Annotated in this window: 55 protein-coding genes (1 of these 55 cut by a window edge); 33 read left to right on the top strand and 22 right to left on the bottom strand. The window is 62.0% G+C overall.

Features of this window, described 5'->3' with window-relative positions:
* Positions 1–773: the 3' end of a bifunctional diguanylate cyclase/phosphodiesterase gene (locus tag ACF8O8_RS13255; RefSeq protein ID WP_010952302.1), read on the top strand. It extends 1,492 nt beyond the left edge of the window; 773 of the gene's 2,265 nt are visible here — the last part of the coding sequence; its start codon lies off the left edge, out of view; the stop codon is at positions 771–773.
* Here ACF8O8_RS13255 and ACF8O8_RS13250 read toward each other — a convergent pair.
* Positions 673–1,560: an NAD(P)-dependent oxidoreductase gene (locus tag ACF8O8_RS13250; protein ID WP_392509815.1), complete on the bottom strand. Its 888-nt coding sequence runs from the start codon at positions 1,558–1,560 to the stop codon at positions 673–675. The two genes, ACF8O8_RS13255 and ACF8O8_RS13250, sit on opposite strands and share 101 nt — an antisense overlap.
* 192 nt (positions 1,561–1,752) lie before the next feature.
* The gene (locus tag ACF8O8_RS13245; protein WP_274146874.1) at positions 1,753–2,064 is read right to left on the bottom strand and encodes a DUF2288 domain-containing protein; all 312 of its coding nucleotides are present in this window, start codon (positions 2,062–2,064) and stop codon (positions 1,753–1,755) included.
* Between the two features lie 359 nt (positions 2,065–2,423).
* On the opposite strand from ACF8O8_RS13245, the gene ACF8O8_RS13240 reads away from it, so the two are divergent.
* From ACF8O8_RS13240 to ACF8O8_RS13220, 5 genes are all read left to right on the top strand, one after another.
* Positions 2,424–3,539: a branched-chain amino acid ABC transporter substrate-binding protein gene (locus tag ACF8O8_RS13240; RefSeq protein ID WP_010952299.1), complete on the top strand. Its 1,116-nt coding sequence runs from the start codon at positions 2,424–2,426 to the stop codon at positions 3,537–3,539.
* 185 nt (positions 3,540–3,724) lie between these two features.
* A complete protein-coding gene (gene livH / locus ACF8O8_RS13235; protein WP_008097482.1) occupies positions 3,725–4,648 on the top strand; it encodes a high-affinity branched-chain amino acid ABC transporter permease LivH in 924 nt (307 codons plus the stop codon).
* Positions 4,645–5,901, top strand: a complete 1,257-nt coding sequence (locus ACF8O8_RS13230; RefSeq protein WP_010952298.1) for a high-affinity branched-chain amino acid ABC transporter permease LivM — start codon at positions 4,645–4,647, stop codon at positions 5,899–5,901. Before livH ends, ACF8O8_RS13230 begins: the two co-directional genes overlap by 4 nt.
* On the top strand, positions 5,898–6,665 hold the full coding sequence (livG, locus tag ACF8O8_RS13225) for a high-affinity branched-chain amino acid ABC transporter ATP-binding protein LivG (protein ID WP_350298217.1): 768 nt from the start codon (positions 5,898–5,900) through the stop codon (positions 6,663–6,665). Before ACF8O8_RS13230 ends, livG begins: the two co-directional genes overlap by 4 nt.
* On the top strand, positions 6,666–7,367 hold the full coding sequence (locus ACF8O8_RS13220; protein ID WP_003254879.1) for an ABC transporter ATP-binding protein: 702 nt from the start codon (positions 6,666–6,668) through the stop codon (positions 7,365–7,367).
* 121 nt (positions 7,368–7,488) lie between these two features.
* On the opposite strand, the gene ACF8O8_RS13215 is transcribed toward ACF8O8_RS13220, so the two are convergent.
* On the bottom strand, positions 7,489–8,790 hold the full coding sequence (locus tag ACF8O8_RS13215; protein WP_392509814.1) for a hypothetical protein: 1,302 nt from the start codon (positions 8,788–8,790) through the stop codon (positions 7,489–7,491).
* 295 nt (positions 8,791–9,085) lie between these two features.
* Here ACF8O8_RS13215 and ACF8O8_RS13210 point away from each other — a divergent pair, with 295 nt between their 5' ends.
* From ACF8O8_RS13210 to nhaA, 3 genes are all read left to right on the top strand, one after another.
* Positions 9,086–9,760: a COG3650 family protein gene (locus tag ACF8O8_RS13210; protein ID WP_049588168.1), complete on the top strand. Its 675-nt coding sequence runs from the start codon at positions 9,086–9,088 to the stop codon at positions 9,758–9,760.
* Positions 9,761–9,863: 103 nt separating this feature from the next.
* Positions 9,864–11,471 carry an NAD(P)/FAD-dependent oxidoreductase gene (locus ACF8O8_RS13205; RefSeq protein ID WP_010952294.1) on the top strand — a complete coding sequence of 536 codons (1,608 nt, stop codon included), beginning with the start codon at positions 9,864–9,866 and terminating at the stop codon, positions 11,469–11,471.
* A gap of 277 nt (positions 11,472–11,748) precedes the next feature.
* Complete coding sequence (gene nhaA, locus ACF8O8_RS13200; RefSeq protein ID WP_392509813.1) at positions 11,749–12,942, top strand: Na+/H+ antiporter NhaA; 1,194 nt, start codon at positions 11,749–11,751, stop codon at positions 12,940–12,942.
* Between the two features lie 69 nt (positions 12,943–13,011).
* Here the strand turns inward: nhaA and ACF8O8_RS13195 are convergent, their stop codons facing one another.
* On the bottom strand, positions 13,012–13,476 hold the full coding sequence (locus ACF8O8_RS13195) for a glycine zipper 2TM domain-containing protein (protein ID WP_003254883.1): 465 nt from the start codon (positions 13,474–13,476) through the stop codon (positions 13,012–13,014).
* 147 nt (positions 13,477–13,623) lie between these two features.
* On the opposite strand from ACF8O8_RS13195, the gene ACF8O8_RS13190 reads away from it, so the two are divergent.
* Positions 13,624–13,857: a hypothetical protein gene (locus ACF8O8_RS13190; RefSeq protein ID WP_014860076.1), complete on the top strand. Its 234-nt coding sequence runs from the start codon at positions 13,624–13,626 to the stop codon at positions 13,855–13,857.
* Between the two features lie 39 nt (positions 13,858–13,896).
* On the opposite strand, the gene pdxH is transcribed toward ACF8O8_RS13190, so the two are convergent.
* The 5 genes from pdxH to dinG all read right to left on the bottom strand — a co-directional run bounded on the left by pdxH (position 13,897) and on the right by dinG (position 21,378).
* Entirely contained in the window at positions 13,897–14,544 is a 648-nt protein-coding gene (pdxH, locus tag ACF8O8_RS13185) for a pyridoxamine 5'-phosphate oxidase (RefSeq protein ID WP_010952290.1), read from the bottom strand.
* 19 nt (positions 14,545–14,563) lie between these two features.
* Entirely contained in the window at positions 14,564–15,541 is a 978-nt protein-coding gene (locus ACF8O8_RS13180) for an OmpA family protein (RefSeq protein ID WP_049588531.1), read from the bottom strand.
* Positions 15,542–15,640: 99 nt separating this feature from the next.
* Entirely contained in the window at positions 15,641–16,786 is a 1,146-nt protein-coding gene (locus ACF8O8_RS13175) for an EstA family serine hydrolase (protein ID WP_010952288.1), read from the bottom strand.
* 133 nt (positions 16,787–16,919) lie between these two features.
* Entirely contained in the window at positions 16,920–19,154 is a 2,235-nt protein-coding gene (locus tag ACF8O8_RS13170) for a beta-galactosidase (protein ID WP_392509812.1), read from the bottom strand.
* A gap of 79 nt (positions 19,155–19,233) precedes the next feature.
* Positions 19,234–21,378, bottom strand: coding sequence for an ATP-dependent DNA helicase DinG (dinG, locus tag ACF8O8_RS13165; RefSeq protein ID WP_003254889.1), 2,145 nt, complete (start codon positions 21,376–21,378; stop codon positions 19,234–19,236).
* Positions 21,379–21,476: 98 nt separating this feature from the next.
* On the opposite strand from dinG, the gene ACF8O8_RS13160 reads away from it, so the two are divergent.
* A complete protein-coding gene (locus ACF8O8_RS13160; protein WP_392509811.1) occupies positions 21,477–21,941 on the top strand; it encodes a CopD family protein in 465 nt (154 codons plus the stop codon).
* 116 nt (positions 21,942–22,057) lie between these two features.
* Here the strand turns inward: ACF8O8_RS13160 and ACF8O8_RS13155 are convergent, their stop codons facing one another.
* The 3 genes from ACF8O8_RS13155 to ACF8O8_RS13145 form a co-directional block, all read right to left on the bottom strand.
* Positions 22,058–22,333: a DUF1145 domain-containing protein gene (locus tag ACF8O8_RS13155; protein ID WP_003254892.1), complete on the bottom strand. Its 276-nt coding sequence runs from the start codon at positions 22,331–22,333 to the stop codon at positions 22,058–22,060.
* 98 nt (positions 22,334–22,431) lie between these two features.
* Entirely contained in the window at positions 22,432–23,151 is a 720-nt protein-coding gene (locus ACF8O8_RS13150; RefSeq protein WP_049588526.1) for an OmpA family protein, read from the bottom strand.
* A gap of 89 nt (positions 23,152–23,240) precedes the next feature.
* Positions 23,241–23,933, bottom strand: coding sequence for an OmpA family protein (locus tag ACF8O8_RS13145; RefSeq protein WP_010952284.1), 693 nt, complete (start codon positions 23,931–23,933; stop codon positions 23,241–23,243).
* Positions 23,934–24,092: 159 nt separating this feature from the next.
* On the opposite strand from ACF8O8_RS13145, the gene ACF8O8_RS13140 reads away from it, so the two are divergent.
* From ACF8O8_RS13140 to ACF8O8_RS13125, 4 genes are read left to right on the top strand one after another with little or no spacing between them, the layout of a single operon-like run.
* Positions 24,093–24,587 carry a DUF6231 family protein gene (locus ACF8O8_RS13140; protein WP_392509810.1) on the top strand — a complete coding sequence of 165 codons (495 nt, stop codon included), beginning with the start codon at positions 24,093–24,095 and terminating at the stop codon, positions 24,585–24,587.
* Positions 24,588–24,589: 2 nt separating this feature from the next.
* Positions 24,590–25,066 carry a YchJ family protein gene (locus ACF8O8_RS13135; protein WP_003254897.1) on the top strand — a complete coding sequence of 159 codons (477 nt, stop codon included), beginning with the start codon at positions 24,590–24,592 and terminating at the stop codon, positions 25,064–25,066.
* Between the two features lie 2 nt (positions 25,067–25,068).
* On the top strand, positions 25,069–25,542 hold the full coding sequence (locus ACF8O8_RS13130) for an LEA type 2 family protein (protein ID WP_020191309.1): 474 nt from the start codon (positions 25,069–25,071) through the stop codon (positions 25,540–25,542).
* Between the two features lie 7 nt (positions 25,543–25,549).
* Complete coding sequence (locus tag ACF8O8_RS13125; RefSeq protein ID WP_060489328.1) at positions 25,550–25,747, top strand: SEC-C metal-binding domain-containing protein; 198 nt, start codon at positions 25,550–25,552, stop codon at positions 25,745–25,747.
* A 167-nt stretch (positions 25,748–25,914) separates the two neighbouring features.
* Here ACF8O8_RS13125 and ACF8O8_RS13120 read toward each other — a convergent pair whose 3' ends face one another.
* From ACF8O8_RS13120 to ACF8O8_RS13105, 4 genes are read right to left on the bottom strand one after another with little or no spacing between them, the layout of a single operon-like run.
* Entirely contained in the window at positions 25,915–26,817 is a 903-nt protein-coding gene (locus ACF8O8_RS13120; RefSeq protein WP_010952276.1) for a pyridoxal-phosphate dependent enzyme, read from the bottom strand.
* Positions 26,814–28,025, bottom strand: a complete 1,212-nt coding sequence (locus ACF8O8_RS13115; RefSeq protein ID WP_392509809.1) for an MFS transporter — start codon at positions 28,023–28,025, stop codon at positions 26,814–26,816. The genes ACF8O8_RS13120 and ACF8O8_RS13115 overlap by 4 nt, the downstream gene beginning before the upstream one ends.
* Positions 28,022–28,810, bottom strand: coding sequence for an alanyl-tRNA editing protein (locus tag ACF8O8_RS13110; protein ID WP_010952274.1), 789 nt, complete (start codon positions 28,808–28,810; stop codon positions 28,022–28,024). The genes ACF8O8_RS13115 and ACF8O8_RS13110 overlap by 4 nt, the downstream gene beginning before the upstream one ends.
* Positions 28,807–29,520, bottom strand: coding sequence for a serine O-acetyltransferase (locus ACF8O8_RS13105; protein WP_172835037.1), 714 nt, complete (start codon positions 29,518–29,520; stop codon positions 28,807–28,809). The genes ACF8O8_RS13110 and ACF8O8_RS13105 overlap by 4 nt, the downstream gene beginning before the upstream one ends.
* Positions 29,521–29,692: 172 nt before the next feature.
* On the opposite strand from ACF8O8_RS13105, the gene ACF8O8_RS13100 reads away from it, so the two are divergent.
* From ACF8O8_RS13100 to pdeM, 7 genes are all read left to right on the top strand, one after another.
* On the top strand, positions 29,693–31,033 hold the full coding sequence (locus ACF8O8_RS13100) for a PLP-dependent aminotransferase family protein (RefSeq protein ID WP_010952272.1): 1,341 nt from the start codon (positions 29,693–29,695) through the stop codon (positions 31,031–31,033).
* Positions 31,034–31,136: 103 nt separating this feature from the next.
* Positions 31,137–33,578 (top strand): penicillin acylase family protein, encoded by a 2,442-nt coding sequence (locus ACF8O8_RS13095; RefSeq protein ID WP_010952271.1) that lies wholly within the window; start codon positions 31,137–31,139, stop codon positions 33,576–33,578.
* A gap of 126 nt (positions 33,579–33,704) precedes the next feature.
* Entirely contained in the window at positions 33,705–34,721 is a 1,017-nt protein-coding gene (locus ACF8O8_RS13090; protein WP_392509808.1) for a ligase-associated DNA damage response exonuclease, read from the top strand.
* Positions 34,718–36,376 carry an ATP-dependent DNA ligase gene (locus ACF8O8_RS13085; RefSeq protein ID WP_010952268.1) on the top strand — a complete coding sequence of 553 codons (1,659 nt, stop codon included), beginning with the start codon at positions 34,718–34,720 and terminating at the stop codon, positions 36,374–36,376. The genes ACF8O8_RS13090 and ACF8O8_RS13085 overlap by 4 nt, the downstream gene beginning before the upstream one ends.
* 113 nt (positions 36,377–36,489) lie before the next feature.
* Positions 36,490–37,605 (top strand): succinylglutamate desuccinylase/aspartoacylase family protein, encoded by a 1,116-nt coding sequence (locus ACF8O8_RS13080; RefSeq protein ID WP_010952267.1) that lies wholly within the window; start codon positions 36,490–36,492, stop codon positions 37,603–37,605.
* Positions 37,606–37,673: 68 nt separating this feature from the next.
* Positions 37,674–40,124, top strand: coding sequence for a ligase-associated DNA damage response DEXH box helicase (locus ACF8O8_RS13075; protein WP_392509807.1), 2,451 nt, complete (start codon positions 37,674–37,676; stop codon positions 40,122–40,124).
* A complete protein-coding gene (gene pdeM, locus ACF8O8_RS13070) occupies positions 40,121–40,771 on the top strand; it encodes a ligase-associated DNA damage response endonuclease PdeM (protein ID WP_392509806.1) in 651 nt (216 codons plus the stop codon). The genes ACF8O8_RS13075 and pdeM overlap by 4 nt, the downstream gene beginning before the upstream one ends.
* 6 nt (positions 40,772–40,777) lie before the next feature.
* Here the strand turns inward: pdeM and ACF8O8_RS13065 are convergent, their stop codons facing one another.
* Both ACF8O8_RS13065 and dcd read right to left on the bottom strand, forming a co-directional pair.
* Positions 40,778–41,005, bottom strand: coding sequence for a hypothetical protein (locus tag ACF8O8_RS13065; RefSeq protein ID WP_003254918.1), 228 nt, complete (start codon positions 41,003–41,005; stop codon positions 40,778–40,780).
* 94 nt (positions 41,006–41,099) lie between these two features.
* On the bottom strand, positions 41,100–41,666 hold the full coding sequence (dcd, locus tag ACF8O8_RS13060) for a dCTP deaminase (RefSeq protein ID WP_003254920.1): 567 nt from the start codon (positions 41,664–41,666) through the stop codon (positions 41,100–41,102).
* Positions 41,667–41,993: 327 nt separating this feature from the next.
* Between dcd and ACF8O8_RS13055 the strand changes: the two genes are divergently transcribed.
* The gene (locus tag ACF8O8_RS13055; protein ID WP_003254922.1) at positions 41,994–42,203 is read left to right on the top strand and encodes a cold-shock protein; all 210 of its coding nucleotides are present in this window, start codon (positions 41,994–41,996) and stop codon (positions 42,201–42,203) included.
* 167 nt (positions 42,204–42,370) lie between these two features.
* On the opposite strand, the gene apbC is transcribed toward ACF8O8_RS13055, so the two are convergent.
* Positions 42,371–43,465, bottom strand: coding sequence for an iron-sulfur cluster carrier protein ApbC (gene apbC / locus ACF8O8_RS13050; protein ID WP_230064918.1), 1,095 nt, complete (start codon positions 43,463–43,465; stop codon positions 42,371–42,373).
* Between the two features lie 158 nt (positions 43,466–43,623).
* Between apbC and metG the strand changes: the two genes are divergently transcribed.
* The 7 genes from metG to ACF8O8_RS13015 all read left to right on the top strand — a co-directional run bounded on the left by metG (position 43,624) and on the right by ACF8O8_RS13015 (position 49,327).
* Entirely contained in the window at positions 43,624–45,663 is a 2,040-nt protein-coding gene (metG, locus tag ACF8O8_RS13045) for a methionine--tRNA ligase (protein WP_392509805.1), read from the top strand.
* A gap of 107 nt (positions 45,664–45,770) precedes the next feature.
* Positions 45,771–46,319 (top strand): Rnf-Nqr domain containing protein, encoded by a 549-nt coding sequence (locus tag ACF8O8_RS13040; RefSeq protein WP_010952261.1) that lies wholly within the window; start codon positions 45,771–45,773, stop codon positions 46,317–46,319.
* Complete coding sequence (locus ACF8O8_RS13035) at positions 46,316–47,287, top strand: RnfABCDGE type electron transport complex subunit D (RefSeq protein ID WP_392509804.1); 972 nt, start codon at positions 46,316–46,318, stop codon at positions 47,285–47,287. Before ACF8O8_RS13040 ends, ACF8O8_RS13035 begins: the two co-directional genes overlap by 4 nt.
* The gene (locus tag ACF8O8_RS13030) at positions 47,284–47,886 is read left to right on the top strand and encodes an RnfABCDGE type electron transport complex subunit G (RefSeq protein WP_392509803.1); all 603 of its coding nucleotides are present in this window, start codon (positions 47,284–47,286) and stop codon (positions 47,884–47,886) included. The genes ACF8O8_RS13035 and ACF8O8_RS13030 overlap by 4 nt, the downstream gene beginning before the upstream one ends.
* Positions 47,879–48,403: a hypothetical protein gene (locus ACF8O8_RS13025; RefSeq protein ID WP_049588516.1), complete on the top strand. Its 525-nt coding sequence runs from the start codon at positions 47,879–47,881 to the stop codon at positions 48,401–48,403. The genes ACF8O8_RS13030 and ACF8O8_RS13025 overlap by 8 nt, the downstream gene beginning before the upstream one ends.
* Positions 48,404–48,407: 4 nt before the next feature.
* Entirely contained in the window at positions 48,408–49,046 is a 639-nt protein-coding gene (gene nth, locus ACF8O8_RS13020) for an endonuclease III (protein WP_020193232.1), read from the top strand.
* Positions 49,047–49,150: 104 nt separating this feature from the next.
* Positions 49,151–49,327, top strand: coding sequence for a PA3496 family putative envelope integrity protein (locus tag ACF8O8_RS13015; protein ID WP_010952256.1), 177 nt, complete (start codon positions 49,151–49,153; stop codon positions 49,325–49,327).
* 70 nt (positions 49,328–49,397) lie between these two features.
* On the opposite strand, the gene ACF8O8_RS13010 is transcribed toward ACF8O8_RS13015, so the two are convergent.
* The gene (locus tag ACF8O8_RS13010; RefSeq protein ID WP_003254939.1) at positions 49,398–50,021 is read right to left on the bottom strand and encodes a response regulator transcription factor; all 624 of its coding nucleotides are present in this window, start codon (positions 50,019–50,021) and stop codon (positions 49,398–49,400) included.
* Positions 50,022–50,387: 366 nt separating this feature from the next.
* Between ACF8O8_RS13010 and ACF8O8_RS13005 the strand changes: the two genes are divergently transcribed.
* Positions 50,388–50,870, top strand: a complete 483-nt coding sequence (locus ACF8O8_RS13005; protein WP_010952255.1) for a hypothetical protein — start codon at positions 50,388–50,390, stop codon at positions 50,868–50,870.
* A gap of 67 nt (positions 50,871–50,937) precedes the next feature.
* Here ACF8O8_RS13005 and ACF8O8_RS13000 read toward each other — a convergent pair whose 3' ends face one another.
* Both ACF8O8_RS13000 and ACF8O8_RS12995 read right to left on the bottom strand, forming a co-directional pair.
* On the bottom strand, positions 50,938–52,155 hold the full coding sequence (locus ACF8O8_RS13000; RefSeq protein WP_392509802.1) for an argininosuccinate synthase: 1,218 nt from the start codon (positions 52,153–52,155) through the stop codon (positions 50,938–50,940).
* Positions 52,156–52,478: 323 nt separating this feature from the next.
* A complete protein-coding gene (locus ACF8O8_RS12995) occupies positions 52,479–53,420 on the bottom strand; it encodes an OmpA family protein (protein ID WP_392509801.1) in 942 nt (313 codons plus the stop codon).
* Between the two features lie 130 nt (positions 53,421–53,550).
* Between ACF8O8_RS12995 and pyrC the strand changes: the two genes are divergently transcribed.
* Positions 53,551–54,597, top strand: a complete 1,047-nt coding sequence (pyrC, locus tag ACF8O8_RS12990; RefSeq protein WP_392509800.1) for a dihydroorotase — start codon at positions 53,551–53,553, stop codon at positions 54,595–54,597.
* A gap of 59 nt (positions 54,598–54,656) precedes the next feature.
* On the top strand, positions 54,657–55,268 hold the full coding sequence (gene rnt / locus ACF8O8_RS12985; RefSeq protein WP_010952252.1) for a ribonuclease T: 612 nt from the start codon (positions 54,657–54,659) through the stop codon (positions 55,266–55,268).
* Positions 55,269–55,402 lie beyond the last annotated feature (134 nt).

The following is a 55,402-nucleotide window of genomic DNA, read 5'->3' as shown; positions in this document are numbered from 1 at the left end:
CGCTGGTACGCTGGCAGCATCCTCAACACGGCCTGCTCGGGCCCGACCGTTTTGTCGGCATTGCCGAAGCCAACGGCCTGATCATCGACCTTGACCTGTGGGTGCTGCGCCATGCCTGTGCCGACCTGGCCCACTTGCAGCGCCACGGCTACGGCGAGGTCCAGGTCACGGTCAATTGCTCGGCAGTCACCCTCAGCCACGACGAACTGCCTAACGAAGTAGAAAAGGCGCTGTTCCACGCCGGCCTTGCGCCGCGCCACCTGGAGCTGGAGGTGACCGAGAACGCCCTGGTAGGGGATATCCAGCGCACGGTCAGCCTGCTCAAACGCGTCAGGGCTCTGGGGGTGGCACTTTCGATCGATGATTTTGGTACCGGCTACTCGTCACTGGCTTACCTCAAGCGCCTGCCGCTGGATGTGCTGAAGATCGACCGCACCTTCCTGCAGGATGTACCGGGCAGCCAGAAAGACCGGGAAATTGTCCAGGCGATCATCGCCATGGCGCATACCCTGCACCTGCGGGTAGTCAGCGAGGGCGTGGAAACCGCCGAACAGCAGGCGTTCCTCGAAAGCCATGGTTGCGACTACCTGCAGGGCTACCTGTTGGGGCGCCCCGTACCGCTGGCCGAGTTGCGCCCACTGCTGGAGCGGTTGCAGCGCCAGAATGGCCGGATCACACCTTGTTGCGGTACAGCTCTACCAGGGTCGCCGGATCTTTTTGCAGGTAACCCTGGCTACCGTGCAAGCGCATCAGTTGCGCGGCAAGGCCACTGAGCGGCGTCGCCGAGCCTTGCTCGCGGGAAAACTTGACCGCGCCATCGAGGTCCTTGAGCAGCGTGCGTACGTGCCACTTGATTGGCTCGAAGCGGCTCTCGGCCATTTGCGGTGCAAGAATCTGCAATGGCTTGGAGTCGGCAAAGCCACCCGCCAGCGCTTCAGCGATCAGCGTCGCGTCCACGCCCGACTGTTCGGCCAGTGCCACCACTTCTGCAATTACCAGGGCATTGCAGGCTACGATCATCTGGTTGCAAGCCTTGGTCACCTGGCCCGCGCCTACCGCGCCCATATGCGTCACGCGCTGACCAAGCACCTGCAGCACCGGGCGTGCACGCTGCAGATCGGCCTCTTCACCGCCCACCATGATCGCCAGCGTGCCCGCTTCGGCACCGGGCGTACCGCCAGAGACAGGTGCATCCAGCCAGGCCATGCCACACAGTGCTGCCAGTTCGGCAGCCATTTCACGGGTGGCGGTGGGTTCCAGGCTGGAGAAATCGATCAGCAACTGGCCGCTGCGCCCGCCCAGGGCAACGCCCTGCTCGCCGAACACCACTTCACGCACCACCGCCGTGTCTGCCAGGCACAGTAGCACCATGTCGCTGTCACGGCACAATTCGGCCGGGCTGCTGGCCAGGCGCGCGCCAGCAGCGACCAGTGCGGCGCACTTGTCCGGGCTGCGGTTCCATACCGTCAGCGGATAACCCGCTGCCAGCAGGCGGCGGCACATGGGCAGGCCCATCAGGCCAATGCCGGCGAATCCAAGCGAAGGTAGTGCAGTGCTCATCGATAAACTCCTGACTGATTCGAACATTTCCCAGGCTGGCGACGGTCCCGGTGGCGACTGGCAGAACGGTGGCCACATTACGCATCCCGTAAACTGTTACCGCCACGCCGAATTGTTACTTCCCTCTACCCGTCTTGATTGCTTTCAAGCACCAAAACGGCGCTGATGCGTAATTTTGCGCACTAAAAAAGATCACGCCTCATCCTGGCCCTTCACCTGAATCACGATGAACGGTGAAACCACCACCGCCCAGATCTCTGGGTCGCGGCTTTGCAGGTCCAATGCCTGCTCGGCAGACACCGGCCCAACAGTGCCATCACTACGCCACTTGGCGAAGATCTCGCTGCGATTCTCGGCCATCGCCTCGGCAACGGCGATCAGGTCAAGGCTGGGGTCGACCCAAATCAGGTCACCCTTGGCCCAAAAACGCTCCAACGCTTTCCACTCGATGATTGCCGTCTCGCCAAGCAATTTGGCATAGAGGGTGCTTGTTTGATCAGTCATGGGTGGTATCCGCAAAAAATCGGTCAATAAAAAGGTCGGCATTTTTGCAGAAAAACCCGGTTTCAAATATGTAATTTGGTCGATTGGCCCCGAAGTTGTGGGACGGGGTCGCAGATGCAGGCAGTTTGATGGCGCCTTTCTGTATCTTTCTGTCGATCAAGCGACAACGCAGGAAAGACGCACTTTTCGACCGCTTTTCAAGCGCTCGAACAGCGCTCTACACTGTACCGGTACAGTTCCGGGACATGTTCCGGGGGAAGGTGGGCTAGCGCGTTGGCATGGCCACGCCGCAAATCCCGCCCGGTCTGTAGCCCTGGCCGCCAGGACTATAAGAATTACAACAGAATGAGTGGAGCACTATGATCAAGATTTCCAAGCTGTTCGCCGCAATGGTACTGGCCGGGGTAGCCAGCCATTCGTTTGCCGCCGATACCATCAAGATCGGCATCGCCGGTCCCAAGACGGGTCCCGTGACCCAGTACGGCGACATGCAGTTCATCGGCGCCAAGCAAGCCATCAAGGATATCAACGCCGCGGGCGGCGTGGATGGCAAGATGCTCGAAGCCAAGGAATACGACGACGCCTGCGACCCTAAACAGGCCGTGGCAGTCGCCAACAAAGTGGTCAACGACGGCGTCAAGTTCGTGGTCGGCCACCTGTGCTCCAGCTCCACCCAGCCAGCGTCCGACATCTACGAGGACGAAGGCGTGATCATGATCACCCCGGCCGCCACCTCACCGGAAATCACCGCCCGTGGCTACAAGCTGATTTTCCGCACCATCGGCCTGGACAGCGCCCAGGGCCCGGCTGCCGGCAACTACATCGCCGACCACGTCAAGCCGAAGGTCGTTGCCGTCCTGCACGACAAGCAGCAGTACGGTGAAGGCATCGCCACCGCCGTCAAGCAGACCCTGGAAAGCAAAGGCACCAAGGTTGCCGTGTTCGAAGGCCTGAACGCGGGTGACAAGGACTTCTCCTCGATCATCCAGAAGCTCAAGCAGAACAACGTCGACTTCGTCTACTACGGCGGCTACCACCCAGAGCTGGGCCTGATCCTGCGCCAGGCTCAGGAAAAAGGCCTGAAAGCCAAGTTCATGGGTCCGGAAGGCGTGGGTAACGACTCCATTTCGCAGATCGCCCAGAACGCCTCCGAAGGCCTGCTGGTCACCCTGCCGAAGTCGTTCGACGCGGACCCGGCGAACAAGAAGATCGTCGACGCCATCAAGGCTGACGGCAAGGACCCAAGCGGCCCGTTCGTATTCCCTGCCTACTCGGCTGTCGAGCTGATCGCTCAAGGCATCAAGAAAGCCGGTTCTGATGATACCGACAAGGTGGCCGAGGCCATCCACAAAGGCACCTTCAAGACCCCGACCGGCGACCTGTCGTTCGACGACAAAGGCGACCTGAAAGACTTCAAGTTCGTGGTCTACGAATGGCACTTCGGCAAGCCGAAGACCGAAGTCTCCCCTCAGTAACTGCGTGACTAATAGCTGACCTACGAGCCCACTGTGCGAGCAGTGGGCTTCGTTTTATGAGGTTCATGGGCCCGATCCCCGCGATCCGGGGGCCGGCTCACCTGAAAATCTTAAAACCGTCACCCGCGGTTTCCTGGCCGTACCCCTGCCAGTGAAATGCAAATCAGGTTTTTAGGAGCGCTGTAATGCCTGAGATCTACCATTTCTTCCAACAACTGGTTAATGGATTGACCATCGGCAGCACCTATGCCTTGATCGCCATCGGCTACACGATGGTGTACGGCATCATTGGCATGATCAACTTCGCCCACGGCGAGGTGTACATGATCGGTTCCTACGTGGCCTTCATCGCCCTGGCGGGCCTGGCCATGATGGGTATCCATTCGCTGCCGATCCTGATGACCGTCGCCTTCGTCGCGACGATCTTCGTCACCAGTGCCTATGGCTACAGTATCGAACGGGTTGCCTACCGCCCCCTGCGCAACAGCAACCGTCTGATCCCGCTGATTTCTGCCATCGGCATGTCGATCTTCCTGCAGAACACGGTCTTGCTTTCGCAGGACTCCAAGGACAAGTCCATCCCCAACCTGATCCCCGGGAGTTTCTCCTTCGGGCCAGGCGGTGCTGAAGAAGTACTGATCAGCTACATGCAAATCCTGGTGTTCGTCGTCACCCTGGTGGCCATGACCCTGCTCACCCTGTTCATCTCTCGTTCCCGCCTGGGCCGCGCCTGCCGCGCCTGCGCCGAGGACATCAAGATGGCCAACCTGCTGGGCATCAACACCAACAACATCATCGCCCTCACCTTCGTCATCGGTGCCGCCCTGGCTGCCGTGGCGGCCGTGCTGCTGAGCATGCAGTACGGGGTGATCAACCCCAACGCCGGTTTCCTGGTGGGCCTGAAGGCTTTCACCGCGGCGGTACTGGGTGGCATCGGCAGCATCCCGGGCGCCATGCTCGGCGGGCTGGTGCTGGGCGTGGCCGAAGCGTTCGGTGCCGATATCTTCGGCGACCAGTACAAGGACGTGGTGGCATTCGGCTTGTTGGTTCTTGTCCTGCTATTCCGGCCGACCGGCATTCTGGGCCGCCCGGAGGTTGAAAAAGTATGAACAGAAATCTCAAACAGGCGTTCTTCAGCGCCTTGCTGGTCTGGGCCGTGGCCTTCCCGGTACTGGGCCTGAAACTGAGCATCGACGGCATCAGCCTGGTCGTGCACAGTCAGGGCTCGTTCACCATCAGCATCATCGCCGTGTGTTCCGTGCTGATGTTCCTGCGCGTGCTGTTCGACAAGCAGTGGAGTTCGGTGATGGGCCGCCGATCGGATCGCAAGCTGATCCCCCCGGCAGTCAGCAACTACCTCACCCTGCCCAAGACCCAGCGCTATGTCATCATCGGGTTGATCGTGGTGGCACTGGTATGGCCGTTCTTCGGCTCTCGTGGTGCGGTCGACATTGCCACGCTGATCCTGATCTACGTGTTGCTGGGCCTGGGCCTGAATATCGTGGTCGGTCTGGCGGGCCTGCTCGACCTCGGCTACGTGGGCTTCTATGCCGTCGGTGCCTACAGCTACGCCATGCTCTCGCATTACCTGGGCTGGAGCTTCTGGGTGTGCCTGCCGATTGCCGGCCTGATGGCTGCCACGTTCGGCTTCCTGCTCGGCTTCCCGGTGCTGCGCCTGCGTGGTGACTACCTGGCGATCGTGACCCTCGGTTTCGGTGAGATCATCCGCCTGTTCCTGCGTAACCTCACCGACTGGACCGGCGGCCCCAACGGCATCAGCAACATCCCCAAGCCGGAGTTCTTCGGCCTGACCTTCGAACGCCGTGCGGCCGAGGGCATGCAGACCTTCCACGAGTTCTTCGGGCTGCAATACAACTCGATCAACAAGGTCATCTTCCTGTACCTGGTGGCCCTGCTGCTGGCCCTGCTGGCGTTGTTCGTGATCAACCGCCTGCTGCGCATGCCGATCGGCCGTGCCTGGGAAGCCCTGCGTGAAGACGAGATCGCCTGCCGTGCTCTGGGCCTGAACCCGACCGTGATCAAGCTCTCGGCATTCACCCTGGGTGCCTGCTTCGCCGGCTTCGCCGGCAGCTTCTTCGCCGCGCGCCAAGGCCTGGTGACGCCGGAGTCGTTCACCTTCATCGAGTCGGCGATCATCCTCGCCATCGTCGTGCTGGGTGGCATGGGTTCACAACTGGGCGTGATTCTCGCGGCCATCGTGATGATCCTGCTGCCTGAGCTGATGCGTGAGTTCAGCGAATACCGCATGCTGATGTTCGGTGCGCTGATGGTGTTGATGATGATCTGGCGTCCGCAAGGCCTGCTGCCTATGCAACGTCCACACATGGAGCTGCGTCGATGAGCCGCGAAATTCTGCAAGTCAGCGGCCTGAGCATGCGCTTCGGCGGCTTGTTGGCGGTCAACGGCGTGGCCCTGACCGTCAAAGAAAAACAGGTGGTGGCATTGATCGGCCCGAACGGCGCCGGCAAGACCACCGTGTTCAACTGCCTGACCGGCTTCTACAAGCCCAGCGGCGGCACCATCCTGCTCGATGGCCAGCCGATTCAGGGCCTGGCCGGCCACCAGATCGCCCGCAAGGGCGTGGTGCGGACCTTCCAGAACGTGCGGCTGTTCAAGGAAATGACCGCACTGGAAAACCTGCTGATCGCCCAGCACCGCCACCTCAACACCAACTTCTTCGCCGGCCTGTTCAAGACCCCGAGCTTCCGCCGCAGCGAGAAGGAGGCCATGGAACGCGCGCAGTACTGGCTGGAGAAGGTCAACCTGACCGAGTTCGCCAACCGTACGGCCGGCACCCTCGCCTACGGGCAGCAACGCCGCCTCGAAATTGCCCGCTGCATGATGACCCAGCCACGCATCATCATGCTCGATGAACCGGCAGCCGGCCTGAACCCGAAGGAAACCGAAGACCTCAAGGCTCTGATCGCCTACCTGCGTGAGTCGCACAACGTCACCGTGCTGCTGATCGAGCACGACATGAAGCTGGTGATGAGCATTTCCGACCATATCGTGGTGATCAACCAGGGTACCCCCCTGGCCGACGGCACGCCGGAAGAGATCCGCGACAACCCTGACGTGATCAAAGCCTACCTGGGGGAAGCGTAAATGCTGAAGTTCGAAAACGTTTCCACTTTCTACGGCAAGATCCAGGCGTTGCACAGCGTCAACGTGGAGATCAACCAGGGCGAGATCGTCACCCTGATCGGCGCCAACGGTGCCGGCAAGTCGACCTTGCTGATGACCCTGTGCGGTTCGCCGCAGGCGCACAGCGGCAGCATCAAGTATCTGGGGGAAGAACTGGTCGGCCAGCCGTCCTCGCACATCATGCGCAAGAGCATCGCGGTGGTGCCGGAAGGCCGCCGCGTGTTCGCTCGTCTGACGGTCGAGGAAAACCTGGCCATGGGCGGTTTCTTCACCGACAAGGGCGACTATCAGGAGCAACTGGACAAGGTCCTGCAACTGTTCCCGCGCCTGAAAGAGCGTTACATCCAGCGCGGCGGCACCATGTCCGGTGGCGAGCAGCAGATGCTGGCCATCGGCCGGGCGCTGATGAGCAAGCCCAAGCTGCTGCTGCTCGACGAGCCTTCGCTGGGCCTGGCGCCGATCATCATCCAGCAGATCTTCGACATCATCGAACAGCTGCGCCGCGATGGCGTGACGGTGTTCCTGGTGGAGCAGAACGCCAACCAGGCGCTGAAGATCGCTGACCGGGCGTACGTGCTGGAAAACGGCCGGGTGGTGATGCAGGGTACCGGTGAAGCACTGCTGACGGACCCGAAGGTACGCGACGCGTATCTGGGGGGATAGGTATTTAACGTAGAAAGGAGACAACCAACAGGCTCTCCATTGCGCCTGTCACGTTGCCCGACACCTCAATGTTCTGTAGCCGATGCTACCAAGCATTGAGGTCGTCGGTCTCGGTACCACGCTAGTCAAGCTGCGCCGCAAACCCCTTCATAGAACTTAAATTGTTATTGGGACCACTATCGCCAGAAACCAAGATTTTTTGCTCTAAATCGACCTGCAGGCCCTGTAGATATGTGACCGCATCTCCAAAAGGTGCGAGTATCCTCCAGCCCTGCTCGCCAAATGTAGGATCAAGTACCCCTTTGGAATCATATCGAACCAGCAGCACCTGCCGCTGATAACCTGCATTGCGCGTCACTGCACCTCCCGCCACGGCCACCTTGCCATCGGCCATTTCAGCAATCCCGCCCCAAAGGAAGTCAACCTCAACGCCATCAGGCAGCTCAAAGAGCAACGGTTTACCGCCGTTGAAAGACGGCTCCGGCAGGCCGGTTGGATCTATGCGTACCACCATCCCATAGAAGCGCCAGGGATCACGTGCTGCAAGGTAACCACATGCGACGTATCCGCCGTCCGCCATGATCGCCACGTGAGCAAGCTCCATTTGACTCAGCTCTGGATGAGGGATACCTGCGGATACAGAATCGAAAATCGAATAACCTTCCTCACCGAACGTCTTGTCCAGCGAGCCATCGGCCTTGTACCGACAGAAAAATCCGCGCATCCCAACCGACAGGTCGCCCAGTGTGCCAACTACCACAGCGCCCCCGTCTGCAGAAGCGATAACGGCGGGGGCATCTGTGTCCAAAGTCGGATGCTTAACGCTAACAATGCCAGTGCCATTGAACTCAGCATCCAGCGCTCCGTTTGCTAAACAGCGCAGCAACGAGAAATCACCTGCAAAGCGGTTACCCAGAACCCCGTAAAATTTGCCGTCCTTGGCGGGTGTCAATGCGCCCAGCACTGCCGACGAAAAAACAGAATCCTGACGACCGTCATTGTTTCTTCCACGCCCCGCTGAACTTGCACTCATCTTTTCAACTTTGTGGAAGACCGTGCCGGCCTGCCCAAACGACATATCGACCTCACCATTGAGCTTGAAGCGAACCAAGCCCAGCTCCGATGCATTATACAAACCAGCGATTACGCCTCCGTCAGGTTGAGGAATCAACCCTGCAGCGCGCGGAAAATCATCCGTAAAATCAGAAATATTATGGGAGCTGAAACCTCGCAAACCAAACGTCAAATCTGCTGTACCATCATGCTTTACACGCCCTACCATAATCGTTTTACCAAGGCCATCCAGCAAATATCGCTTACCTCCAACGGGGAGAACCAGCGTACTTTTATTGGTGGCCTCGGGAATCGGAAAAGGTACTCGATATTCAATATCAAATCCCGCTACCTGCTTATTCTGACTCATGTTTTATATCCTCTAAAATAATTAATAAAGTCCGCAACCATTCATATGCAGAGGCAAATGATCATCCCTGAAGCAGAAAGCAGCGGGTATAAAATTCTTGCCAATTAAAAACAGCTTGACTACTGACAAATATAACTAATGGCCCAGGGCTATCACTTCATCAAGTATCCGGGCATTCCTGGCCCGACTCGCGCGTCGTTTTCATAGGCCTCAATGGAGATAATGTCACTTGTGGAGTTCGTCCGGTCTCAGTAACGTGGCCAGCTCTTTGGCAAAGATTCCCCGGAGTTCGCCCATGCGCCTAACCCCTACCCTGCTGCTGACCACCCTGCTACCCCTGTTCGGCGGTTGCCAGCTCATGGCTGACGCCCCCAACGACCCGAACATCGGCACCACGCGCATGCAGGGCGAACTGCGTGCCGCCGGTGGCCAGTTGCTGTTCAAGCCGTGCAGCGAAAACCGCACCTTCGTGATCAACGACGTCGCCGCCACCGGCATCCTGCAAGAGGCCGCCAACCTGGCCAAGGATGCCAACGACAAGCTGTTTGCCGATGTCCGAGGGCGCCTTACCGGCAGCAAGCAGGCCACCAACGACGGCCAACTGGAAGTACGCCATCTGTACCGCCTGGAACCTTCCACCCGCGCCTGCGAGGACCCCAACTTCAAACAGCTGACCCTGCGCGCCAACGGCCACGAACCGGGTTGGGACATCAAGGCCAGCGGCAAAGGCATGGTGCTCAACCGCATCGACCAGCCCCCCCTGCCCCTGCCATTCCTGGAAGAAGAAGTGCCCGGCGGTGGCCTGACCCTGACCAGCGAAGCCAACGGCCAGCACGTGGAGCTATGGGCCGCGCCGCAACGCTGTGTAGACAGCGCCACCGGCGCCATCTACCATCTGCGCGCCGAATTGCGCATCGACGGCAAGACCCTGCAAGGCTGCGGTTACTACGGTGGGGCGCGCGACAACTGATCACCGGGCGCTTTTATCCTGCCAGTCGGGGCGTCTAACAGCTTATACTTGGCGGTTTGTGTAAAGCCGCCGGCCGCCCATGGCCGGGATACTGGACCCTGCCATGCTACGAATCACCGAACTGAAGCTGCCCCTGGACCATCCCGACGAAGCGCTGCGCGAAGCCATCGTCCAGCGCCTGGGCATCCGCGACGAGCAACTGCTCAGCTTCAACCTGTTCAAGCGCAGCTACGATGCGCGCAAGAAGAACAGCGAGCTGCTGTTCATCTACACCATCGATCTGGAAGCCAGCAACGAGGCCGAGCTGCTCAGCAAGTTCGCCGATGATCGCAACATCGGCCCGGCCCCAGACGTCACCTACAAGTTCGTCGGCCAGGCCCCGGCAGGCCTGCAGGAGCGCCCGATCGTGGTCGGTTTCGGCCCGTGCGGCATCTTTGCCGGCCTGTTGCTGGCACAAATGGGCTTCAAGCCGATCATCCTCGAACGTGGCAAGGAAGTGCGCCAGCGCACCAAGGACACCTGGGGCCTGTGGCGCAAGAGCGTGCTCAACCCCGAGTCCAACGTGCAGTTCGGTGAAGGCGGCGCCGGTACCTTCTCGGACGGCAAGCTGTACAGCCAGATCAAGGACCCGCAACACCACGGCCGCAAAGTGCTGGAAGAATTCGTCAAGGCCGGTGCGCCAGACGAAATCCTGTACATCAACAAGCCGCACATCGGCACCTTCCGCCTCACCGGCATGGTCGAACAGATGCGCCAGGACATGATCGCCCTGGGGGCCGAAGTGCGCTTCCAGGAGAAGGTCACCGACCTGTTGATCGAAGATGGCCAACTGACCGGTGTAGTGCTTGAAAGCGGCGAGCAGTTGCACTCGCGCCATGTGGTATTGGCCCTGGGCCACAGCGCCCGCGACACCTTCCGCATGCTGCACGCCAAAGGTGTCTACATGGAAGCCAAACCGTTCTCGGTGGGCTTCCGTATCGAGCACCCGCAAACGCTGATCGACAAGGCACGCCTGGGCAAGTATGCCGGCCACCCAAAACTGGGTGCCGCCGACTACAAGCTGGTTTACCACGCCAAGAATGGCCGCTCGGTATACAGCTTCTGCATGTGTCCGGGTGGCACCGTGGTCGCGGCCACCAGCGAGCCAGGGCGAGTCGTCACCAACGGCATGAGCCAGTATTCGCGTAACGAGCGCAACGCCAACTCCGGCATCGTCGTCGGCATCGACCCCGAGCGCGACTACCCGGGTGGCCCGTTGGCCGGTATCGAACTGCAGGAGCGCCTGGAGGCGCACGCCTATGTAATGGGCGGCAGCAACTACCAGGCCCCGGCACAGCTGGTGGGTGATTTTGTCGCCGGCCGGCCCTCGACCGCACTGGGCAGTGTCGAGCCGTCCTACAAGCCGGGCGTGACCTTGGGTGACCTGGCGCCGAGCCTGCCGGACTTCGCCATCGAGGCGATCCGTGAGGCACTGCCGGCGTTCGACCGGCAGATCAAGGGCTATAACCTGCATGATGCGGTGTTGACCGGGATCGAGACGCGTACCTCGTCGCCACTGCGGATTACCCGGGGTGAGGACTACCAGAGCCTGAACATCAAAGGGCTGTTCCCGGCGGGTGAAGGGGCCGGGTACGCGGGCGGGATCCTGTCAGCCGGTGTGGATGGCATTCGCATCGCCGAGGCAGTGGCGCGGGATATGCTCGGCCTCTGACTCTTTAGCGACTGACAGGGCCTCTTCGCGGGTAAACCCGCTCCTACACGGAACAATGGTCCCCTGTAGGAGCGGGTTTACCCGCGAAAGGGCCCGGTCCGGCATCAGACTATTCCAGCACCTACTCCAGACTTCCCCTCCCCCATCCTTCCCCAAATCCATCTAGGCTTGCCCCAGGCCTGTCAGCAACAACATATAACAAAAACGAATATGTCTTTTGTTTGAAAGCATATCTCTACAGGCTAGGGTGTACGCCCGTACCCTGCGTAAACTGCTCATGGAGGGCCTACAGCCCGTGCGTAGCCTGTTTACCCGTTTCTTCCAGCTCGAAGCCGCCAGTGGCCTGCTGTTGATCGCCGCCGCCGTTCTGGCCCTGATCATCAACAACTCGCCACTGTCCTACCTGTACGGCGGCTTGCTCGAGGTACCCGTCGCCGTCCAGGTCGGCGCGCTGAACATCGCCAAGCCATTGCTACTGTGGATCAACGACGGCCTGATGGCCCTGTTCTTCCTGCTCATCGGCCTGGAGGTCAAACGCGAGGTGGTCGACGGTCACCTGTCCAAGCCCTCACAAGTGATTCTGCCTGCCACCGCAGCCGTGGGCGGCATGGTGGTGCCAGCGCTGATCTACTGGTTCATCAACCGTGACAACCCTGCAGCCGTGGCAGGCTGGGCGATCCCTACCGCCACCGACATCGCCTTCGCCCTCGGCGTCCTGGCCCTGCTCGGCAAGCGCGTACCAGTGTCACTGAAGTTGTTCCTGATGACCCTGGCGATCATCGACGACCTGGGTGCGATCATTGTCATCGCCCTGTTCTACTCCGGCACCCTGTCGAGTGTGTCGCTGCTGCTGGCTGCGGCCTGTCTGCTGGTGCTGGTGGCGATGAACCGGCTTGGCGTGATCAAGCTTGGCCCCTACATGATCGTTGGCCTGATCCTGTGGGTTTGTGTGCTCAAGAGTGGCGTGCATGCCACCTTGGCCGGTGTCGCGCTGGCCTTTTGCATCCCGCTGCGTACACGCAATGCTGAATCGTCGCCGCTGCTGGCGCTGGAACATGCCCTGCACCCCTGGGTGGCCTATGCCATCCTGCCAATTTTCGCCTTTGCCAATGCCGGCGTTTCGCTGGCAGGCATGACCGTAGACAGCTTCACCCACCCCGTGCCGATGGGCATCACGATCGGCCTGTTGCTGGGCAAGACCGTGGGGGTTTTCGGCCTGACCTGGGTGGCGGTCAAGCTGCGCCTGGCCGCGCTGCCTGCGGGCGCTGGTTGGGGGCAAATTCTGGGGGTGGCGATACTCTGCGGCATTGGCTTTACCATGAGCCTGTTCGTAGGCTCGCTCGCCTTCGCCCCGGGTAGCAGTGAGTACGCCGGCATGGACCGCATGGGCATTCTTACTGGTTCGTTCTTTGCTGCGGTGATCGGCTACGCCGTCACCGCAATGGCCAGCCGCAAAACCAGCGTTGCCTGACTTGGCTGAAGCATGAAAAAACCCCGACTGGCAGCAGCCATGTCGGGGTTTTGTTTTACTGCGTTACGGTCAGTGCGAAACGCGGCTGGTACCGTCAACTGTCATGATGCGCACGCGCTCGCCAACGCGGAAGACTTCGTTCTCCTGCACGGCCTGTACATAGGCGCGCATGCTGCCATCATCTTCACGAACGGTAATTTCGACACCTTGGGTACGGGTCAAGCCTTCTTCTGCTGCGGAACCCGCCAAGCCACCGGCCACGGCACCGATCACGGCAGCCACGATGCTGCCACGGCCACCGCCCACGGCGCTGCCGGCTACACCGCCCACGATGGCACCAGCACCGCCGCCAATCGGGGTCTTGGTGCCCTCGATCTTGACCGGACGCAGGGATTCGATGGTGCCCATACGCACGGTTTGCACGCGGCGGGCTTCGTCACGGGAGTAGCTGTCACCGGTCAGGCTCGAGGCACAGCCCCCCAGCAGCAGCGACATGGTGGTAAAGGTCGCCACCAGCAAAGCGGATTTACGCATGGGTAAAGTCTCCATAAGTCAGGTGCTCATTAGACGCTGCACATTGACGGCTGTCACGGTACAAACGTAATAAAATTGTTTTCATTCAGCCGGGGTACAGCCTGCCGGGCTGTGTCGAAGGCCTTTCAAGTGAGACCAAGAATAGCCATGGATTACTTCATCGTCGTGGTCACCACCGTTGCGGGACTGTATTTCCACTGGTGGTTGTATGTGCGCATGCGCCGCTGGATGGACCGCGACCTGGCGTTGTCGCTGGCAGGGGCCGATCCTGAAAAACGCGCGTTCATGCTGGAAAGGTTGGCGCAGGCGCGGCAGGAGAAGGTGGGGCGTAAGCAACTGGCGGGGTGGTTGGAGCGCGAGGCGGCAGGTTATCCGGGGTAGCTTGATCAATGGCTGGGGCCGCTTGGCGGCCCCAGTTGCTCAGGGCGCCAGCCGCTCTCGCAGCCACTGCCCGTCCACCAGCCGATAGTTCAAACGATCATGCAGACGACTTGCCCGCCCCTGCCAGAACTCGATGCGCTCGGGCAACAAACGGTATCCCCCCCAATGCTCAGGGCAGTGCGGCTGGGTGTCGGAGAAACGCGCTTCGGTGGCCTTTACCAGGCCCTCCAGCTCTTCACGCCCGGCAATCACGCGGCTCTGTGGCGAAGCCCAGGCCCCCAGGCGACTGCCCAACGGGCGTACCTGGTAGTAGGCATCCGACTCCTGCGCCGTGACCTTCTGCACCCGGCCCTCGATGCGCACCTGACGCTCCAGCGCCGGCCAGAAGAAGGTCATTGCCGCAAAGGGGTTGGCTTGCAGTTGCTGGCCCTTGGCGCTGTCATAGTTAGTGAAGAAGGTGAAACCCTGCTCGTCGAGCCCCTTCAACAGCAATACACGGCAATGCGGGCGACCTTCGCCGTCCACGGTGGCCAAGGTCATGGCGTTGGCTTCTACCGGCACCTGCTCGGTTTTCACCGCATCGGCGAACCACTGGTGGAACAGGGCGAACGGCTCCCCTGGTGCCTGGTCTTCGGCCAGGCCATCACGGGTGTAGTCGCGGCGCATATCGGCCAGGGATTGGGTCATTACTGCGGTTCCTTGACGATCAGTTGGTCTTCGCAGGGCTGTTGGCAGCTACTTTCTTGTCAACGGCAGCTTTCTTGGCAGCAGGCTTGGCCGGCGCAGCTTTTTTCTTGGCTGCAGTCTTCGCAGGCGTTTTGGCCTTGGCTACAGGTTTCTTCGCCGCAGCCTTGACGGCAGGTTTGCCACCAGCGGCCTTGGCAGCGGGTGCCTTGGCATCCTGCACCGCCACCATCGAGGCCGGGGCGGGTGCCGGGGCGGCCTGCTGGTATTTGGCCAGCAGCGCGACCATGGTGTTTTGCGGGGTCAGCAACATTTCCACGCGGCGGTTCAGGGCGCGGCCCTCGGCGCTGTCGTTGGCAGCGCGCGGCATCACCGAACCCATGCCCTTGAGGGTCAGGCGGTCACGCTGCAGGCCGCTGAGGCGGAAGATGGCCGATACCGAAGCGGCGCGCTCCAGGCTGAGCTTCTGGTTGGCAACGGCGGCGCCGCTGCTGTCGGCATGGCCCAGTACCAGCACGGCAGTCTTGGGGTCGCCTTCGACAGTCTTGGCAACGCGGGTAATCGGGCCCAGGGACATGGGCAGCAACATGTTCGGGCGATCAGGATTGTACGAGCTGTCCACCGGCAGGGTTACCGCCAGCACGTTGTCACGACGCTCCAGCTCCAGCTTGCTGTCCTTGATCGCTTCGCGCAGCTTGGGCTCGTATTCGTCCAGCCAGGCCTGCGTGGCCTTCTGATCGATCTTCGGTACCACCGGCCCCTTGGCTTGCTTGTCGTCACCGCCAAACGGCCACCACCAGCGGCTGGAGCTTTCCGATTTGGCATCGGCTTTGGCCACGTTTTCAGTGACGGCTGACTTCACTTCCTGCTCGGCAACCTTGTCCGAACCGAAAGGCCACCAGCTGGAGCCACCTTCCTTGGAGCCGTCCGGGGAGTGACTGGCGCAGCCGGTAACGGCGGTCAGGCACAGGGCGAGTGCTAAGGTTTTATGTGAAGACATCAGCGATACACCATGAAATAGAAAGATATTTTGCCTACGAACTTCAGGCGTTGGCATTGAGAATAGTCAAAGGGGTGTGGCAATACCCGCATTACCCGATCAAAGGCAACTGGCAAGGACGCGTACCAGTTTCTGGGCGCGTGGGTCCATCAGCACATAAGGGCCGAGGGTATTGACCACAAAACCGAAGGCCACATCGTACTCCGGGTCGGCAAAACCGACCGAACCACCGGCACCAGGGTGGCCAAAGGCGCGGGCGCCGAGACCAAAGGTGGCATTGGCCACATCGGGCTGGTCGAGCATGCAGCCCAGGCCGAAACGGGTCTGGGTGAGCAAGGTACGGTCCTGGCCAAGGCTATGCTCGCGGGTCAGCTCATCGAGCAGTTCGGATTCAAGCAGGCTGCCGTCCAGCAGCCCGGCATAGAACCCCGCCAGGCTGCGTGCGTTGCCATGGCCATTGGCCGCTGGCTGCTGCATGCGTCGCCATTCCGGTTTGTTGGTGCTGGTCAGTATCGCGGGCGGGTTGGTAAAGGCACGGGTCGACAGCGCCTCAGGCTCGCGCATGGTCACCTGCAGCAAGCGTTGCGCTGCACTGTCTCCAGCATTGCCCTTGCCACGGGCGATATGCGCCACGCGGTGGAACTCCTCGTCGGCCAGGCCAACATGGAAATCCAGGCCCAATGGGCGGGCGGTGCGGGCCACGATCGAGTCGCCAGGGCCACGGCCGTCGGCACGGCGAATCAGCTCGCCGATCAGCCAGCCAAAGGTGATGGCGGCGTAGCCGTGTTCTGTGCCTGGCGTCCACCACGGAGTCTCGGCTGCCAGGGCATCGACCATGATCTGCCAGTCATACAAGGCTTCAGCCGGCAGCAGCTCACGAATGGCCGGCAAGCCGGCACGGTGGCTGAGCAGCTGACGCAAGGTGATCGACTGCTTACCCGCCTGGGCGAACTCGGGCCAGTAGTTGGCCACCGGGGCATCGAGGGCCAGCTTGCCCTCGCCGACCAACTGCAGGGCGGTAACGGCCGCGAAGGTCTTGGTGCAGGAGAACAGGTTGGCGATGGTATCGCTGTGCCAGGCCTGCTGGCCGTCCTTGTCGGCACTGCCGGCCCACAGGTCAACGACGGTTTCGCCACCCACCTGGATGCACAGCGCGGCGCCACGCTCCTGGGGATCATCGAACAGTGCGGCAAAAGCTTCGCGCACAGCTTCGAACTTCAGCTCATAGTGACCCTGGATCTGCACCCGCTGCTCTCCGTACGACCATATCCAAAAAGGTGTGCATTGTTTCAGTAGTTGGGTGTTTTGCAAACAGGCTTGGGCCAAGTGGTCGCGACACAAGGCCGCTCTCACCTGGGTTGACTGCATCCGCCTGATCTCAGGGGGCCGGTTTTTCCAGCTCGGCACGCAGTTGGTTCATGGTTTGCAGATTGCTTTTGCGCACGGCATCGACAAACCCTGGATAGGGCATATCGGTAATCGCCACCAGCCCGAGGTGGCCGTTCTCACCATCGAGCAGGCGACCGCTGGCCGGTTGGTCGAGGTACTGGAACCAGTGCGCGCCAACGATCATCGGCTGCGCCATGGCGGCCTTGAGGAAGTTTGCGTAGGCCGGGCCGCGATCCTCTTCCCGCGCCAGCTCCAATGGCCCCGGCCAGAACGGCCCGCGATCACGCGAGCCGAACTGGAACTCGGACACCAGCACCGGCTTGTCCAGCTCTGCCAGGCGGGCAAAGTCGTAGCCGTCCTGCGGCTTGAGGGTATAGAAGTTGAAGCTCAGTACATCGCAGAACTCGGCACAGGCCTTGACCGCCTCCGGTGTACTGACCGCATAGCGGCCACCCAGGAGCATGTGATTGGGCGCATGCCATTTCAACGAATCGGAAATGGTCTTGAAGTAGGTCTCGGCAAATACCCGCTGGAAGTGCTGGTAGTCACGTTCGATTTCCGGGTGCTCCGGGTCAGGCAACGGCGCCTCGAAGCCAGGATCTTCCATGAGTTCCCAGGCGGTCAGTTCGATGCCCCAGGCCTTGGACAACCCTTCCTGGTTGCGATACTTGTCGCGCAACTGCTTGAGGAATGCGCGTTTGGCTGGCACGTCGGTGGTCAGGCGCAAGGTGCCGTAGGCCAGGCCATAACGGCTCTTGGGGTCGCTTCCAGGGGCGGCCCAGGCCAGTTCGTTATCGGCGAAGTAGCCGATGAGCCAAGGGTCGTCACGGTGATCACGAGCGGCGATGGCCACGGCACGCTCGGTGGCCATGGCAAAACGCGGGTCGAACGGGTCGGGCATGCGGCCCCACCAGTCCATGCCAGTGCTGATGCTGGCGTAGTCGCCTACGATCGACAGCGGCAAGGTATACGGCATGCGTCTGGCTTGGCCAAGCGCCGGCTCGCTCCAGTTGCCAACGGTGTTGAACCCCCAGGCCTGAAGGCGATCAAGCGCATGCGCCTGCCAGCGGTCGGCATCCAGCACCGGCGGCGCGCAATCGGCTGGCTGGCCCTCCACTGCGGGCCGGCAGGGTTTGCCATAGGTACGCTGCAGGTTGGCGGCGTAGAAGTCGAACCAGCGCCCCTGCTTGAAATTGCGCCCTTGCGACGAGGCATTGCCATCGTCGTTGTTGCTTTCGCCATAGAAAGCGGCCAGTGCATCGCCCTCAGCGGGCAAGGCCTTGAACATGCCTTCGCGCCCGGCGACATAGGTACGCCCGCCGTCTGCCGCCACGGCGTTCACCCCCAGGGAATAGAACGGGTGCCCATCCGGCGTTACCAGGTACCAGCGGCCATCACGCTTTTCAGTGCGAAAGAAACCCTTGGCTGCAAAGGCCGGCCCACCCACCAGACCACCGTAGGCGTCCAGTTTCTGCTTGCCGCGCTCTGCCAACCAGCCCTTGAGCTGTTGCTGTTCACGGGTATCGGCCGCCTTGAGCTGCTCGTCACTGGATACCTTCTCGGGCCAGTTACCGCGAGTCGACTGGCCATAAGCATCAATCAGCTCGTGGTAGGCCGCCCTGTACGCCTGGTCGTCATCCTGGATACCGACACGCTCGATCAGCAGGCTCTGCGCCACCTTGGGGCTGGGGATGCTCAGGCTGACCGAGGTCACCTGCTTGAGGTCGACTGCACCGGCGCTGCTGGTCAAAAGGAGGCGCTGACCACCATGGTTCCAGGGCATCGGCGGGCCGGCGCGCATGCCCTGGTCCAGCGGCGAACTGGCCGTCAGGGGCACCATCACGGTTTGCGCGGGGCCAGCGGGCAGGTCGATACGGCTGGTCAAGACGCGGCCATCGCTGCCTTGCACTGTGACATCCACGGTCAATGCCCAATCCATGGCACTTTGCAGGCGCAAGGTCAGGAACTGCCCGGCGGACCAGTCCCACACCCCGCTCTGCGGGCTCAGGCGCAGGGTCGGCTGCTGGGCCGGGTTGAACACCACACGCCGCAACACCTCGCCCTCGGCCGTCTGTTCCGCGTTGTACTGCGGCATGCCGGCATCCACCGTCGCCACATTGACCACCGAAGCCGGGCGCACGAAGCTGAACAGCGTTTGCTGCCCGGCCAGCAAGGGCGAACTGCACAACAAGGCGAATACGGCGGGCAGGGTGCGGCGGATCATAAGGCTGAGGCTCTCCTTCAGGACCCTGATGGGCCCAAGACGAGTAATGGACAATGCGCCGGCGCAAGTGCTCCGGCGATCAGGAAATTTCCCGCCGAAACGGCGGCAGCGCATTGAGAATAGCCTTGCCGTAGCGCTGCGTGACCAGGCGCCGGTCAAGCAAGGTGATAACGCCGCGATCCTGTTCGGTACGCAGAAGGCGACCGCAGGCCTGGATCAGCTTCAACGAGGCGTCAGGCACGGCAATTTCCATGAACGGGTTACCGCCACGTGCCTCGATCCACTCGGCCAGCGCAGCTTCGACCGGGTCGTCGGGCACTGCAAAGGGAATCTTGGCGATGACGACGTGCTCGCAATACGCACCCGGCAGGTCGACACCTTCGGCAAAGCTGGCCAGGCCGAACAGCACGCTGTGCTGGCCATCGTCGACCCGCGCCTTGTGCTTGTTCAGGGTTTCCTGCTTTGAAAGGTTGCCCTGGATGAGCACCAGCTTGCGCCAGTCACGGTCCAGACCATCAAACACATCCTGCATCTGCTTGCGTGACGAGAACAACACCAGCGCGCCACGGGCATCTTCGACGATGTTCGGCAGTTCGCGGATGATCGCCGCGGTGTGCGCTGCTGCATCGCGTGGGTCGGCCTGCAGGTCGGGGACCCGCAACAGGCCGGCATCGCCATGCACGAACGGGCTGGGCACCACGCAGGTGACTGCGTCGCGCGGCAACCCCGAACGCATGCGAAAACGGTCGAACTTGCCCAGCGCGGTCAATGTCGCCGAGGTCACCAGCGCGCCGTGGGCCACGCTCCACAGGCTGCGCCGCAGCATATCGGCGGCGAGGATGGGGCTGGCGTTGACTTCGATGTCGAACAGCGCGCCACTTTCGGCCAAGGTCAGCCAGCGCGCCATGGGCGGGCTGTCTTCCGGGTCTTCGGCGGTGAAGGCCGTCCACAGCTCCCAGTTGCCCTGGGCACGGGTGACCAGGCTGCCGAACAGCGGATACCACTCTTCGGCCTGATGGCTGGCGATGCCGATATTGACCTCGCCGTCCATGCCTTCCTTGAGCAGGTCAGCCAGGCGGGTGAACAAATCGTTGAGGCGGGCAAAGCCCTTTTTCAGTTCGATGCCCACTTCACGAATCTGCTCCGGCACCACCCCACCCTCGAAACGGTAACGCGGGCGCTCACGGCCTTCGGTGTCCTCGCTGGGACGGAAGTCAGCCACCTGTTCACAAAGGGTGAACATGAACTGCTGCTGGGTGCGTACTTCTCGTGCCAGCTCCGGCACCTGCTCGATGTACTTGCCCAGGTCGCCAGGCAGCGGATGCTGGGCCAGCAATTTGGTCAGGTTCTTGGCGGTCTGCTCCAGCCAGTCGGCGGTGGAACGCAGCCGCGAATAATGGGCGAAATGGCCGATCGCCTTGTCTGGCAGATGATGGCCTTCGTCGAACACGTACATGGTATCGCGCGGGTCAGGTAACACCGCACCGCCACCCAGGGCCAGGTCGGCCAGAACCATGTCGTGGTTGGTGACGATCACATCGACCTTGCCCATGCCTTCGCGGGCCTTGTAGAACACGCACTGCTGGAAGTTGGGGCAGTGGCGGCCGGTGCACTGGCTGTGATCGGTGGTCAGCCGTGCCCAGTCCTGGTCTTCCAGGGCCTCTGGCCAGCTGTCACGGTCACCGTCCCAGCGGTTGCCGGCAAGCTTCTCGATCATGCTGTTGAACAGCTTCTGGCTGCGCTCGTCGACTTCGATGCGGAAGCCTTCTTCCTCGAACAACTGGGCCGTGGCTGACTGGGCGTGGCCTTCCTGCAACAGGATGTCGAGCTTGGACAGACACAGATAGCGGCCACGGCCCTTGGCCAGGGCGAAGCTGAAGTTGAGGCCGCTGCTGCGCATCAGGTCGGGCAGGTCCTTGAAGACGATCTGTTCCTGCAGGGCCACGGTGGCCGTGGCGATCACCAGGCGTTTGCCGGCGGCCTTGGCAGCCGGGATGGCCGCCAGGCTGTAGGCTACCGTCTTGCCGGTACCGGTGCCCGCTTCCACGGCCACCACGGCAGGCTCGCCAGCGCGGCGGCCTTCATCGTCGCAGGCTATGTCGCCAAGCACTTTGGCCACTTCGGCGATCATCAGGCGCTGCCCATAGCGCGGCTTGAGGCTCTTGGCTTCGAGAAAACGCGAATAGGCGCCCTGGATAGTGGCTTTGAGTTCGTTGCTGATCATGGTCTGCAGGCGCCCGGAGGGCTGGATATATTTTCAGTGTTTCGCATGGGGCGGCTATCATACCCCGCTATTGCCCTTTCTGCCGCATGGAGATCCGAATGCTCGCCTTTGCCCTGCCCTACACCCTGCATGTTCTGGCCGCACTCGTATGGGTCGGCGGCATGTTCTTCGCCTGGCTGGTGCTGCGCCCGGCAACGGTTGTAGCCCTTGAAGGGCCTGCCCGCCTGCGCTTGTGGGTGGAAGTTTTCCGACGCTTCTTCGGCTGGGTCTGGCTGGCGGTGGCGATTTTGGCGATAAGTGGTATCGGCATGTTGCACATGCGCTTCAGCGGTTTCGAGACGGCGCCCCGGTACGTGCACGTGATGATCGGTGGCGGGATCGCCATGTTTGCCTTGTTCATGCGCATTCAGGCGTTGCTGCTGCCGGAATTGAAGGCAGCGGTGCAGGCCGAGGACTGGCCGACGGGTGCGGCGGTACTGGGGCGCATTCGGCGGATGGTGGGGGTCAATCTGCTGCTGGGGCTGGCCGTCGTTGCGGTGGCCAGTTCGCGACTGGTGATCTGACAGGCGCTGCGTGCAAACAGCAGTGAAGCAGGTGCCACGATGGATGGCACCGGCGTTGCCAGTGTTCGCGGGCAAGCCCGCTCCTGCAAGGGATCGCAGCGAGAGACGCTGCAAGATCAGTTCACCCGCGGCGCCTCCCGCGGACGGGGAATGGACATGACATGGAAGATTCCCGTCAACAGGATTTGCAAACGGTCAAACCAACGGTGACTGCGCCCGCGCAGGCTGCGATTGAAGAACAGCACTTCAAGCAGGTGCAGGCCAAACAAGACGATGCCTGCGGCATTGATCAGCAGATTGAAGGGCAAGGGTTGTGGCATCAGCTGATTGAACAGCACCACCCCCCAGAAAGCGACCGTCAGGACCTTGCCCAGGCCCAGGATGAACTTCATACCACGCCCCTATGGATGGTTGTCATGTCGAGGTGGCCTGATCGAGCAAACCGTGCGAACAACATTAACGGCAATGCCCAGGCAGGCGCCAGCACCACTCAGTTGAGGTGCAGCTCCACCCGTCGGTTGCGCGCGCGGCCCTCCTCGGTTTCGTTATCGGTAACCGGTTCGCTTTCCCCACGGCCCTGGCTGGTGACCTTGCCCATCTCCAGACCCTGGCCGATCAGGTACTCGGCAACGCTGCTGGCGCGGCGTTCGGAAAGTGCCTGGTTGTAGCTGTCGGAGCCCACACTGTCGGTGTGCCCGATCACACGAACCTTGGCCACCGTCGGTGAATTGAGCTTCTCCACCAGGCCTTGCAGGCGTTGCTGGGCCGCCGGCGTCAGTTCGGCGGAGTCGAAGGCGAACATCACCGCGCCGTTGTCATCGAGCGTGATCACCTCTGGCGAGGGTTCGGGTGCACTGGCAGGTGGCGCGGCCGGGTACTGTTTCAGTGGGCAGCCCATGTGATCGACCGCCGTGTTGGCCGGGGTCTCGGGGCAGTGATCGCGCCGGTCGAAAATGCCGTCACCATCTTCGTCACCGTCCTGGGCGTAACAAATCAGCCCGCCGGCGATGGCGCCCAAGGCGCCACCACCGGCGGCCCAGGAAGAACTCTCGATGGCACCAAGGCCACCACCGACCAAGCCGCCCAGCAGGCTGCAGATGGGCCAGGTCCTTTGATTGAGGGGCGCGCTGCCATCGCTGTGCGTAGCGCAGCCCGTGAGCAGGCTGGCAGCCACCAACAGCGGCAAAGCCGCCTTCGACGTCACACTCATGCTGAATGCTCCTGTGTCATTGGCCACAAACGGCTGGCCGGCATGAAGACGCGCCCGTGCCACTGCTCGAGGCACGGGCGCCTGCCGTCTTACCGCTGGATCTTGATCTCGGTACGACGGTTCATGGCACGCCCTTCGGCCGTGGCGTTGTCTGCCACCGGCTGGGTTTCACCCGCACCGACCACCGAAACGAAGCTGCTGCGCGGCACACCGCTCTCGACCAGGTAATCGGTCACCGAATGGGCACGTCGCTCGGACAGTTTCTGGTTGTAGCTGTCGGAACCGACGCTGTCGGTATGGCCGCTGACGCTAAGGCGGGCAGAGGGCGCTTCCTGCTTCAGGCGCGTGGCAATGGTATTGAGGCGCTCTTTGTCACTGGCCGTCAGGCGCGCAGAATCGAACTCGAAGTGCACATCGCGGATGACAATGACTTCTTCCTTCTGCACCACCACTTCTTCGACCACCGCAACCGGCTCAGGCGGGCATCCGTTGGCATCGACCTGCACACCACGCGGGGTGCCAGGGCACTTGTCACGGCTGTCTGGCACGCCGTCGCCATCCTCGTCGCCATCGCCATGGGCCCAGCAATAGCCCGCCGCCAGGCCACCGCCCAGCAACGCACCCCAGCCAGCCCAGCTGGAGCTTTCGATGGCGCCCAGGGCGGCGCCGCCTACACCCCCGACGGCGGCACATTTCGGCCAGTCGGTTTTTTGCAAACCTGCACAACCAGTCAACACACTGGTGAGCAGTACCAGGGGTAACGCTGTGCGTACTATGCTCATTTCATTGCTTCTCCTAGGGGGAATCGGCATAAGGCCGATCTCTGGGAGTAAAGACCGCGCATTCCAACCCTGCCAGCAATAAGCTACGACACGGTCACATGCCTCTTTGCCCGCACGCCGCAGCCCGCTAGTCTTGGATGACTTGAACGAGGAATGGCAATGACCGAAGGTTTCTCCAAACGCACCCCGCAACAGGCCCTGGCAGCCCTGCTCGAGCGCTTCACTCCACAACGGCTGCTGCTGGTAGGTACGCGCTTTCCGGCGCTGGACGCCTTCGCCCAGGCACACCCCCAGGTCACCATCAACACCGCCGCCCCTGGCCCGCTGCCGGCCGAACTGGCCGCCAAGCGCTTTGACCTGGCGGTACTGGTGGACTGCCTGGAACACTTGCCCAAGCGCACCGGCCTGGAGCTGCTCGGCGGTATTCGCAACCTCAATGCCAGCCGGGTTGCAGTGCTGGCCGACCTGGCTGCCTGCGGCTGGCAGGACACCGACTTTTTCGCCCTGGCCATGTCGGCCAGCGAGAAATTCTGCCGTGACCCACAGGTTTTGAGCCTGTTCACCTATGATCTACATGACTATAAGCAGGTCCCGGACTGGCTCAATGCCAGGTTCTGGGCCAACCCTGAAAACTTCGGCAAGTACTGGTGGTGATGATGAGTGTCTCGGTCTGCCCTTGTGGCAGTGGCAACCTGCTTGACGCCTGCTGCGGGCATTACCATGCCGGTACCCCGGCACCGGATGCCCAGGCCCTGATGCGCTCACGCTACAGTGCCTACGTGCTGGGCCTGGTCGACTACCTGGTAGCCACCACCCTACCAGCCCAGCAAGCCGGCCTGGACCGTGCTGCCATGGCCGACTGGAGTGCACAGAGCACCTGGCTGGGCCTGGAGGTGGAAAGCGCAGAAGTGCTGGGCGGCCAACCCGAGCACAGCTTCGTCACCTTCACCGCGCGCTGGCACGACCAAGACGGCGATCATCAGCACCGCGAACGCTCGGCGTTCGTCCAGCATGCCGGTCGCTGGTACTTCATCGACCCAACGGTCGGGCTGAAGGCCGGGCGCAACGACCCCTGCCCCTGCGCCAGTGGGCACAAATTCAAGAAATGCTGCGCCAGCTACGTAGGGAACTGAACATGATCAAGCGCACCCGTCTGCTACTGCTCGGTGCGCTGCTGGCATGGCTGACGGGCTGTGCCAGTTGGGGCGAGGACTGGCGCGAGCCCGAAGTGCATCTGGTCGAGGTCGAAACGGTCAAGGCCAGGTTGCTGGAACAGGAGTTCGTCTTGCACCTGCGGGTCGACAACCCCAATGACAGCCGCCTGTTCATTCGCAACGTGTCGTATGCAATACGCCTCAATGACCTGCTACTGGTGCAGGATGAAGCCAGCGTATGGCGCAGCGTGGGCGGGCATGCACGGCGCACTTTCAAGATCACCGCACGAACCAACCTGTGGCAGCACCTGAAGCCACTGGCCAAGCTGCTCAGAAGCAAGCAGCCGCTGCGTTACTCCCTGCAGGGCGAACTGGCGACCGGGTTGCTCATCCATCGGGACCTGCACATCTCGCGCAGTGGTGAGATAATCCCCGACGATTACATACCGGAGTGACCCTGCAATGTCCCAACAACCCCACGTTCATGGCCCTGACTGCAACCATGGCCATGATCACCACCACGACCACGGCCATGTACACGGCCCGCACTGCAACCACGGCCACCAGGAGCCGGTACGCAACGCCCTGAAGGACGTTGGCCGTAACGACCCGTGCCCGTGCGGTAGCGAGAAGAAGTACAAGAAGTGCCACGGCGCCTGATCGACTGACGCGATAAAAATCTGAGAGATGGCTCGAACACTGTGGGAGCGGGCGCGCCCGCGAACACGGGCGAAGCCCGTGCCATCCACAGCGTCGCCTGCTTCGCGGGCTTGCCCGCTCCCACAGTTACCGTGCCAGCCTCTGGATCATGAGCCTGACACAGGTGGCTACGCGGCCTTTCGCCGGTTTGCCCCCAACAGGTCCTGGTACCAGAGGCCGGCATCATAGGCGATGGTCACCAGGGTGGTCTCGACATACCGCGGGTGCTGGGCCATGCGCTGGGCAACCGCCAGGCAGGCAGCGGCTGTATTACCGACAAAAATGCCACTCTGCATGTAGAACCAGCGCTGTGCGGCCAGCATTTCTGCATGTTGCACCTGGGCCCGCTCGTCCACCAGCGACCAGTCCATGAACGGCGGGCAAACGCCCACGGCCATGCCTTCAAAACGATGGTCGGCGAACACGCCAGCCCTCGAATCGCAGCCATTGGGATCGACCAGTACCGTCGACACGTCGAAGCCATGGTCCTTCAGCCCCAGGGTGATACCCGTGAAACTGGCGCCAGTACCCGCACAGCCCACGAACAGGATCTGCCGCCCTGCCCCGGCGTTGGTCAGTTGCACGGCCAGTTCACTGGCGGTCTGATAACGATGGGCTTCGATGCCCACCGGGTTGTTGAACTGGTCGGTGTAGAAGTATGACTTGCCCAGCGCGGCCTGGTTATCCAGGTGATGCATCACCACGTCCTTGGGTGTGGCACCGGCCATCAGCATTTCCTTGCCGATCAGTCGGGCACCGAAACACTCCAGCAGATCCCGCTTGGTCTGGCTGAAGCTCAGCCCCACCGCCAGCTCTACGGCGACCTGGTACTTGTGGCAGGCCGCCAGCAAGCCAAAGCCGAAGCTGCCACCGGTTTTTTCGATGACGGTCGTCACCCCGGGAATGATCTCACCCTTGCGCACGGCATGTTCGACGATCCGCCGCGCCGCCCGATATTTGTGGCTACCGCCCGGGTTGTTCATTTCCAGCTTGGTGTAGATACGATCGCTGACACTGATGAGCTCGCTCATTTGCGGCTACCTTCCATTGAAGTTTGCAGGCCGACCTTGTTCTGCAGCAGGCCGGCAGTGGCAACCAGCAGCCCCAGGCAGAGGACCATGCAGATGGCGTTGGTACCGTCCCAGCCGACCGAGCTGAGCAACAGCGAAGGGCTGAATGCGCCGAGGGTGGCAAAAATGGCAATGGCCAAGTCGTTCTTGCCCTGCATCTGCATCGCTGCCGGGCTGTTCTGCAGCGACTGGGCCAGCAAGGCACCTCCGCCTACGTAAGTGAGGTTCCAGCCCAGCCCGAGGGCAATCAGTGCCAGGGTCATCATGGCGTAGCTGTGCGACCAGATATTCATCGCCGAGCAACCGATCAACAGGGCCAGGCCCGCGCAAATGGTGGTCTTGATACCCAGCCGCTGGATGATGGCGCCGGTGAAGAACGACGGGGCAAACATGGCAATCACATGCCACTGGATCGCCAGGCGGACGTCAGTGAAGTCCTCGTGCATGTGTTTCATGTGCATCGAGGCCTGGATCATCAGCAGGTTCATGATCCCGTAGCCCAACGCAGCGACAGCCATTGCCACAACCACGCTCGGGCCTGCCGGCTCGGCACGGACACTGGCCGGCTTTGCTGCGCTGTTGACCGCGCTGGCCATACCGGCATCGTTGGGCAGGCAAAGCGCAATCAACAATGAAAGCAACGCCAGGCCGACAAACGCGGCATAACACAGCGAAAACAGTGGGTAGCCACCCACGTCACGCAGCCACTCGGTAAGCGTCGGCCCGACGACAGCCGCGATGACCCCGCCCGCCACGACCAGCGAAAGCGCCTTGGGCTTCAAGGCCTGGGAAAGATTGTCGGTTGCCGCGAACCGGTTGAAGTTGGCGAACGCGATGTACACACCCAATGCAGAGTGGCTGAGGACCAGCGTTGGAAAATGGTGGTGCTCCACCGCCAGAAAGCCGCTGACGCCAGACAGCGCCAGGGGAATCGCGCCCAGCATGAACGCCTTTTTACGGCCGATGCGGCTCATCAGCCTGGAGACCGGATAAGTTGCCAGCATCAGGCACAGAAACTGGAACCCGTACGGCACCGTGGACCATGCGGCATCAGGCGCCAGCGCAGCCCCGACAATGGCCGCCATCGTCACCGACATCACGGCAGTCGTCAGGTTGATCGACTGTGCCGTGAAGTACAGGTACGTGCGCCGCGGTAACGTGCTGTTCATAATGCGTGCTCGTGATAAGTGGACAGGTCGATTTCGGCCTCGGGGAACACGCAGATCAGCCGTTCCTTGCCTTTACCCAGGCGTTTGCGCTTGACGCCAAGGCGCCCGATGCGCCGAGGCGAATCGAGGTGCGTGCCACCGCACGGGATTTCGATGCCGTTGTAGGTCCACAAACGCGCGTCTTCCAGGCCTTGAACCGCGTAGTGCTCGATGGGCGCATCGCAGCCGATCAGTTCATTCGCCCGTCGTTCTATTTCAAGTACGTCTTCAGCCGTGAACGCGTCCTCGACCAGGAAGTCGAAACGTGCCGTGTCCTCCTTGATATGGCAGCCGATAGTCCATTGCTTCAATTCTTCACGCAGCCCGATGGCGGCGGCATACAGAAAGTGGCTGGCACTGTGAGACAACGTCAGCCGTTCGCGCCGTTCGATATCGATAGTGACGCGGGCCGGCATGCCTACCGTGACTTCATCCAGCAAGTGCAAATCATCAGGGTGCAGGCTGTGAATAATGATGCCGCCCAGTTTTCCACCTTTGAACCCTTCCAGGCGAATAGGGCTACCGTAGAGTTTTTTAACCCAGACGAATCGCACGGTACCCACCGGTAATTCAATGGTGCCGAAGTCCGCTTCCTGGCCGCCCCCTTCTGGATAGGCCACCGTACTCAGCAACTCGATGCCGTCACTGTGCACCCGCGCTACTTGCGTATTCGCGCCCGCCAAATACTGGTCTTTGTAATACAGTTTCTCGGTATTTCTTAAAACTTCATAGTTCAGAGCGTTCATGATTCCAATACCACCTGCAATGATGTTTTAACCTGTACCCGGGCAGCGGCCGGGACGTCTTTGGTAACAATGCAGCCCGGCCCGATAAACGCACCGTCACCGACATGAATTGCGCCCAGCACACTGGCGAAAGCGCCGATCTGCACCCGGTTACCCAACGTCGGATGCCTGGGGCTCGAGGGGTTGTCACTGATACCGCGGGCGCCCAGGGTTACGCCGCCAAGCACGTAGCAATCGTCACCAATGGTCGACGTTTCACCAATGACGGTGCCCATGCCGTGATCGATGATGAAGCGCGCACCAATGCGGCTGCGGAAATGGATCTCCGCCCCCGAAAGCATTTTTCCGCGCCTGGAGATCATGGCGGCCAGGCATTGACCGCCGGCGCCGTAGGTCGCGGCGCTATTGTTGTAAATCCAATGGGCAAGCCGATAATGCAAAACCGCAGAATAAGAGGTGTAGGTTTTTGCAATGAATACCAGGTCGCGGCCGGCAGCCGGATCTTTCATGGCAAATGCCTGTAAATCGGCATGTGCCTGTTCAGTCACAGTTTCTATGATCGGTGTTTCTTTCAGTGCTTCGAACTCGACGATTGAACAACACTCCAATAAAGCCGAGGTCACAAGATTCTTTACAACTTTGAATGACTCCAGTTCGTCAGGGACAGGAAGCCTGGCAATGACGGCTGATTGCATGTCCATTGGGTGCATGGGCTTGATATCCAGTTGTCTGGTCTGCACAGACGCTAAAAGTGCCGCCTTTGTTGGCAGCCGAAAGTTCCGACACAGGGATATTGGCATGTGCTGGCCATTTGCAAACGAACAGTCGACAAGCATTTCCGTTAACTGTTAGGCTTTTTTTTCTAACGGTTTCGGACCTGCCATGATCCCCTGCAGCCTTCATCACCTTTTGAAACAACGCCTGGATGCAGGCGAGTGGTTGCCCGGGCAACGCATGCCCTCCATCCGCAAGCTGACCGCTGCAGTGGACTTCAGTTACCACGACGTCGTGTCGGCCTACGCCCAGCTGGTCAGCGAAGGTGTGTTGACGGCATCACCCGGGCGAGGCTACTTCGTGGCAAACCGCGCCCGGCAAACCAGCGTGATCCACGAACCCGAATGCATGGCCGGCGACCCGCTGTTCCGGCTGCTGCAGGGCGGCCAGCACTTCACCAAGCTGGGCAGCGGCTGGCTGCCCCCAGCGTGGCGCGACACCGAACTGCTGGCCAAGGCGATTCGTCGCACGGCGCGGCTGGAGCAGAGCTCGCTGGCAGAGTACGGCGACATCCAGGGATACCTGCCCATGCGCAAACAGCTGTGCGTGCACATGAAACGGCTAACCCGTGTCGAAGTCCGCCCCAACCAGTTGCTGACCACACTGGGGGCCACGCAAGGCCTGGACCTGGTTGCACGGTTGCTGATCAAACCGGGCGACCACGTGTTCGTCGACGAGCCGGGCAACGGCAACCTGATCAAGCTGATCCAACTGGCTGGCGGACACGTCGTCGGCATTCGGCGGACCCAGGACGGGCCGGACGTGGAAGAAATGAGAAGCCACCTGGCCAGGCACAAGGTCAAGGCGTTTTTCTGCAACAGCACCTTCCACAACCCGACCGGCAGCAACATCAGCCCGCACAACGCCTTCAGCGTCCTGCGCCTGGCGGTGGAGCACGAGTTCTTCGTGGTCGAGGACGACGTTTATGGGGACTTCAGCCCTGCTGTGCGCCAGACCTTTGCCGAGCTGGACAACCTTGACCGGGTTATCTACATCGGCAGCTTCTCCAAATGCCTGTCGGCCTCGCTGCGCGTGGGGTTCATTGCCTGCTCGCAAGACCTGATCGAGCCGCTCACACGCCTTAAACTGCTGACCTGCGTCGCTGTCCCCGCGTTTTGCGAACGCTTCGTCAACACCATATTGTCGGATGGCACGTATGCCCGGCACATGAAAGACGTGCAGCAGCGCCTGATCCGCCAGCAAGTGCAAACCCAACGCTTGCTGCTCGAGCGCGGCTGGCAGTTCGACATTGCACCGCAAGGGGGTATGTTCCTCTGGGTATACCACCCGGACCTGCCCGACCTGCAACCTTTCGTGCGTAAACTGGAGCAACACAAGATCCTGCTGATGCCCGGCTCTGCATTCGCGGTGAGCCGTGACTACCAACGCTACACGCGCATCAATTGCACGCATTTTTCCGACGCCTTGGCCGAGCACTTCGAGGTTTGACCCGGCGCAATCAAATAAACCGACCTGGGACCTTGCACGGCGCCTGCGCGCTTACTACCTTAGCGCCTTTCCAAACCAGCCTCGCCTTGCAGGAGCCCTTGCCATGGCCGCCCCCGCCTTTCCTCCCTTCCGCCTGCGGTTCGCAACCGCTGCCACCCTGCTCGGCATGCTCGGGCTGGCCGGCTGCCAGACGGGCGGCTATCAGGACAGCGTGCCACCGACCAGCGGCGTGCAGCCGCTCAAAGGCCTGGCACAGAATGTTTCGGTACGGCGCAATGCCATGGGCGCGCCGCTGATCGAAAGCAGCAGCTTCCATGATGCGCTGTTCAGCCTGGGCTATGTGCACGCCGGCGACCGCATCGAACAGATGGTCGCCATGCGCCTGCTCGCCCAGGGCCGCCTGGCCGAACTGGCCGGCAGCGAGGCGCTGGATATCGACCGCCTCATGCGCGCCGCCAACCTCAAGCAGAGTGCCGCCCAGCAATACGCCGACGCATCGCCACGGCTCAAGCGCTTCTTCGAAGTGTACGCGCGCGGGGTCAACGCCTACCTGTTCCGCTACCGCGACAAGCTGCCAGCAGGCCTGGCCAGTAGTGGCTATCGCCCCGAATACTGGAAGCCTGAAGACTCGGCGCTGATCTTCTGCCTGTACGCGTTCAGTCAGTCGGTCAACCTGCAAGAGGAACTCAGCGCCCTGACCCTGGCGCAGAAAGCCGGTAGCGACAAGCTGGCCTGGTTGCTGCCCGGGGCCCCGGACGAGCCGTTGGCCGAAATGGAAGTGGACAAGCTCAAGGGCCTGAACCTGGCCAGCCAGTTGCCGGGGCTGCCAGCCCTGGCGGCTGCCAGCCAGAAGCTGGCCGACCTCGACCTGCTCGGTAGCCCGGGGTCGGCCAACCTGGCCCTGGGTCCGCAGCGCAGCCGCAGCGGCAAGAGCCTGCTGGCCAGCGACAGCCGCGCCGCCTGGGCCTTGAGCCCGGTACAAATCAATACCAGCAAGTACCAGGTTGCCGGCCTGTCCTTGCCGGGGCTGCCAATTGTGCTGGCCGGCTACAATGGCAAGCTGGCCTGGAGCAGCAGCGCGGTCATGGCCGACAATCAGGACCTGTTCCTCGAGCAGCTGCGCCGCCAAGGCAGTCAGCTGAGCTACCTGGCCGATGGTAAATGGCTGCCGGCCCGCGCCCGCAGCGAAACCTACTTTGTACGTGGCCAACGCCCCGTGCGCGAAGTGATGTACGACACCCGCCACGGCACCCTGCTGGCCCAGCCAGAAAACGCCAGCCTGGGCCTTGCGCTGAACCTGCCCCAGTTCAAAGGTGATCGCAGCCTGGATGCCCTGTTCGACCTGACGCGGGCCAAGAACGTGGAGCGGGCCTTCGACAGCACACGTGAAGTGACGGCTGCTGCCGTCAACTTCGTTTTTGCCGAGCCTGAGCACATCGGCTGGCAAGTCAGTGGCCGCTACCCCAATCGCCGCGAAGGCCAGGGCCTGCTGCCCTCGCCGGGCTGGGACGGGCGTTACGACTGGGACGGCTATGCCGACCCGATGCTGCACCCGTACGACCAGGACCCACCCGCGGGCTGGATCGGCCATGCCAACCAGCGCAGCCTGCCGCGCGGCTATGGCATGCAGCTGTCCAGCACCTGGTACTACCCCGAGCGTGCCGAACGACTGGCACAGCTGGCCGGCAACGGTCGCCACGACAGTCGCAGCCTGATGGCCCTGCAGAACGACCAGGTGACCTTGCTGGCCAACAAGCTCAAGCAGATGTTCGACGCACCCGGCATGGCCCAGCCACTGAAGCAGGCAATCGACGCCCTCCCCGCCGGGCAGCGCGACAAGGCCCGCGACACGCTGGCCCGGCTCAAGGCCTTCGATGGCCGCCTGAGCCCGGTGTCGGCCGATGCCGCGCTTTACGAGTTGTTCCTGCAGGAGGTCGCTCGACAGACTTTCCTCGATGACCTGGGCCCGGAGTCTGGCCCGGCCTGGCAGGCATTCGTCGGCAATGCACGTTTGTCATTCTCGGCGCAGGCCGATCATCTGCTGGGCCGCGATGACAGCCCCTTCTGGGATGACCGCAACACGCCACAAAAAGAAGACAAGCCCGCCATCCTCGCCCGCAGCCTGGCGGGCGCAATGGAGGCCGGTATCGCACAGCTGGGGGCCGACCGACGCACCTGGCAGTGGGGCAAGCTGCACCAGTACCGCTGGCCGGCACCGGCCTACCATGGCCTGGGTGATGCGATCAGCCGTTCGCCGCTTGCCGCAGGCGGCGACTTCACTACCCTGGCCCTCACACCATTCGCCTGGGGCAGCGACTTCGACACGCATCTGCCAGCCTCGGCACGGATGATCGTCGACTTCGGCCAGGCCGAACCGTTGCAGATACTGACCAGCAGCGGCCAGTCCGGCAACCCGGCCAGCGCGCATTACCGCGATGGGTTGGATGCCTGGTTCAAAGGGCGCTTCATGAGCCTGCCACTGCAACAGCAGAACTTCGGCAGGGCGTATGGCAACCAGCGGCTTACATTGGTGCCGGGGCGGTAACGGCATTCTTCAGGGGCGCATGAGGGGGCTTGATGAAGTTTTTCAGCAGCTCCCTCCCAAATCCATCCGAACTAACGTCCAGCACCATGCCTCTTAACGGGTAACCCCAGAACCAGTGCCCGTGCCATGGACCTCGTCATCGCCCGCCCCGAAGGCCTGTACTGCCCGCCCGGAGATTTCTACATCGACCCCTGGCGGCCCGTGGAGCGGGCTGTCATTACCCATGGCCACGGCGACCACGCACGCACCGGCAATGGCCATTATCTGACCGCCAGCCCCGGTGCCGGCATTCTGCGCAGCCGCCTGGGCCAGGACATCAATCTGCAGACCCTGCCCTACAGTGAGCGCCTGCTGCACCACGGCGTGACGTTGAGCCTGCACCCGGCCGGGCACGTGCTGGGTTCGGCACAGGTGCGCCTGGAGTATCGAGGTGAAGTCTGGGTTGCATCCGGTGACTACAAGGTAGAACCCGATGGCACCTGTACGCCCTTCGAACCGGTGGCGTGCCACACCTTCATCACCGAGTCTACCTTCGGCCTGCCGATCTACCGCTGGCCAAGCCAAAGCGAGATCTTCGCCAGCATCAATGCCTGGTGGCGGGCCAACAGTGAACAGGGCAAGGCCAGCGTGCTGTTCTGCTATGCCTTCGGAAAGGCCCAGCGGATTCTGCATGGGCTGGATGCCAGCATCGGCCCGATCCTCGTGCATGGCGCCATGGAGCCGCTCAACCGGGTGTACCGGGATGCCGGCATCCGTCTGCCGGAAACCCGCTACGCAGGCGATATTCCGCGCAACGATCCACTGCTGCGCCAGGCACTGGTCCTGGCGCCCCCGTCAGCCGGTGGCAGTAGCTGGATGCGCCGTTTTGGCGATTACAGTGATGCCTTCGCCAGCGGCTGGATGCTGCTACGCGGCGCCCGCCGGCGGCGCGGCGTGGACCGGGGCTTTGTGCTGTCCGACCACGCCGACTGGCCTGGCCTGCTCTGGGCCATTGGCCAGACCGGTGCCCAACGGGTGATGGTCACTCACGGCTCGGTCGAGGTACTGGTGCGCTACCTCACCGAACAAGGCCTGGATGCCCGCGCCTTCGTCACCGAGTATGGCGACGAAGACGATGTGCCCAACACCGCCCCCTCGCCATGAAAGCCTTCGCTACGCTGTTCCTGCGCCTGGACGCGACCACCTCCAGCAATGCCAAGCTCGAGGCACTGCGCGACTACTTCGACATGGCGCCCGCCGAAGATGCTGCCTGGGCGGTGTATTTCCTGGCCGGCGGGCGCCCACGCCAGCTGGTGCCCACCCGCCTTCTACGCGAACTGGCGACGACGCTGGCTGGCCTGCCGGACTGGCTTTTCGAAGAAAGCTATCAGGCCGTGGGCGACCTGGCCGAGACCATTTCGCTGCTGCTGCCGCTGCACGCCGATGGCAACGAGGAAGGCCTGGCCACCTGGGTGGAACAGCACTTGCTACCCCTGCGCGGGCTGACGCCTGAGCAAGTCCGCCAGCGCCTGCCGCCGCTCTGGGCCCGGTTGGACCGTGCCAGCCTGATGCTATGCCTGAAGCTGATCACTGGCAGCTTTCGCGTGGGCGTGTCAAAGCTGTTGGTCACCCGCGCCCTGGCGCAACTGGCCGGGCTGGACGCCAAACGCGTGGCCCAGCGCCTGGTCGGCTACACCGATATAGGCCATCGCCCGACTGCAGCCAGTTACCAGAGGCTGATCGCCCCAGAGTCCGCCGATGAACACAACCAGCGTGGCGGCCAGCCCTACCCATTCTTCCTGGCTCATCCGCTGCAAGTGTCCAGCGATCAGTTCGATACCCTGCTCGGACCACCAAGCGATTGGCAAATCGAATGGAAGTGGGATGGCATTCGGGCGCAAGTGGTGAAGCGCGATGGCCAGCTGTGGGTTTGGTCACGCGGCGAAGAACTGGTTACCGAGCGCTTCCCCGAACTGCATGGCCTGGCACAGACGTTGCCCGATGGAGTGGTGCTCGATGGCGAGATCCTGGTCTGGAAACCCGGTGAAACCGAAACGGAACTGGCCGTGCAGCCTTTCGCCTTGCTGCAACAGCGCATCGGTCGCAAAACGCTGGGCAAAAAACTGCTGAACGATGCGCCGGTGGTGCTGCAGGCCTACGACCTGCTGGAGTGGCAGGGCGAGGACTGGCGCAGCCGACCGCAGCACGAACGCCGAAGCCAGCTGGAACACCTGGTGGATGAACATCCACTTGCCCCCGTGCTGTTGTCGCCTCTGCTGCAAGGCCCGGACTGGGCCGACCTTGCCCGCCAGCGCGAACAGTCACGCAGCCTGGGCGTGGAAGGGCTGATGCTGAAGCAACGCGAGGCCCTGTACGGTGTGGGGCGCACCAAGGACATGGGCATCTGGTGGAAGTGGAAGATCGACCCTTTCAGCGTCGATGCGGTGCTGATCTATGCCCAACGCGGCCACGGCCGCAGGGCCAGTCTGTACAGCGACTACACCTTTGCCGTATGGGATGCACCGGCAGGTACCCCTGGTCGGGCGTTGGTGCCCTTTGCCAAGGCCTATTCAGGGCTCAGCGACGAAGAAATGCGCAAGGTCGACGCCATCATCCGCAAGACCACGGTGGAAACGTTCGGCCCGGTGCGCAGTGTCACTCCAACGTTGGTGTTCGAGCTGGGCTTCGAAGGCATCGCCCTGTCCCGGCGCCACAAAAGCGGTATTGCCGTGCGCTTTCCGCGCATGCTGCGCTGGCGGCTGGACAAGCCGGTGGAAGAAGCAGATGACCTGGCCACCTTGCAGGCACTACTGGCCTGAAAAAGTTTGCGATGCCCGACTGCTGCAGGATGAGGCGCATTCGCTGAAACTATGCTTCTATTTTTGAGCCGACCCGTGTCGCAGACCGTTTTCGCCACGCAGCCAGGACCAACATGCACCATTCAACCCACGACCTGCTCTCCCCCGTACCGGGGATCACCCGCCAATTGCACAGCTTCCACTTCGGCCCCCGCAGTGGAGGCAAAGTCTATATCCAGGCCTCACTGCACGCCGACGAGCTGCCGGGCATGCTGGTAGCCTGGCACCTCAAGCGCCGCCTGGCCGAGCTGGAACAGCAAGGCCGACTGCAGCGCGAGATCATACTGGTGCCGGTGGCCAACCCGGTGGGTTTGGAGCAAGTGCTGCTGGATGCACCATTGGGGCGTTTTGAACTGCAAAGCGGCGAGAACTTCAATCGCAACTTCGTCGACCTGTCGGACAGCATCGGCGACCAGATCGAAGAACACCTTACCCAGGACCCGACGCACAACCTTGCACTGATCCGCGAATACCTGCGCCGCGGCCTGGACGCACACCCGGTCCGCACACCCCTGCAAGCCCAGCGCCTGATACTGCAGCGCCTGGCCTGCGATGCCGATATGGTGCTGGACCTGCACTGCGACTTCGAAGCAGTCGAGCACCTGTACACCACACCCGATGCCTGGCCCCAGATCGAACCCTTGGCCCGTTACCTGGGCGTCCAGGCCAGCCTGCTGGCAACCGACTCGGGCGGGCAGTCGTTCGATGAATGTTTCAGCCTGGTCTGGTGGCAATTGCAGCAACGTTTCGGCAAACGCTTCCCGATCCCGCTGGGCTGCTGCTCGGTCACCGTGGAGCTGCGTGGCCAGGCGGATGTCAGCCATGATCTGGCCAGCAAGGACTGCCAGGCGATCCTCGACTTCCTGACCCACGCAGGTGTCATCGAAGGCACCAGCGCCCCCCTGCCCGCGCTGTTACGCCACGCCACCCCGTTGGCTGCGGTGGAACCTGTGGCAACGCCACTGGGCGGGTTGCTGGTTTACCACGCCAAACCGGGCCAGCACCTGGAGGCCGGCCAACTGATCGCCGAAGTCATCGACCCACTCAGTGACCGAGTCACCCCCCTGCGCAACAGCCAGCCGGGGCTGCTGTATGCGCGTAGCGTCCGGCGCATGGCCACCGCTGGCATGGTCATCGCCCATGTGGCCGGCGAACAGGTATGCCGCAGCGGCTACCTGTTGGCCAATTGATCCGGTAAAACCATTGCAGCCGGCAAGTGGTCTGTAGAAGCACAGCCTTCGAAGGACCGCCTGCCCTCATGCCTGCTGCTACCGACCTCGCCAATGCCTGGTTTGCCAAGCGCGGCTGGAAGCCCTTCGCCTTCCAGCGGCGCGTATGGGCTGCCGTCGAACGGGGCGAATCCGGTTTGCTGCATGCCAGTACCGGTGCCGGCAAGACCTACGCGGTCTGGCTCGCGGCGCTGCGTGCGTTCAAGCCCAGGCCCCAGGGCCGCCACTTGGCCCCCATACAGGTGCTGTGGGTGACGCCCATGCGTGCCCTGGCCGCCGACACTGCACGTGCGTTGCAAGCGCCGCTTGATGAGCTCCAGCTGCCTTGGAGCGTAGGGGTGCGCAGCGGCGACACCAACAGTGCCGAGCGCGCCCGACAGGCCCGGCGGCTACCCAGTGTGCTGATCACCACCCCCGAAAGCCTGACCCTGCTGCTGACCCGGGCAAAGGCACGTGAGGATTTCGCCACGCTGCAACTGGTGGTGGTGGATGAATGGCACGAGCTGCTTGGCAACAAGCGCGGGGTACAACTGCAGCTGGCCTTGGCGCGCCTGCGGCATTGGCACCCGGGCCTACCGACCTGGGGCTTGTCGGCAACCCTCGGCAACCTGCAACACGCACGGGATGTCTTGCTGCCCCAGGGCGGCCTGCTGGTGCAAGGCCGGCAAGACAAGGCACTGCAAGTCGACACCCTGCTGCCAAAAGCGATCGAGCGCTTCCCTTGGGCTGGACACATGGGCCTGAAGATGCTCGACCAGGTCTGTCACGAGATCGATGCCAGTGCCAGTAGCCTGGTGTTCACCAACACCCGCGCCCAGGCAGAAATCTGGTATCAGGCCCTGCTTGATGCCCGCCCGGACTGGGCCGGGCTGATCGCCCTGCACCACGCCTCGCTGGCCCGCGATACCCGCGACTGGGTCGAGCGCAGCCTCAAGCAAGGCAGCCTCAAGGCGGTGATCTGCACGTCCAGCCTGGACCTGGGCGTGGACTTTCTGCCCGTGGAACGGGTGCTGCAAATCGGCTCGGCCAAGGGCATCGCCCGCCTGATGCAGCGGGCGGGTCGCTCAGGACACGCGCCTGGGCGGCGCTCCAGGGTCACCCTGGTGCCCACCCATAGCCTGGAACTGGTGGAAGCGGCGGCGGCCCGGCAGGCGCTGTTAGCCGGCCACATCGAAGCCCGCTTTTCACCGCGCCTGTGCATGGACGTGCTGGTACAGCATCTGGTCAGCATGGCCTTGGGCAGCGGTTTTCGCCCGGAGCAACTGCTCGCCGAAGTGCGCAGCACCTGGGCTTTTCGCCAGTTGCGCGACAGCCAATGGCAATGGGCGCTGGACTTCGTCTGCCACGGCGGCAGCTCATTGACCGCCTACCCGGACTACCAGCGTGTCGAGCGCCAGGCCGACGGAGTTTACCGGGTTACCAGCGAACGCCTGGCGCGGCGCCACCGCATGGGCATCGGCACCATCGTCAGCGATGCCAACCTGCAACTGAAATACTGGAGCAAGGGCGGCGGCGGGAAAACGCTGGGCAGTGTTGAAGAAGCGTTCATCGCCCGCCTGCGCCCCGGCGATACGCTGGTGTTTGCCGGGCGGGTACTAGAGCTGGTACGCGTGGAAAACATGACGGCCTATGTGCGTCGCAGCACGGCGCGCAAGGCTGCGGTAGCGCGCTGGAACGGCGGGCGCATGCCGCTCTCGAGCGAACTGGCCGATGCGCTGGTCGAGCAGCTCGATGCTGCCGCCCATGAACGCTTTGAGGGGCCGGAAATGCGCGCAGTACGCCCGCTGCTTGCGCTTCAAGCGCAGTGGTCAGCCTTGCCCACCACAAGCACACTGCTGGCCGAGACCTTCAAATCCCGCCAGGGCTGGCACCTGTTCCTGTATCCCTTTGCCGGGCGCATGGCCAACCTGGGCTTGGCCAATCTGATTGCCTGGCGGGTCAGCCGCGCACAGCCGCTGTCGGTGTCGATTGCCGTCAACGATTACGGATTCGAACTCCTCAGCCCTGCCCAGGTGGACTGGGCCAGTCACCTGCCGCAAGCACTCGGCACCGCGGACCTGCTGGAAGATGTGCTGGCCAGCCTGAATGCCGGGGAGATGGCACTGCGGCGCTTTCGTGAAATTGCCCAGATTGCCGGGCTGGTGTTTGGCGGCTATCCCGCCGCGCAGAAGAGCACGCGGCAAATCCAGGCCTCCAGCGGGCTATTCTATGAGGTGTTTCGCAAGCATGACGCGGGGAATTTGCTGCTTGGCCAGGCGCGGGATGAAGTATTGAGCGAAGAGCTGGAAATCGAACGGCTGCATCGGCAACTGCTGAAAATGAGTGAGTTGCAACTGGACCTGCAGGCGTTGAAGCGGCCAGGGCCACTGGCGTTCGCCTTGTTGGTGGAAGGCATGCGCGAGACATTGAGCACCGAGAAGCTGGCAGACCGCATTGCGCGGATGGTGGCGGAACTGGAACAAGCGGCGAACGCGGGATGAATTACCAACCCATCGAACACCGGGGGCAGGCGCTCTGGCTGCTTGCCGACAAAGCCATCTACTGGCCCGCCCGCCGCGCCTTGCTGGTGGCCGACGTGCACATCGGAAAGGCCGCCAGCTACCGCGCCCTGCATCAACCGGTGCCACGCGGAACGACTGAGGCGACACTCGCCAGGCTCGATCGCCTGCTGGCCGAGCATGACTGCGAACAACTGATCATCCTGGGCGACTTTCTGCATGCCCGCACGGCCCGCGCCCCGGCAACGCTGGCCAAGGTGGAGGATTGGCGAAAGCGGCACAAAAATCTGAAAGTGGTGCTCATACGCGGCAATCATGATCGCAACGCCGGCGATCCACCCGCCTCGCTCGATATTCAGGTCGTGGACGAGCCTTGGGTTCTGGAGCCCTTTGCCCTGCAGCACGAGCCACAGCCCCACCACACACACCCGGTACTGGCGGGCCACGTACACCCCGTCTTCGTCCTGCGCGGCAAGGCCCGTCAGCGCTTGCGCCTGCCTTGCTTCGTGATCGATGAGCAAGTCAGCCTGCTACCTGCATTCGGTGAGTTCACCGGGGGGTGGGAAATCACCCCCGCCAGCGCCAGCCGGCTGTACCTGGCTGGCGCTGACCGCGTCTGGCCGCTTTAGCGACGCTCAGGCCACAGGGGCGGGAGGCGGCTCGTCCGGCAAGGTCGGCTCACCCGGCTCCATGGGAGGCGTCTCACCGGGTTCCGGCGGTTGCGGGGTATCGGGGTCAGGCTGATGGGGCACGCCCCCCGCCTGCATGGGCAGCGGGTGCGCCAGCAGTGACCAGGGCAACAACCCAACGTGATTGGGCTGCAGGCCTGCCAGCTTGGCACTGATTGCGGGATGGAGTTTCATTGGCTGCTCCTGACGAAAGCCGATGCACATCATGCACACCGGCGTTACTTCGTTGGAGTGCCAAAGGCGCGGGTAATTCCCCGCGCTTGTCGGCTCAGGTACGCGGCAGGGTGACGCCGCGTTGGCCCTGGTATTTGCCGCCACGGTCCTTGTACGACACTTCGCACTCTTCGTCGGACTGCAAGAACAGCATCTGCGCCACGCCTTCGTTGGCGTAGATCTTTGCCGGCAGCGTGGTGGTGTTGGAGAACTCCAACGTCACGTGGCCTTCCCACTCGGGCTCGAGCGGCGTGACGTTGACGATGATGCCGCAACGGGCGTAGGTGCTCTTGCCCAGGCAAATGGTCAGCACGTCACGGGGAATGCGGAAATATTCGACAGTGCGCGCCAGGGCGAAAGAGTTTGGCGGGATGATGCACACGTCGCTCTTGATATCGACGAAGCTGCCAGCATCGAAATTTTTCGGGTCGACGGTGGCCGAGTTGATGTTGGTGAACACCTTGAATTCGTCGGCGCAGCGTACGTCGTAACCATAGCTGGAGACGCCGAAGGAGATCACGCGGTTGTCCTGCTCGCCGCGCACCTGGCGCTCGACGAACGGCTCGATCATGCCGTGTTCCTGCGCCATGCGGCGAATCCACTTGTCCGATTTGATGCTCATGGCGGGGTGTCCTGAAGAGTTGCGAGGTGAAAATCGTGACGCGCATATTACCGGTCCCGGCGCCCAGGTTAAAGTTCCATCCCTCATCCCGCGCCGGGTGGGGGCTGCAGCCGCCGCCGATCCGAATTTGCCTAAAGCGTCTTCTGACCATTGGCAGGTTGCGGAAAGTGGGGTAAGGTGTTGCCACTGTGCTGCACGTGACACCGAGAATCTCTAGTTTGATGCACGATCCTGATCGGCCCATCGCTGAATTTTCTGCTCTCTTTGCGCTCAGTCCCGGGCAGGGTTTTTCCTGACCGTTATCAAATTGTCCAAGGAGACAGAAAAATGTCCAACCGTCAATCCGGTGTTGTTAAGTGGTTCAACGATGAGAAAGGCTACGGCTTCATCACCCCTCAGTCGGGCGACGACCTGTTCGTGCACTTCAAAGCCATCCAAGCTGACGGCTTCAAAACCCTGAAAGAAGGCCAGGCTGTTACTTTCGTCGCTACCCGCGGCCAGAAAGGCATGCAGGCTGAAGAAGTTCAGATCGCCTAAGTCGATCTAGCTTCCTAGCTTTCAAAAAAACCCGCCTTCTGGCGGGTTTTTTTATGCCTGCTCGAAATAGGCGCTGGCCTCTTCGCGGGCTCGCCCGCTCCCACAGGGACTGCACAGGCTTCAAGTACGGCGCAGTCGCTGTGTGCGGGCAAACTCGGTATGGCAGGTCAGTCTTCGCTGATGGTAATGCTGGGCATTGCCGGCGCCGCAGCTTCCTGCAGCACGATCCGCGCGCCTACCTGGCGGGCAAGCTCCTGGTAAACCATGGCAATCTGGCTTTCCGGCTCGGCGATCGCCGTGGGCTTGCCGCTGTCGGCCTGCTCACGTATCAGCATCGACAACGGCAGCGACGCCAGCAGGTCGACGCCATACTGGCTGGCCAGCTTCTCGCCGCCACCCTCACCGAACAGGTGTTCGGCATGGCCGCAATTCGAGCAGATATGCACGGCCATGTTCTCGACCACGCCCAGCACCGGAATGTTGACCTTGCGGAACATTTCCACGCCCTTCTTGGCATCCAGCAGCGCCAGGTCCTGCGGCGTGGTGACGATCACCGAACCGACCACCGGTACCTTTTGTGCCAGGGTCAGCTGGATGTCACCGGTACCCGGTGGCATATCGATCACCAGGTAATCCAGGTCATCCCAGGCGGTCTGGGTGACCAGTTGCAGCAGCGCGCCAGACACCATTGGGCCACGCCATACCATCGGCGTGTTGTCGTCGGTGAGGAAGGCCATGGACATGACTTCCACGCCGTGGGCCTTGATCGGCACAAACCACTTCTGCTCGCGAATCTGTGGACGGGTGCCCTCGGCGATGCCGAACATCACCCCCTGACTGGGGCCGTAGATATCGGCATCGAGAATACCTACCCGTGCGCCTTCGCGTGCGAGGGCCAAGGCCAGGTTGGCAGCGGTGGTCGATTTGCCCACACCGCCCTTGCCCGAGGCCACGGCGATGATGTTCTTGACGTTGGCCATGGATGGCACCTGGGCCTGGGCCTTGTGCGCGGCCACCACGCAATCGATCGAAACCTGGGCGCCAGTGACCCCCTCGAGGCTGCCAATGGCGGTCTGCAGCACCTGGGCCCAGCCGTTCTTGAACAGCCCTGCGGCATAACCCAACTGCAACTGCACGCTGACCTGCCCGCCCTGGATATCGATGGCGCGCACGCAGCCGGCGCTGACCGGGTCCTGGTTCAGGTAGGGGTCGGTGTACTGGCGAAGCACGCCTTCAACGGCGGCACGGGTGACGGCACTCATGGAGACTCCCATTGGCAAACTGAATGTAAAACAGCCGCCTATCCTAACCCGTCAATCGTCAGCAGATGCGCTTGCGGGGTGAAATATCTTCGCCAGCCCTTTATAGTGGCCGATCATCCTCATTTTTACCCCGTAGCCAGATAAGTAGCCGAGCCACCATGTCCGAGCCACGCCAGATTCTCGTCACCAGCGCCCTGCCCTATGCCAATGGATCGATCCATCTCGGCCATATGCTGGAGTACATCCAGACGGACATGTGGGTGCGCTTCCAGAAGCTGCGCGGCAACCAGTGCATCTATGTCTGCGCCGATGACGCCCACGGTTCGGCCATCATGCTGCGCGCCGAAAAGGAAGGCATCACCCCGGAACAGCTGATCGCCAACGTCCAGGCCGAGCACAGCAGCGATTTCGCCGACTTCCTGGTGGACTTCGACAATTTCCACTCCACCCACAGCGACGAGAACCGCGAGCTGTCGAGCCTGATCTACTCGCGCCTGCGTGAAGCCGGGCACATCGCCACCCGTTCGGTGACCCAGTACTTCGACCCGGAAAAAGGCATGTTCCTCGCCGACCGCTTCATCAAGGGCACCTGCCCGAAGTGCGCGGCCGAAGACCAGTACGGCGACAACTGCGAAAAATGCGGCGCCACCTACGCACCCACCGAGCTGAAGAACCCCAAGTCGGCGATCTCCGGTGCCACCCCGGTACTGCGTGATTCCCAGCATTTCTTCTTCAAGCTGCCAGACTTCCAGGCCATGCTGCAGCAGTGGACCCGAAGCGGCACCCTGCAGGACGCGGTAGCCAACAAGCTGGCGGAATGGCTGGACTCCGGCCTGCAGGAGTGGGATATCTCCCGCGACGCGCCGTACTTCGGCTTCGAGATCCCGGGCGAGCCTGGCAAATACTTCTACGTATGGCTGGATGCACCAATCGGCTACATGGCCAGCTTCAAGAACCTCTGCGCACGCCGCCCGGAGCTGGACTTCGACGCCTTCTGGAACGAAGGCTCCAAGGCCGAGCTGTACCACTTCATCGGCAAGGACATCGTCAACTTCCACGCCCTGTTCTGGCCAGCCATGCTCGAAGGCGCCGGCTTCCGCAAGCCGACCGCGGTCAACGTGCACGGCTACCTGACGGTCAACGGCGCCAAGATGTCCAAGTCGCGCGGCACCTTCATCAAGGCCCGCACCTACCTGGACCACCTGCAGCCGGAATACCTGCGTTATTACTATGCGGCCAAGCTGGGCCGTGGCGTCGACGACCTGGACCTGAACCTGGAAGACTTCGTGCAGAAGGTCAACTCCGACCTGGTCGGCAAGGTCGTCAACATTGCCAGCCGCTGCGCCGGTTTCATCCACAAGGGCAACGAAGGTGTGATGGTAGGCGGTGATGCCGCGCCTGAGCTGACCGAAGCCTTCCTGGCTGCCGCACCTTCCATCGCCGAAGCCTATGAGGCCCGTGATTTTGGCCGCGCCATGCGCGAAATCATGGCACTGGCCGACCGCGCCAACGCCTGGATCGCCGACAAGGCACCGTGGTCACTGGCCAAACAGGAAGGCAGGCAGGATGAAGTCCAGGCCATTTGCGCCCAAGGCATCAACCTGTTCCGCCAGTTGGTGATCTTCCTCAAACCGGTACTGCCGGTGCTGGCCGCTGACGCCGAGGCTTTCCTCAACGTGGCCCCGCTGACCTGGAACGACCACCTGACACGCCTGGAAAACCACCCGCTTAATCCGTTCAAGGCCCTGATGAGCCGTATCGAGCCGGCCAAGGTCGAAGCCATGGTCGCTGCCAGCAAGGAAGACCTGCTGGCTGCCGAAGCCAAGGCCCCGGCGGGCAATGGCGAGCTGGCCAAGGACCCGCTGTCGGCAGAGATCGAGTTCGATACCTTCGCTGCCGTCGACCTGCGTGTGGCGCTGATCGTCAAGGCTGAAGCCGTGGCGGGTGCCGACAAGTTGCTGCAACTGACCCTGGACATTGGTGACGAGCGCCGCAACGTGTTCTCCGGCATCAAGTCAGCCTACCCAGACCCGTCCAAGCTGGAAGGCCGCCTGACCATGATGGTAGCCAACCTCAAACCCCGGAAGATGCGCTTTGGCGTGTCCGAAGGCATGGTCATGGCTGCCGGCCCTGGCGGTGAAGAAATCTACCTGCTGAGCCCGGACAGCGGCGCCAAGCCAGGCCAGCGCATCAAGTAACCGCCCTGCGGGCCATTGTGGGAGCGGTCTGCCCGCTCCCACAATTACGCAGGCCCCTTCATGCCAAACCCGGACAATCGCCCCGATTCCCGGCTATCGTCATCTTCATGAATGACTACATCCTGGTCCTGATCAGCGCCGCACTGATCAATCACCTGTGCCTGCTCCGACAGCCACTCTCCGGGCTGCAACTGCAGGTGCACGGCCTGGCCTGCGCCCTGTGCATCGCCCTGGGCGTAATCGGCGCGCAGCTGCTGGTGCACGCGGTACTTGCCCCGTTGCACATCCACGATCTTGCCCTGTTTCTGCTATTGCCCTGGCTGGCCTTGCTCGCCTGGGGACTGCCCTGGCTTTTGGCCAAGTGGCGCCCGGCCTGGCCTGTAGTGGGGTTGCCAGCGCTGCTGTTGAGCAATGCAGCAGCGCTTGGGCTTGCCCTGCAGCAGACAAGCGACGGCACCACCTGGCCAACCATGCTGCTCAAAGGCTTGCTGACGGGTGGCGGCTTCTGGCTGGCGCTGATGGTGTTCGCCGACCTGCGCCAGCGCAGCGCCCACGCCGATATCCCCAACGTGCTGCGCGGCCTGCCCATCGAATTGATCGGTGCCGGGGTGATGGCTATGGCGTTTTCCGGTTTCAACGGAATGTTTGGCCAATGAGCAGTCCCGATCCGCGCCTACGCACCAGCATGGGCCTGGTCTTGCTCGCCTGCACGCCTGGGCTGCTGGCGCTGTTGTGGCTGCATGGCTGGGGCATGATGCTGAACCTGTTGCTGTGCGCCAGTGCCGCGCTGCTGTGCGAGGCATTGCTGCTGGCACTGCGCAGCCAATCGCTGAGCCAGGCGCTAAACGACGGCAGCGCACTGGTGACCGCCGTACTGCTGGCGGCCGCCCTGCCCACCTTGGCGCCATGGTGGCTGCCGGTCATCGCGGCAAGTGTCGCGATCGGTATCGGCAAGCAGGCCTACGGTGGGGTCGGGCGAAATCTGTTCAATCCAGCCATGGTGGGCTATGCCTTCGTGCTGCTCAGCTTCCCGTTGCAGATGAACCATTGGCCTGGGCAGGCCCCAGGCCTGCTCGACAGCGTGCAGCAGGTGTTCGCTGGGGGCGGACAGATCGATGCCTGGGCCCGACCGACATTGCTCGACGGCTTGCGCCACAACCGCAGCCTGACCATCGACGAGCTGTTCGCCAGCCATCCGGGCTTTGGCAACATTGGCGGGGCAGGCAGCGAATGGGTCAACCTGGCATTCCTGCTTGGTGGCCTGTTCTTGTTACAGCGCAAGGTGATCAGTTGGCATGCACCGGCAGGTTTGCTGGCAGGGCTATTGGTATTCAGCTTGTTGGGCTGGAACGGTTCGGGGTCGGACTCCAATGGCTCGCCTTTGCTGCACCTGTTTTCCGGCTCGACCATGCTGGCAGCCTTCTTCATTGCGACCGAGCCAGTGTCCGGCCCCAGAGACGACTGGGCCAAGCTGTGCTTCGGCGTGGGAACAGGGGTGCTCATCTACCTGATTCGTACCTGGGGCAGCTATCCGGATGGCACCGCGTTCGCCGTCCTGCTGATGAACCTTTTCGCACCGGCACTCGAGCGCATGGCTGCGCAGCGTCAGCAGGCAGCCCGATGAAGCGCGGGGTTCGGGATGTGGGCCTGTTGCTGCTGACTGGAGTATTGGCAGTGTCAGCCACCCTGGCCTGGCGGCAGTGGACCGGTCCGGCCATCGCCGGCGCTGAAAAGCAGCTGCAAAGCCGCCAGCGGCTGGCCGTGCTGCCCGACGGTAGCTATGACAACCAGCCCCTGGAAAGCCCGCTGCCAAGGCCCGCCGCACAGAGGCCCAATAGCCGTATCCTGGCGGCTTACCGTGCCACTATGGCAGGTAAGCCAAGCGCCATTATCCTGATCACACAGGCCCAGGGGTATGCCGGGCCGATCGTGCTGAGCGTCGCCATCACCACGGACGGCCGGCTGATCGGCAGCCAGGTTGTCGAACAACAGGAAAGCCCCGGGCTGGGCGATCGCCTGGGGGATCCGCGATTGCACTGGCTGAGTCAGTTCAACAACCGCGATCATGGCGATCACTGGGCGCTGAAGCGGGACCAGGGTGACTTTGACCAATTGGCCGGCGCAACCGTGACCTCGCGAGCGGTGATCGCCGCATTGCAGGATGCGCTGAGCTATTTCGACGAGCAGCGTAGTGTATTGCTGGAGGGCGCCACCCATGAATAGGTTCTGCCTGCTGGCCATGAGCCTGGCGCCACTGCTGGGTGCCACCCGAACGCTGGCTGAAGGCGCGGCCATCGGCCTGTGCGCAGTACTTATGGGGTGCCTGCACCAACTGTTGCTGGCGCCACTGCGTAAACACATGGCCAGCTGGGCCTATGTACTGGCTAGCCTGTTGCTGCTGGCAGCCTTGGCCAGTTGCCTGCAGTTGGCCCTGCGGGCCTGGCTGCTACCACTGGCCATTGCCCTGGGCCACTATCCCGCATTGTTGTGCCTGCAATGCCTGGCCAGTGACCACCTGCTACCTGACCAACGCCGCTGGCGCCTGCTCGCAAGGCACCTCGGCGCTGTCTTTGCCATTTGCCTGCTGCTGGGCGCCAGCCGCCAATGGCTGGCTGACCATGCCGAGCTGCACCTGGCCAGCCTCGCACCCGGTGCGCTACTGCTGCTGGGTCTGCTGTTGGCCTTGTACAATCGCCTGCTTCCAGACCCTGCCCACCCACCTCGTCAAGGAAAGCCCTGATTTCATGAATGCCGCCAAACGCCTGGAGATTTTTCGCAGGCTGCACGAAGACAACCCCGACCCAAAGACCGAACTGGCCTACACGACCCCGTTTGAACTGCTGGTCGCCGTGACACTGTCCGCGCAATCCACCGACGTCGGCGTCAACAAGGCTACTGCCCGCCTGTTCCCCGTCGCCAACACCCCCGAGGCCATCTATGCCCTGGGCGTTGAAGGCCTCAGCGAATACATCAAGACCATCGGGCTTTACAACAGCAAGGCCAAGAATGTCATAGAAACGTGTCGGCTACTGATCGAGCGCCACGACAGCCAGGTACCGCAAACCCGCGAAGCGCTGGAGGCGCTACCCGGCGTCGGCCGCAAAACCGCCAACGTGGTGCTAAACACGGCGTTTCGCCAACCGGCCATGGCCGTGGATACCCATATCTTCCGGGTGAGTAACCGCACAGGCATCGCGCCAGGCAAAACGGTGCTGGAAGTGGAAAAGAAACTGCTCAAGTTTGTACCCAAGGACTACCTGCTCGACGCCCACCACTGGCTGATCCTGCACGGGCGCTACGTGTGCCAGGCGCGCAAGCCAAGGTGCGGCAGCTGCAGGATCGAGGATTTGTGCGAGTACAAGCACAAAACCTCCGACGATTGAGCCGATAGCCAAAAACCACTCACATCGATTGAAAAAATCTTTTTTACCAGCGTCTGCTTTCTGGTTATAAGGACGGCCAATGGCCCCTTGGCTTGGAGCGACTCATGAGTACCGATAAAGACGACCTGTCGATCGATGATGATTTTGTTGCCGCAGACGATGACGCGGAGCCACAGGTTGAAATCGCAAAGACCAACCTGAGCAAACGTCGCACCATCGACAACATGCTGGAAGAACGGCGCCTGCAGAAGCAGTTGGCCGATTTCGATTACGACCTGTAGTGCGGGTCCCGTAGTCATGGACCGATAGCCCTGGCAAAGCCTCCTGGCTGGAGGCTTCAAGGCTTGGCGATCAGTTCAGACCTTGCCGTTGCGCCAGCTCGATCAGGTCAACCAGTGACCGTGCATTGAGTTTTAGCAACAGCCGCGACTTGTAGGTACTGACCGTCTTGTTACTGAGGTACATGCTGTCGGCAATCTCCTTGTTCGAACGCCCTCGCGCCAGTTGTTGCAGCACCGTCATTTCTCGCGCAGAAAGGCGATTCACCATATCCGTCTCGCTGCCCGCCCCCCTGCCACGTGACGCATGCAAGGCCTGGTTGGGGAAGTAGCTGTAACCCGACAACACAGCCTTGATAGCGCTGAGCAGTTCGGTAAGCTCCTGCTGCTTGCACACGTAACCCGCCGCCCCTGCCTGCATGCAGCGCATCGAAAAGTTGCCGGGGGCCTGCGACGTCAGCACCAGTACCTTGCTACCCGGGCTGAATGTCGCCATGCGGGCGATCACCTCCAGGCCATCCAGTTTCGGGATACCGATATCCAGCACCACAATATCCGGCAGGTGTTGCCGTGTCAGCTGCAACGCAGCTACCCCATTGTCAGTCTCCGCCACAACGTCATACCCATGCCGCTCCATCAGCATGCGTACGGCCAGGCGTATGACCGGATGATCATCCACGATAAGCACTTTATTCATGCGATATCCATACATTGTTGTTGCTTTGGCACGCCACGATAACCGACAGGACGCTTGCTGGCGCGGCGATTTACCAGCGAAAGCCATGGACAGAAAAAGCCTACAGAACTTACAGAAACTTCCTACACACAATGACTATGGTTGTAACAAATAAATTACTTATTACCGAAAAAAAGTACCACCCACTGACATAAACGTACCAGTTGAATACTGATCTTCAGCAAAGGAAAACTTCCGACTCAAACACGTCGAAAAAGCAACACAACGAGGTTCTCTGACGATCATTCCTCCCCCGGGAAACAATCCAGCCTTTAGTTGAGTACAGCAGTAAGGTAAAGATGGACAAAACCGCTGGAGACGGCCTATATGACCCAAGCACAACCTGTCGCCCCGCTGACGATCATTGCCATCTTCGCGGGGATCATCGAAGCCTCCGCCCTTGCCACACTGCCATTTCTCGGCGAGTCCAGCCAAAGGCTCTACACCTGGTTCCTGGTAGGCTTTCCATTCTTTCTGACGGCACTGTTTTTTCTGACACTCAACTTCAATTACAAGTCGTTCTATAGCCCGCTTCCCAACAACGCAGCACACGACAACACGCCAGCACTGAGCAGTGTGGCCACACCCGCAATTGCCAATGATGCCCCCGAGGCGGTACAGGGCGAACCTGTCACTTTCATGTTCTCCGGCCCCGACGCCTGTCGCATGATGGAACAACAACTCTTGCACGCACTTGCCCAACCGCCCGAGCCAGCGCGCGTCTGGCGCTTTTGTAATCTGGACAGACGTCAATGTGCGCAGCTTTCGATCAGCGCACTCGAGGGCGATGATGTGAGCCACCGAAGTTGAACGACCCGCCTTTGCGCGGGCATAAAAAAACCCCGGACCGAGCCGGGGTTTTCGCACACGCCAGCAATCAGAGCAGCGAACGGCCCTTGTTGGCGGCAATGCGCATACGCAGTGCATTGAGCTTGATGAAGCCAGCAGCATCTGCCTGGTTGTAGGCACCACCATCTTCTTCAAAGGTGGCGATGTTGGCATCGAACAGCGAATCGTCCGACTTGCGGCCAACCACGGTCACGTTGCCCTTGTACAGTTTCAGGCGCACCACACCATTCACGTTGACCTGCGAAGCATCGATCATCTGTTGCAGCATCAGACGCTCCGGGCTCCACCAGTAGCCGGTGTAGATCAGGCTGGCATACTTTGGCATCAGCTCATCTTTCAGGTGAGCGACTTCGCGGTCCAGGGTGATCGACTCGATGGCACGGTGTGCCTTGAGCATGATGGTACCGCCAGGCGTTTCGTAGCAACCGCGCGACTTCATGCCGACGTAACGGTTTTCGACGATGTCCAGACGGCCGATGCCGTTGGCACCACCGATACGGTTCAGGTCTGCCAGGACGGTGGCCGGGGATTTCTCGACGCCGTCGATGGCAACGATGTCACCATTGCGGTAGGTCAGCTCGATGTAGGTAGCCTGGTCCGGGGCATTCTCAGGCGAGACACTCCAGCGCCACATGTCTTCTTCGTGCTCGGTCCAGGTATCTTCCAGGACACCGCCCTCGTAGGAGATGTGCAGCAGGTTGGCGTCCATCGAGTACGGCGACTTCTTCTTGCCGTGGCGCTCGATCGGGATGCCGTGCTTCTCGGCGTAGTCCATCAGCTTTTCGCGGGACAGCAGGTCCCACTCGCGCCATGGAGCGATGACCTTGACGCCTGGCTTCAGGGCATAGGCACCCAGTTCGAAGCGCACCTGGTCGTTACCCTTGCCGGTGGCGCCATGGGAAATGGCGTCAGCGCCGGTTTCGTTGGCGATTTCGATCAGGCGCTTGGCGATCAGCGGACGGGCGATGGAAGTACCCAGCAGGTACTCGCCTTCGTAGACGGTGTTGGCGCGGAACATCGGGAACACGAAATCACGCACGAATTCTTCGCGCAGGTCGTCGATGTAGATCTCTTTAACGCCCATTGCCTGGGCCTTGGCACGGGCCGGTTCGACCTCTTCGCCCTGCCCCAGGTCAGCGGTGAAGGTCACCACTTCGCAGTCGTAGGTATCCTGCAGCCACTTGAGAATCACCGAAGTATCAAGGCCGCCGGAATACGCCAGTACGACCTTTTTTACGTCCGCCATGCCATCACTCCACGGGGTTGTACGGAAAGGGATCGATTCTACCGGCGTTGCGGATAAATTTACAGTGGGGCGACAGCTTCTGACGACAAAGCGACAGGAACTTTCGTAGGGGCGACGGGCGGTAGGTTAAGGGATGTGGCATGAGGACCTTGGAGGGGCGTCGCGCCGCAGCGTGCATGCCTTGAGGAGTTCAGCGCCTGTGAGATCGAGCGCCTCAGGTGTCCGCCTCGAAACATTCTGCGCTCGATCTCACAGGCGCTGAAAATGTTGTGACGAACCCCTGGCGGCCTTGATGCGAGCCCATGACATGCACCGACCAGATCTCAGGGCGCCTTCGCCCCCGGGACGCCCGAGGCAGGTGCAACAGCCGGCGCCGCTTGCTCAACCGGCTTTTCCACCGGTTTCTCAACCACCGCCACCCGATCCAGCTCGATATTCACCCGCCGATTACGCGCCCGATTCGACGCACTGTTGTTCTTCGCGAGCGGATAACGTTCGCCATGGAAGCGCACAGTGATCTGCTCCTCCGGCACACCGTTAGCCTTGAAGTAATCGGCAACGGCCAATGCCCGACGGCGCGACAGGTCGCGGTTGGTAAGGCGGTTGCCACTGTTGTCGGAATGCCCATTGAGCTCGACATGGTTCACCGTCGGGTCGGCTTTCATGAAATCGAGGATCACGTCCAGCCGCGCCTTGGCTGCTGCGTCCAGCTCGATACCGCCCCCGGGGAAACCCACCTGTGTCTGGCGCACCTGGTCGTAGTTCATCGGCAACAGCTTGCCAGCACAGACCTGATAGTCATTGTAGGCTTTGGCGAAGCTGACCGGCAGCACACGCACCTCCATCGGCCTGCCCGCCTCACCGGTGTAGTTGCGCACAACGGTGCTACGCCCGTCGAGCAAGCCGTTGATCAGCCGGCTGGCCTGCCCTTGGGAGGAGCTGAACAGCACGCCACTGCGGGCCATTCGCACATTGCCCAAGTTGATATCGCCACGCCCAGGTTGCCACGGCGCTGCCGCAGCCAGCAGGCTGGCGGTGCCGGCACCCAGTGCGTTGCTGTCCGACCGCAGCTGAAACACCGGCTGCTCGCCTGCCCGACGCACGAACGTACCGCTGCCGAAACCTTCGATCGGCTGGCTCAGACGACACTCGAACTGGTCACCCTCGACCTTCCAGGCAATGTTCTCCATGCGCGTCTGGAAAGTCAGTGCGCCGGCCGGCAGGCTGGCGAACAGGGTCAACAGGGCTAGATAACGCTGGCGCACGGGCGGCTCCACAAATTCTGACGGCTTACCAGCAGGCTATCGGACGCTGCCCGGAAAACTTGATAGCCGTGCTCGCCCCGGGGTTTTCCGGTAGGATTGGGGCTTGAGTTCGACCCGCCTGGAATCCCCAATGTCCGATCGCCTGACCCTCCTGCGCCCCGACGACTGGCACATCCATCTGCGCGATGGTGCCGTCCTGCCCCACACCGTTGGCGACGTGGCGCGTACCTTCGCCCGTGCCATCATCATGCCCAACCTCGTGCCGCCCGTGCGCAATGCCACCGAGGCCGGCGCCTACCGTGAGCGCATTCTGGCTGCCCGCCCGGCCGGCAGCCGCTTCGAGCCGCTGATGGTGCTGTACCTCACCGACCGCACCAGCCCCGAGGACATCCGCGCGGCCAAGGCCAGCGGTTTCGTGTACGCCGCCAAGTTGTACCCGGCCGGCGCCACCACCAACTCCGATTCCGGCGTGACCAGCATCGACAACATCTTCCCGGCTATAGAGGCACTGGCGGAAGTGGGCATGCCGCTGCTGGTGCATGGCGAAGTGACCCGCAGCGAGATCGACGTGTTCGACCGCGAGAAGCGCTTCATCGACGAGCACATGCGCCGTGTGGTCGAGCGCTTCCCGACGCTGAAAGTGGTGTTCGAACACATCACCACCAGTGATGCCGCGCAGTTCGTCACCGAGGCCCCGGCCAACGTCGGTGCGACCATCACCGCCCAGCACCTGCTGTACAACCGCAACCACATGCTGGTCGGCGGCATTCGCCCGCACTTCTACTGCCTGCCGATCCTCAAGCGCAACACCCACCAGGTGGCCTTGCTGGACGCAGCCACCAGCGGCAATCCGAAGTTCTTCCTCGGCACCGACTCGGCACCTCATGCCCGTCACGCCAAGGAAGCAGCCTGCGGTTGCGCGGGTTGCTACACCGCTTATGCGGCGATCGAGATGTACGCCGAAGCGTTCGAGCAGCGTAACGCGCTGGACAAGCTGGAAGGCTTCGCCAGCCTGCACGGCCCGGCCTTCTATGGCCTGCCGGCGAACACCGACACCATTACCCTGGTCCGCGAAGAATGGACCGCTCCGGAAAGCCTGCCATTTGGCGAGCAAACCGTAGTCCCGCTGCGCGCTGGCGAAAAACTGCGCTGGCGCCTGCTGGAGAAAAACGCGTGAGCGAAGACCTTTACGAAGACGACCTGGACACCCAAGGCAGCAGCGGTCCTCGCCACCCGATGGCCGAGCGCTTCCGCGGCTATCTGCCGGTCGTGGTGGATGTTGAAACCGGTGGTTTCAACAGCGCTACCGATGCATTGCTGGAAATTGCCGCCGTCACCATTGGCATGGACGAGAAAGGCTTCCTGTTCCCCGAACATACCTACTTCCACCGCGTGGAGCCGTTCGAGGGCGCCAACATCGAGCCGGCCGCACTTGAGTTTACCGGCATCAAGCTGGACCACCCGCTGCGCATGGCGGTCAGCGAGGAAAGCGCGATGACCGACATCTTCCGCGGCGTGCGCAAGGCACTCAAGGCCAACGGCTGCAAGCGGGCGATTCTGGTCGGCCACAACAGCAGCTTCGACCTGGGTTTCCTCAATGCAGCAGTGGCGCGCAATGACCTGAAGCGCAACCCGTTCCACCCCTTCTCCAGCTTCGACACCGCCACCCTGGCGGGCCTGGCGTATGGCCAGACCGTGCTGGCACGAGCCTGCCAGAGCGCTGACATCGATTTCGACGGGCGTGAGGCGCACTCGGCACGTTATGACACCGAGAAAACCGCTGAGCTGTTCTGCGGCATCGTCAACCGCTGGAAAGAAATGGGCGGCTGGCGCGATTTCAACGATTGATCTGCCAAAGGCATTCGCGGGCACGCCCGCTCCCACAGGTTCACCTTTGCCTTCAGGCATGCAGAGAATCGGTGGGAGCGGGCGCGCCCGCGAAGAGGCCGGCACAGGAAGGCATAAAAAAACCGGCCACGAAG

Source organism: Pseudomonas sp. TYF_14 (assembly GCF_043105275.1).
GTDB classification, from domain to species: Bacteria; Pseudomonadota; Gammaproteobacteria; order Pseudomonadales; family Pseudomonadaceae; genus Aquipseudomonas; species Aquipseudomonas alloputida.
Note: the sequence above shows the minus strand (reverse complement) of the source record. Positions and strands in the feature narration are given on the sequence as shown.

What these genes read in the sequence shown, in the direction of transcription:
- ACF8O8_RS13250 (WP_392509815.1), bottom strand. Translation starts at nt 1,560, where the DNA reads ATGAGCACTGCACTACCTTCGCTTGGATTCGCCGGCATTGGCCTGATG.
- ACF8O8_RS13245 (WP_274146874.1), bottom strand. Translation starts at nt 2,064, where the DNA reads ATGACTGATCAAACAAGCACCCTCTATGCCAAATTGCTTGGCGAGACG.
- ACF8O8_RS13240 (WP_010952299.1), top strand. Translation starts at nt 2,424, where the DNA reads ATGATCAAGATTTCCAAGCTGTTCGCCGCAATGGTACTGGCCGGGGTA.
- livH (WP_008097482.1), top strand. Translation starts at nt 3,725, where the DNA reads ATGCCTGAGATCTACCATTTCTTCCAACAACTGGTTAATGGATTGACC.
- ACF8O8_RS13230 (WP_010952298.1), top strand. Translation starts at nt 4,645, where the DNA reads ATGAACAGAAATCTCAAACAGGCGTTCTTCAGCGCCTTGCTGGTCTGG.
- livG (WP_350298217.1), top strand. Translation starts at nt 5,898, where the DNA reads ATGAGCCGCGAAATTCTGCAAGTCAGCGGCCTGAGCATGCGCTTCGGC.
- ACF8O8_RS13220 (WP_003254879.1), top strand. Translation starts at nt 6,666, where the DNA reads ATGCTGAAGTTCGAAAACGTTTCCACTTTCTACGGCAAGATCCAGGCG.
- ACF8O8_RS13215 (WP_392509814.1), bottom strand. Translation starts at nt 8,790, where the DNA reads ATGAGTCAGAATAAGCAGGTAGCGGGATTTGATATTGAATATCGAGTA.
- ACF8O8_RS13210 (WP_049588168.1), top strand. Translation starts at nt 9,086, where the DNA reads ATGCGCCTAACCCCTACCCTGCTGCTGACCACCCTGCTACCCCTGTTC.
- ACF8O8_RS13205 (WP_010952294.1), top strand. Translation starts at nt 9,864, where the DNA reads ATGCTACGAATCACCGAACTGAAGCTGCCCCTGGACCATCCCGACGAA.
- nhaA (WP_392509813.1), top strand. Translation starts at nt 11,749, where the DNA reads ATGGAGGGCCTACAGCCCGTGCGTAGCCTGTTTACCCGTTTCTTCCAG.
- ACF8O8_RS13195 (WP_003254883.1), bottom strand. Translation starts at nt 13,476, where the DNA reads ATGCGTAAATCCGCTTTGCTGGTGGCGACCTTTACCACCATGTCGCTG.
- ACF8O8_RS13190 (WP_014860076.1), top strand. Translation starts at nt 13,624, where the DNA reads ATGGATTACTTCATCGTCGTGGTCACCACCGTTGCGGGACTGTATTTC.
- pdxH (WP_010952290.1), bottom strand. Translation starts at nt 14,544, where the DNA reads ATGACCCAATCCCTGGCCGATATGCGCCGCGACTACACCCGTGATGGC.
- ACF8O8_RS13180 (WP_049588531.1), bottom strand. Translation starts at nt 15,541, where the DNA reads ATGTCTTCACATAAAACCTTAGCACTCGCCCTGTGCCTGACCGCCGTT.
- ACF8O8_RS13170 (WP_392509812.1), bottom strand. Translation starts at nt 19,154, where the DNA reads ATGATCCGCCGCACCCTGCCCGCCGTATTCGCCTTGTTGTGCAGTTCG.
- dinG (WP_003254889.1), bottom strand. Translation starts at nt 21,378, where the DNA reads ATGATCAGCAACGAACTCAAAGCCACTATCCAGGGCGCCTATTCGCGT.
- ACF8O8_RS13160 (WP_392509811.1), top strand. Translation starts at nt 21,477, where the DNA reads ATGCTCGCCTTTGCCCTGCCCTACACCCTGCATGTTCTGGCCGCACTC.
- ACF8O8_RS13155 (WP_003254892.1), bottom strand. Translation starts at nt 22,333, where the DNA reads ATGAAGTTCATCCTGGGCCTGGGCAAGGTCCTGACGGTCGCTTTCTGG.
- ACF8O8_RS13150 (WP_049588526.1), bottom strand. Translation starts at nt 23,151, where the DNA reads ATGAGTGTGACGTCGAAGGCGGCTTTGCCGCTGTTGGTGGCTGCCAGC.
- ACF8O8_RS13145 (WP_010952284.1), bottom strand. Translation starts at nt 23,933, where the DNA reads ATGAGCATAGTACGCACAGCGTTACCCCTGGTACTGCTCACCAGTGTG.
- ACF8O8_RS13140 (WP_392509810.1), top strand. Translation starts at nt 24,093, where the DNA reads ATGACCGAAGGTTTCTCCAAACGCACCCCGCAACAGGCCCTGGCAGCC.
- ACF8O8_RS13135 (WP_003254897.1), top strand. Translation starts at nt 24,590, where the DNA reads ATGAGTGTCTCGGTCTGCCCTTGTGGCAGTGGCAACCTGCTTGACGCC.
- ACF8O8_RS13130 (WP_020191309.1), top strand. Translation starts at nt 25,069, where the DNA reads ATGATCAAGCGCACCCGTCTGCTACTGCTCGGTGCGCTGCTGGCATGG.
- ACF8O8_RS13125 (WP_060489328.1), top strand. Translation starts at nt 25,550, where the DNA reads ATGTCCCAACAACCCCACGTTCATGGCCCTGACTGCAACCATGGCCAT.
- ACF8O8_RS13120 (WP_010952276.1), bottom strand. Translation starts at nt 26,817, where the DNA reads ATGAGCGAGCTCATCAGTGTCAGCGATCGTATCTACACCAAGCTGGAA.
- ACF8O8_RS13115 (WP_392509809.1), bottom strand. Translation starts at nt 28,025, where the DNA reads ATGAACAGCACGTTACCGCGGCGCACGTACCTGTACTTCACGGCACAG.
- ACF8O8_RS13110 (WP_010952274.1), bottom strand. Translation starts at nt 28,810, where the DNA reads ATGAACGCTCTGAACTATGAAGTTTTAAGAAATACCGAGAAACTGTAT.
- ACF8O8_RS13105 (WP_172835037.1), bottom strand. Translation starts at nt 29,520, where the DNA reads ATGCACCCAATGGACATGCAATCAGCCGTCATTGCCAGGCTTCCTGTC.
- ACF8O8_RS13100 (WP_010952272.1), top strand. Translation starts at nt 29,693, where the DNA reads ATGATCCCCTGCAGCCTTCATCACCTTTTGAAACAACGCCTGGATGCA.
- ACF8O8_RS13095 (WP_010952271.1), top strand. Translation starts at nt 31,137, where the DNA reads ATGGCCGCCCCCGCCTTTCCTCCCTTCCGCCTGCGGTTCGCAACCGCT.
- ACF8O8_RS13090 (WP_392509808.1), top strand. Translation starts at nt 33,705, where the DNA reads ATGGACCTCGTCATCGCCCGCCCCGAAGGCCTGTACTGCCCGCCCGGA.
- ACF8O8_RS13085 (WP_010952268.1), top strand. Translation starts at nt 34,718, where the DNA reads ATGAAAGCCTTCGCTACGCTGTTCCTGCGCCTGGACGCGACCACCTCC.
- ACF8O8_RS13080 (WP_010952267.1), top strand. Translation starts at nt 36,490, where the DNA reads ATGCACCATTCAACCCACGACCTGCTCTCCCCCGTACCGGGGATCACC.
- ACF8O8_RS13075 (WP_392509807.1), top strand. Translation starts at nt 37,674, where the DNA reads ATGCCTGCTGCTACCGACCTCGCCAATGCCTGGTTTGCCAAGCGCGGC.
- pdeM (WP_392509806.1), top strand. Translation starts at nt 40,121, where the DNA reads ATGAATTACCAACCCATCGAACACCGGGGGCAGGCGCTCTGGCTGCTT.
- ACF8O8_RS13065 (WP_003254918.1), bottom strand. Translation starts at nt 41,005, where the DNA reads ATGAAACTCCATCCCGCAATCAGTGCCAAGCTGGCAGGCCTGCAGCCC.
- dcd (WP_003254920.1), bottom strand. Translation starts at nt 41,666, where the DNA reads ATGAGCATCAAATCGGACAAGTGGATTCGCCGCATGGCGCAGGAACAC.
- ACF8O8_RS13055 (WP_003254922.1), top strand. Translation starts at nt 41,994, where the DNA reads ATGTCCAACCGTCAATCCGGTGTTGTTAAGTGGTTCAACGATGAGAAA.
- apbC (WP_230064918.1), bottom strand. Translation starts at nt 43,465, where the DNA reads ATGAGTGCCGTCACCCGTGCCGCCGTTGAAGGCGTGCTTCGCCAGTAC.
- metG (WP_392509805.1), top strand. Translation starts at nt 43,624, where the DNA reads ATGTCCGAGCCACGCCAGATTCTCGTCACCAGCGCCCTGCCCTATGCC.
- ACF8O8_RS13040 (WP_010952261.1), top strand. Translation starts at nt 45,771, where the DNA reads ATGAATGACTACATCCTGGTCCTGATCAGCGCCGCACTGATCAATCAC.
- ACF8O8_RS13035 (WP_392509804.1), top strand. Translation starts at nt 46,316, where the DNA reads ATGAGCAGTCCCGATCCGCGCCTACGCACCAGCATGGGCCTGGTCTTG.
- ACF8O8_RS13030 (WP_392509803.1), top strand. Translation starts at nt 47,284, where the DNA reads ATGAAGCGCGGGGTTCGGGATGTGGGCCTGTTGCTGCTGACTGGAGTA.
- ACF8O8_RS13025 (WP_049588516.1), top strand. Translation starts at nt 47,879, where the DNA reads ATGAATAGGTTCTGCCTGCTGGCCATGAGCCTGGCGCCACTGCTGGGT.
- nth (WP_020193232.1), top strand. Translation starts at nt 48,408, where the DNA reads ATGAATGCCGCCAAACGCCTGGAGATTTTTCGCAGGCTGCACGAAGAC.
- ACF8O8_RS13015 (WP_010952256.1), top strand. Translation starts at nt 49,151, where the DNA reads ATGAGTACCGATAAAGACGACCTGTCGATCGATGATGATTTTGTTGCC.
- ACF8O8_RS13010 (WP_003254939.1), bottom strand. Translation starts at nt 50,021, where the DNA reads ATGAATAAAGTGCTTATCGTGGATGATCATCCGGTCATACGCCTGGCC.
- ACF8O8_RS13005 (WP_010952255.1), top strand. Translation starts at nt 50,388, where the DNA reads ATGACCCAAGCACAACCTGTCGCCCCGCTGACGATCATTGCCATCTTC.
- ACF8O8_RS13000 (WP_392509802.1), bottom strand. Translation starts at nt 52,155, where the DNA reads ATGGCGGACGTAAAAAAGGTCGTACTGGCGTATTCCGGCGGCCTTGAT.
- pyrC (WP_392509800.1), top strand. Translation starts at nt 53,551, where the DNA reads ATGTCCGATCGCCTGACCCTCCTGCGCCCCGACGACTGGCACATCCAT.
- rnt (WP_010952252.1), top strand. Translation starts at nt 54,657, where the DNA reads ATGGCCGAGCGCTTCCGCGGCTATCTGCCGGTCGTGGTGGATGTTGAA.